Here is a 56,484-nt window from a genome sequence, read left to right as displayed (position 1 = left end):
CCGCTGTACGCCGTCGGGGGTCAGAACCTGGGGTACCTGCCGGGCAGCGAGTCGGAGAAGATGAACCCCTGGGCCCAGGCGGTCTTCGACACCTTGGAGGGGCTGGTCTCGGAGAACGCGATGGAGGAGATCATGGCGCGCGAGCTGATCGAGGTGCTGCCGCTGACCCACATCCGGGGCCGCAGTCTGCATGATTCCTTCGTCATCGTCGACGAAGCCCAGTCCCTGGAGCGCAACGTGCTGCTGACCGTGCTCTCCCGGTTGGGCCGCGGCAGCCGGGTGGTCCTGACCCACGACGTCGCGCAGCGCGACAATCTCCGGGTGGGGCGGCATGACGGGGTGCAGGCGGTGATCGAAACCCTGAAGGGGCACGAGCTGTTCTCCCACATCACCCTGCAGCGTTCCGAGCGTTCCGCCATCGCGGAGCTGGTCACCAACCTGCTGGAGTCGCACTAGAAATAAAGTACCTTCTCCGGTTGCTGGATCCCGCGGAAGTGATGGACAATTGCCGCTATGGCAGAAGCTACCTTCAGAATCCGCCCGATGCGGCGTGAGGACTATTCCCAGGTCCAGGAGATCTATGTGCAGGGCCTGGAAACCGGGCATGCCACATATGAGAGAAATGCTCCGGACTGGGAGGAGTTCAATGACCGGAAGATCGAGGGAACTGTCTTCGTCGCCGTGGAAGCAGATGATGACGCCTGCGTACTGGGCTGGGTCTCCGCTGCCCCGATTTCGCACCGGGAGGTGTTCTACGGAGTGGTCGAGGACTCGATCTACATCCGCAACGGTGCCCAGGGGCGGGGCATCGCCGGGGCACTGCTGGACCAGCTGATTTCGGTGTGCCAGGACCTGGGCAAGTGGGGGATCCACTCCTGGATCTTCCCGGAGAACCAGGGCTCGGTGAAGTTGCATGAGTCCCGCGGCTTCGAGAAGGTGGGGACGCTGCGGCACCTGGCGAAGATGCCCTACGGGGAGATGAAGGGCCAGTGGCGGGACACCGCCATCTGGGAGAAACTCCTCCCGAAACCCGACATCGAGGTCTAGTCCCCGCCGGAGCGAATGATCCTAATCCGTGGTCGTCTCAACACTGCTGAGCTTGTTGCTGAGGCGGCCTTCTTTAATGCCCAGAAGCAGCGCGGCACAGAGGAAGGCCACCGGGGCCAGGAGCAGGAAGACCGGAGTCAGGGAGTTGTTGTAGGCCAACTGCAGGGCGTCCTGCAGTACCGGTGGCAACTGCCCGATCATGCCCGGCGTCAGGCTGTTGGAGCCGTCGGCGGAGGCGAACTGTGCCGCGTACCCGGCACCCTCTTCACCCAGCTGCGCGAGCGCGGGAGCCAGGTTCTTCGGGATCTCATCGCCGAGACGGCCGATGAACAGCCCGCCGACCAGTGCCGAGCCCAGCGAGCCGCCGACCTGGCGGAAGAAGTTGTTGGCCCCGGTGGCCGTGCCGACGACGGTGACGGGGAAGGAGACCTGGACGATCAGGACCAGGACCTGCATCGCGCAGCCGACCCCGAAGCCGAAGACAAAGAAGACGGCTCCGACCAGGAACAGGGAGGTATCGGGCGTCAGGCGGCTGAGCAGAATCAGCGCCACTCCGGTGATCGCCATGCCCACGATGGGGTACCACTTGTACCTGCCGGTCTTGGAGATCAGCTGGCCGACGACGATGGAGGTACCCATCAGCCCGGCCATCATGGGGATCATCATCAGGCCGGCGCTGGTCGGTGACATCCCGTGCACCATCTGCAGGTAGGTGGGCAGGTAGGCCAGGGAGCCGAACATGAACACGCCGATGCCGAGGCCGACGAATGCGGTGATGATGAAGTTGCGGTTGCGGAAGAATGTCATCGGCACGATGGGGTCCTTGGCCCTAAGCTCCACGATCACGAAGAGCGCGGCGAAGACGACGAACGCGATGATGAGACCGATGATCTGTGGGTCGGTCCACTCGTACTCGTTGCCGCCCCAGGTGACGAAAAGGACCAGGGAGGCCGTCGCGATCGCCATGGTGGCGGTGCCCAGCCAGTCGGCGGTGAACTTCCGCTCACGCTGCGGCAGCTTGAGTAGTACGGCGATGGCGATCACGGCGATGATGCCCAGCGGGACGTTGAGCCACAGTCCCCAGCGCCAGCCCGGGCCGTCGGTGAACCAGCCACCGAGCACGGGGCCGAGCACCGAGGACACCGCGAACACGGAGCCCATGATGCCCATGAATTTGCCGCGTTCGCGTTCGGTGGTGACCTCGGCGGTGATCGCCTGGGAGGTGATCATCATGGCTCCCGCAGCCAGCCCCTGAATGGCGCGGGCGGCGATCAGGACCCCCATGTTGGCGGCGAAGCCGCCCAGGGCGGAACCGATGATGAACGTGATGATGGCACCGATGAACAGTTCCTTGCGGCCGATCTGGTCACCGAGCTTGCCGAAGACCGGTAGGGCGATGGTCTGCGCCAGGAGGAAAGCGGTGATCACCCACGACATGTGGTTGACCCCGCCGAGTTCGCCGACGATCGTCGGGAGGGCGGTGGAGAAGATCATCTGGCCCAGCGAGCTCATCAGCATCGTGAGCATGAGGGCGGCGATGATCAGGTTGAGGGTCCGCCTGTCGCGCTGTTGCGGTTCCACGGCGGGTTCTACTTGGGTGGTCATTGTGCGGTTCCTTCGTGGGTCAGGGGGCCGTTGTGCTTGTCGATCAGGGCGGTGAAATCGCGCAGAGTGCGGTGGCAGGCGGCGGTGAGTGCAGCGGGGGAGTTGTCGTCACCGTGCAACCACGACATGTAGCTCAGCTGCAGGACGTTCCCGGCGAGCGTGACAATGCCCGCCGCCTCCTGTTCCGGGCTGGAGTCGGTGGCGCGCTCTGCCGGGTGGGCGGTGAAGTAGTCCAGGAGAATGTCCCGGAGCACGTGGTGGATCTGGTGGAAGCTGGCGCTGCGCTGCAGGAACAGCTCCGGGTTCCGGTGGCGGATCTCCTTGCGGCGGCGCAGAATCTCGGTGCGCCGGTCAGAGTCGATCAGTTGTCCTCCGATGGTGACGCAGATGCAGAGGTCCACCACCGCGACCAGCAGATTCCCGTGTCGTTGCCCGATGAATGCGGCGCGTTCCTCCTCGCTGGGGAGCCGTGGGGGATCGCCGAGAATGGCGGTTTCCTTGCAGTCCACGTAGTTGAAGAAGGTCCGCTTGGAAATGCCCACGGCGGCGCAGATGTCTTCCACCGTCACGTTCTCGACACCGTGGGCCGCGACCAGCCCGGTGGCATGTTCTTCGATGGCCGCGCGGGTGGCGCGGCGTTTCATCTCGCGGAGCGAGAGGTCGTCTGAGTCGTTCACGAAAGCTAAACCTAGTGCAATTTTGCACTACATGCAAACTTGCATTGAGTGCAATAGAGCGTCCGGGAGAGGTGCTATGACCTGGCTCTCTGGTGCGCGCGTCACCGGAGGGCTGTCACCGGTATCTCTCCGGCTGCTAACGTCGCAGGTGAAGCCTCCGCTGATTCGGGAGGCGGCGAGCAGGAACTTAAGGGGACCGAGATGTTCTTCAGGCGATTGCGTCGACGTTCACGCAAGCCCACCCCTCTCACCCGGGCCGGGCGGAAACGCGAGGTGGAGATCTTCCCCGGGCTCGATAATGAGCGCGGGCTGGAGCTGCGCAGACAGTTGCGGCACCAGTTCGCGGAATACGGTGCCGCGATCCACTTTGATGGCCGGCAGGGGGAGATCACCCATCCGGGGCGGGGACGGGTCCGGGTCGGATTCGACCACCTCGTGCGCCTGCTCGCGGGCAACGAGGATCCCAACGCCATCGCCTCCCACGCGGAGGCCTTCGTCCGGATGATCATGTCCGATGAGGGGACGGAGAACATGCGGGTTCCGGAGATCTATGCAGGTCTCCGCCTCAAACTGACGCCTACGTGGGGACTGAGCGAGGATGAGCGCGGAATCATCGACGGCGCCACCATCGACCCCTTCGCGGAGAACGTCGCCGTCGCCCTCGTGCTCGACACCGAGAACGCCATCCAGACCGTCGCGTTGTCTAAAGCCGAGAAATTCGACGATGTACCGAGCCTCCGCCGTGCCGCCACCGCCAACCTGCGCAGTGAATTGCAGACGGCGGACATCCAGATCGTCTACCACGAGGGTAGTGCGCAGATGCCCGGTGGACACTTCTGGTCCTTTGAGTCGGACAGTTTCTACCTCGGCAGCGCGCCGCTGCTGCTGGAGGAGGTGCTGGCGGAATGGGTACCCGAAATGGACCAGAGCAACGGGATCCTCTTCGCCATGCCGAACCGGCACCTGATGCTGGCCCGTGAGGTCACCACCGGCAATGATCTGCTCCAGGGACTGCAGAGCGTGGCCATGGTGGCCGCCCGCTTCGCCATGGAGCGCAGTCATCCGATCTCTTCGTCGGTGTATCTCAGTTACGCCGGGGGAAGGAGCACCATCTCCGAGGTGGATCATTCCGTCAAGGAGCTGAAGATCATCCCCGACGCCCACCTGGTGCACCAGCTCGGGCTGGAGAACCCCTAGTCCGGAGACACGGAACGCCGCCCCCGCAGAAGTGCCGGGGCGGCGCCGAAGTGACCGGGTGGCCTACTTGTCGCGGTCGGTGTTGGCCATCGCCAGAACGTCCAGACGCTTGTCCAGCTCTTCCTCGGTGAGGTTCTCACCGTCGACGAAGCCGAGGTCGATGACCGTCTGGCGGATGGTCTTGCCCTCGGCCAGGGCGGTCTTGGCCACCTTGGCGGCGGCTTCGTAGCCGATGGCGGAGTTCAGCGGGGTCACGATGGACGGGGAGGACTCGGCCTGCACCTTCATGTGCTCTTCGTTGGCCTCCAGGCCGTCCACCAGCCGCTCGGCGAATACCCGCGAGGTGTTGGCCAGCAGGGTGATGGACTCGAGCACGTTGCGCGCCATCATCGGGATGAAGACGTTGAGCTCGAACTGGCCCTGGGAACCACCGAAGGCGACGGCGGCGTCGTTGCCGATGACCTGGGCGGAGACCTGGGTGGCGGTCTCACACAGGACCGGGTTGACCTTGCCCGGCATGATGGAGGAACCCGGCTGCAGGTCCGGCAGGCGCAGCTCGCCGAGCCCAGTCAGCGGGCCGGAGCCCATCAGGCGGATGTCGTTGGCGATCTTGTAGAAGGACACGGCGATGGTGCGCAGCGCGCCGGAGATCTCCACCAGGGCGTCGCGGTTGGCCTGGGCCTCGAAGTGGTTCTCGGCCTCGCTCAACTGCTCCAGGCCGGTCAGCTTCTTCAGTTCCTCGGTGACCTTGGCACCGAAGTCGGCCGGGGTGTTCAGGCCGGTGCCGGTGGCGGTGCCGCCGATCGGCAGCTCGCCGACGCGCGGCAGGGCGGACTTGACGCGCTCGATGCCCAGCTCAATCTGGCGGGCGTAGCCGCCGAACTCCTGGCCCAGGGTCACCGGGACCGCGTCCATGAGGTGGGTGCGGCCGGACTTGACCACCGACTTCCACTCGGCGGACTTGTTCGCCAGCGAGGTCTGCAGCTGCTCCAGCGCCGGCAGCAGCACCTTCACGGCGGCCTCGGTGGTGGCCACGTGGGTGGCCGTGGGGAAGGTGTCGTTGGAGGACTGCCCCATGTTCACGTGGTCATTCGGGTGGATCTCCACGCCGTTGTTCTTGGCGATGGAGGCGATGACCTCGTTGGTGTTCATGTTCGAGGAGGTGCCGGAGCCGGTCTGGAACACGTCGATCGGGAACTCGGCGTCGTGCTTGCCCTCCGCGATCTCCTTCGCGGCGGAGACGATCGCCGTGCCCTGCTCCTCGGTCAGCAGGCCACGCTCCTGGTTGACGGTGGCACAGGCCGCCTTCAGCAGGCCCATGGCGCGGATCTGGGCGGACTCCAGCGGGCGGCCGGAGATGGGGAAGTTGTCCACGGCGCGCTGGGTCTGGGCCTGCCACAGAGCCTGGGCGGGAACCTTGACCTCGCCCATGGTGTCGTGTTCGATGCGGAATTCCTGCTCGGTCATGAAAACCACCTTTGTGTTGAAATGAAGTGTTTAAGTAGCGACAGCGGAAGAAACCATTGTCCGGCCCGACGGTGTTGCAGGGCGCGGGCCCAGCCCCAATTATGGCCCAGTCCGGGGGCGCGGTGGGCAGGAGGTCACGGTCACCCACCGCACGCCGGGCTCTCCGGGTATCCCGGGAGAGCTAGATCGTCGGCTTGGTGGAGTAGTCCACCACGGAGTACTCCTGCAGCTTGGCCAGCTTGTGCACGGACTCGATGTAGCGCACGGTGCCGGACTTCGACCGCATGACCAGCGAACGTGTGGTGGCGCCGTTGGCGCGGTAGCTCACGCCGCGGAGCATGTCACCGTTGGTCACGCCGGTGGCCGCGAAGTAGCAGTTGTCGGAGTTGACCAGGTCATTGGTGAACAGCACACGGTTGAGTTCGTGGCCGGCGTCCATGGCCTTGCGGGCCTCGGCGTCGTCCTGCGGGGCCAGGATGCCCTGGATCTCACCGCCCATGGCCTTCATGGCGCAGGCGGTGATAATGCCTTCCGGGGTGCCGCCGGTGCCCAGCATGATGTCGATGGAGTTGGAGTCCTGCGCGGTGGCGATCGCACCGGCGACGTCGCCGTCCGAGATCAGGCGCACCTTGGCGCCGGCGCGGCGGATGTCGGCGATCAGGTCCTTGTGGCGCGGGCGGTCGAGCACCACGACGGTGACGTCGGAGGGAGACACCCCCTTGGTCTTGGCCACGGCCTTGATGTTGTGGTCCACAGGTGCCGCGATGTCGACCTTACCGGCGGCGTCCGGGCCCACGGCCAGCTTCTTCATGTAGTAGACGGCGGAGGGGTCGTACATGGAGCCCCGTTCGGCGGCGGCGATCACGGAGATGGCGTTGGGGCGGCCCTCGGCCATCAGGGTGGTGCCGTCGACGGGGTCCACGGCGATGTCGACCTCGGCGCCTTCGCCGGTGCCCACGCCTTCCCCGTTGAACAGCATCGGGGCCTCGTCCTTCTCGCCTTCGCCGATGACCACTACGCCGCGCATGTTCACGGAGTTGATGAGCTTGCGCATCGCATCCACCGCGGCGCCGTCACCCTCGTTCTTCATGCCGCGTCCCACCCACCGGCCGGAGGCCAGGGCCGCCGCCTCGGTGACTCGGACCAGTTCCATGGCGAGGTTGCGGTCCAGGCTCTCGCGGGGTTCTGTGTTCATAGGGGTAGGGCCTCCTGAGGGGGATCTAGTTCGCTGGCGCTGTGGGAACGGTTTCCCGGTGAACCTTGCGGGGTGAACCGGATAGTTCCCACATTTGTCCCATTGTTCCACTAACCGGGTGGGTTTTCGGATGATTGTCCACCCGAAAGAGGGGTGTCCCTCGCGCAGCTCACCTGCCGAGAGGTGAATTACCTGGCAAAGAGGTCCCATGACATACTGGGCAACGTGGCTGATGAGAAACCTAGAATCCTCCAGGGCGGCCGGGACATGGTGCTGTCCATCGGCCTGGTCGTCATCGTGACGCTCGCCGTCGTGATCCCGACCGGCTTGTGCAGCTGGAACCCCGGGGCCCCCGAGCAGGGGCCGGTGCAGGAGGTCGATGCAGAGACCTTCGCGGCCATGGAGGCCCGGGTGATGGCCTTTCCGGTCCGCCTGCCGGATTCCCCGGACGGGTGGATCACCAACTCCGCCCGCCGCAGCAGCGTCGACGCCACCCCGGCCGTCGTGATCGGCTGGGTGACCGCCGACGGCGGGTTCCTGCAGCTGACGCAGACCGGGGAGACGCTTGACGACGCCGTGCGCGGCATCGACGAGGACCCCCGCCAGCTCGACCGGACGATTAACATCGCGGGCGAGGAGGTCCAGATCCATACCTCCGAGGAAAGCGATGTGCGGGATCTGTGGGTGGTCGATCTGGGTGAGAGCCGGGCCCTGCTGAGCGGTGCCGGTACCGAAGAGGAGTTCACTACCCTGCTGGAGGCGGTCATCACCGCGGAGCCGCTGCCGGCCGGCGAGTAATCACGCCACGAGCACGGTGAACACCGAGAGCACGGGGAGCAACACCAGGGTGAACCCCAGCACGGGGCGGAGCACCGGTGTCATCTCCGGCTCATCCGGGCACAGCCGCCGGGCGAGTTCCACCCGCGAGGGCGTGGCCATGGTCAGCAACGATGCGGAGACGTTCTGACTGGCGGCCACCGGCAGAACCGAAGCTCCCAGAGTGGCCGCCGCCTGTGCCTGCGGTCCCGCGAACATCGCGTTGGCGCCACTGTTGGAGGCGGTGATGAAACCGCCGGCGCCCCCGATGAACGGGACCAGGAAGAGATAACCCTCGCCCAGTCCGGCCAGGGCGTCCGCCAGCTGGTCGGACATCCCGGACACCGCCATGACGGCCCCCAGGAAGATGAACAGGCCCGTCGCCGGCCCCACGTGCCACCAGGTGGCCCCGGCATGGCGCAGGGTCGGACGCAGCTGACCGAGGTGAGCGTGCAGGGTGACCAGCACCGCGACCGCCAGCCACAGGGCCGGTGAGCTGAGGTGGCGCCACGCGGTGTCTCCGGCGTCGGCGAGCCGGACGAGGACCGACGTCGTCAGCACCCCGCCCAGGAGCACCCCGTACGGCAGGAGGGCGCGCAGCTCCCGGGCGGTCATCGCCAGCTTCACACCCCGGAGCCGGTGGACCAGCAGGTGCACCAGCAGAGTCACGGCGGCGCCCACCGCGCCGGCCGGGGCGGTACCGAACAGGATGTTCGCGGCCCAGATGCTGCCCCAGAGCACCAGCCCCGACGCCGTCGCCAGGACCACGGCCCGCAGCCTGCGGCCGTCCCCGCCCGCGACCAGCGCCGCGGTGACGCCTGCCCCGATGAACACCGGCAGGCTGAGCAGCGCGGACATGACGCCGAACTCGGTGAAGCCGACCTGAGCCAGCTCCGCGGCGATCAGGGTGCCCGGGCCCATCGCACCCCAGGGCACGGCACACAGTCCCAGCAATCCGATGACCGGCGCCCGATGTCCACGGAACCCGAGGGCGACCAGCAGGGGGACGGAGATGGCCACGCCCACACCGAAACCGGTCAACGATTCCGCCAGGGGAGTGACCCCGTGCACCACGGCCAGCGCGGGCGCCAGACCGCTGCCCAGTCGCCCCCGCAGCCAGCCGGAGATTACCGCCTGATCCCCGTTGCGTCTTCCGGCCTCCGCGAAGGCGATACCGCCGCCGACGATCAGCACGACCTCGATCACCAGCACCGACCACCCGCGCAACGTGTCGGCCGCGTCCGCCCATCCGAAACCGAAGGTGGAGGCGGCGACGAGCACGGCCGCCACCAGACCGAACACGGCGGAGCGGCCCGTCGATTGCCGGGCGATCAGGGCGGCGATCACCACCAACAGCGGGAGTCCCGCGAGAACAACACTCACGGCGGCGATGCTATCCGGTGGCACTCCTCATGGGGGAGGGGACGCCGTTACCCGGCAGAAGACTCGGCGTCACCGTCCCCGCTGCGGTTCAGGGCCTCCTCCACCCGCCGGGAGGCATTGGCCAGGTGCTCTTCACAGCGCTTGGCCAGCGCTTCACCCCGCTCCCAGTACTTCAGCGATTCATCCAGTCCCATCTGGCCCAGTTCCAGGATCTTCACGATCTCTATCAGTTCGTCCCGGGCCTGCTCGTAGTTGAGCTGCTCGACCGGGGGGAAGGCGGCGTCGCTGGTCTGCCCGGTACCGAAGGCATCGGAGTTCTGCGGAGTGGTCAAGAATTTTCTCGCTTCCAGAGGTGGGGAAAACTTAGGGATTAATCGGCGGGGGTGGCGGACATGCCGGCGGCGGTGATCGAACCGTCCGCAACGCGGATACGCAGTTGACTGCCCGGCGGAGTCTGGGAAATGGTGGTGACCACCTCAGGGTCCGAACCGTCCCGCGGCACCACCTGCACCACGGCGTAGCCGCGCGCCAGGGTGGCCGAGGGGCCGAGGGCGGCGACCTGGGCACGCAGGGAGGCCACCTGCGACTGCTCCTGCTGCAGCAGATGGGTCACGTCCCGGCGGATCATGCCGACGGCCTGCCGGACTTCCTCACGGCGCCGGCGCAGCGGAGTCGTCGGGTCGGCCATCACGGGACGGGAGCGTATGGACGCCAGCCCCTGCCGCTCGCGTTGGACCCAGCCACGCAGAGCGGCGGCGGCCCGCGCCCGGGCCTCGGCGATCAGGGCACGTTCCTCCAGGACATCGGGGACCACCCGTTTGGCGGCGTCGGTGGGGGTGGCAGCCCGCAGATCGGCCACATTGTCCAGGATCGGGGTGTCCGGCTCGTGCCCGATGGCGGAGACCACCGGGGTCCGGGCCGCAGCGACGGCGCGCTGCAGGGCCTCCTCGGAAAACGGCAGGAGGTCCTCGACCGAACCGCCGCCGCGGGCGATGATGATGACGTCGACCCCCGGGTCGTCGTCAAGCTGCCGCAGCGCGTCGAGGATCTGCGGGACGGCGGTGGCTCCCTGTACCGCCGTGTTGATGACCTTGAACTGCACCTCCGGCCAGCGGTCGCGGGCCACGGAGAGGACGTCCCGCTCAGCGGCCGAACCGCGGCCGGTGATGAGTCCGACGCACTGTGGCAGGTAGGGCAGCCGCTTTTTGCGCGCCGGGTCGAACAGGCCCTCGCCGGCGAGGGACTTGCGCAGCATTTCCACCCGCGCCAGCAGTTCCCCGATGCCCACCGGGCGGATCTGGGTGACCCAGAGGGAGAAGGAGCCACGGCCGGCGTAGAAGGCGGGCTTGCCGTAGACGACGACCCGGTCGCCGTCGCGCAGCGGGGTGGGGGAGTTGCGGACCAGGTTGGTCGGACAGGTGATCTGGACGCTGGCCTCGGCCTCGGTGTCACGCAGCGTGAGGTAGCTCAGCTTCCAGTTCGGCTTCATGTTGACCTGGGTCAGCTGGCCCTCCACCCAGAGGTGGCCGAGACGTTCGATCCACCCCTTGACCTTCGAATTGACCTCGCGGACCGGCCACGGGGAATCCGGGGCGCTCGGGGCGTTCGACAATGGTGTGCCACCTTATAGAGATCGCTGTGGGAGATGTACCTCGCCCATTCTAGGCATTTGGTGATTCCTTGGATACCCTGGCGGTATGAGCTCTACTGAGAAGAAGGTCCTCCTGGCTGCCCCGCGGGGCTATTGCGCAGGAGTCGACCGTGCGGTCGAAACTGTCGAGAAGGCCCTGGAAAACTACGGGGCGCCCGTCTATGTCCGTAAGGAAATCGTCCACAACCGGTTTGTGGTGGATTCGCTGCGCGAGCGCGGGGCCATCTTCGTGGAGGAGGCCGACGAGGTCCCGGAGGGAGCGCACCTGGTGTTCTCCGCCCACGGCATTTCACCGGCGGTGCGGGATCAGGCCAAGTCCCTGAACCTGCAGACCCTGGACGCGACCTGCCCGCTGGTGACCAAGGTCCACAATGAGGCCAAGCGCTTCGACCGGGACGGCTACCACATCCTGCTGGTCGGCCACGAGGGGCACGAGGAGGTCGAGGGCACCTCCGGCGAGGCTCCTGAGGTGACCCACCTGGTGGACGGCCTGGAGGGCGTGGACCAGCTGCCGGACTACCTGGCGGACGAGAAGCTGGTCTGGCTGTCCCAGACCACGCTCTCCGTGGATGAGACGATGCAGATCGTGGTGAAGCTCAAGGAGCGGTTCCCGCACCTGCAGGATCCGCCGTCCGATGACATCTGCTACGCCACCCAGAACCGTCAGGTGGCCGTCAAGGCCATCGCACCGGAGTCGGATCTGTTCCTCGTGGTCGGTTCCCAGAACTCCTCGAACTCCAAGCGGATGGTCGAGGTTGCCCTGCAGTACGGCGCCAAGGCCTCCTACCTGGTGGACTTCGCCACCCAGATCGAGGAATCCTGGCTCGACGGCGTGGAGACCATCGGGCTGTCCTCCGGCGCCTCCGTACCGGAGATCTTGGTGCGAGACGTGCTCGAATTCCTCGCGGAACGCGGCTTCACCGCCGTGGATGAAGTCACCACGGCCAGCGAGAAGATCACCTTCGCGCTGCCGCGGGAACTGCGCCCCGCCCGCACCGTCAAGCAGGCGCTCTAGTCGCGGTAGAGATCATCGGTGACGGAGCGGTCCGGCCGGCGCTGGTTGCGCCGGATCAGCTCCTCCACCGTGACCCGGTCACCCGTTCGTTCGGAACGGCGTGCCCGGGTCTTTGCGCTCTGTGCCCGGGCGCGCGTGGCGGTGATCTGGTTACGGCGTTCCGCCTCCTGATCACGACGCCGTGCCTCCCGCGCGCGGGAGGCGACCACCCGGTTGCGGCGGTTCAGCAGCCACAGCCGCAACAGCGCAATGACGGCCGCCCCCAGCGTGATGCTGATGAGCACGGGGAAGAACTCCGCCAGGGGGAAGACCGCGGTGATGACCGAGGTGGTGGAAAACCCCTGTGACGAGGTGGAGGCGAGCCGGTTGATCACCCAGGAAGAGAACGGCGTGATCACCCCGAACAACAGGGGAAGGCTGGCGACGGTGAGAAACAGCCCCCGGCCCTCGACGATGAGGGCCACCAGGACACCGGCCACGGCGAAGCAGGTCAGATAGGCCGGACCGAGAGAGCCGGCGCCGAGACTGAGCAGACAGCCGGTCACCAGGGCCGCGAACACGATCGCCGGACCGGACCAGGTGGGTATGCCCTGGAACCCTCCCGAGGACGAGCGCGCTGCGGTGGTTCCGGGGCGGGACGTTCTGGTCTGCGGCGACTGGTGTGACACGGAAAAACAGTCTAGCTGGTGGGTAACTGGTTATACGAGTCCCCGCCCGGTGAGTGGGGAGCCGCGCCTACTTCGGAGTGGCCGTGTCCGCGTCGGTCTCCGTCGGCGGCTCGGGCTTTGTGGCGCCACGGTGCGCGTCACGGGTGAACAGCCGGCCCAACGTCCCGGTGGCGTCATTGATGCGCTGCAGCAGGCTGCTGGCCTCATCCTCGGACTCCGGGTGACGTTCCACGCGTTCATCGGGCACCACCACGGGCGGATCCAGCCGCTTGGCGCGCATCCGTTTTCCGGCTTCCTCCGTGTACCGTCCGGTCCAGATGCCGGCGTTGGTGGCGAAATTGATGTCGCTGGTCTTCTTCTCGCCGGAGCGCAGCATCGCCATGTCCTGGACGTAACGGAAGACCACCGCGATCATGGCGGCGACGGGGACCGCCAGGAAGGCGCCGATGATCCCGAAGAGGCCGCCGCCGACCGTGACGGACACCAGAATGACCACCGGGTGCAGGTCCATGGCGCGTGACTGCAGGATGGGGGAGAGGATGTTGCCCTCCAGCTGCTGCACCGCCAGGATCAGGATCAGGGTCAGGATGGCTTCGGTGAAGCCGAGGGAAACCAGGGCGACCAGAACGGCCAGAGCGCCTGCGGTGATGGCACCGATATAGGGGATGAATCCCGCGACGAAGGTGATCACGGCCAGGGCGAGCGCCATGGGCACACCGATGAGTGTCAGCCCGATGCCGATGAAGATGGCGTCCACGAAGGAGACCATGGCCTGGGCGCGGATGAAGCCGCCCAGGGTGTTCCAGCCACGGGTCAGCAGCTCCGTGCCGTGGCGGCCGGCCCGACGCCCCGAGGCCCGGCGCAGCCAGGGCAGGAAGCGGTACCCGTCCTTGAGGAAGAAGAACGTGAGCACCAGCATGATACCGATGGTGACCAGCATCGACGTGGCCACGCTGAAACCGCTGAAGATGCCGCCGGCGATGGCGCCGGCCTGGTCCTGCAGCCAGCTGGCGGCCTGGTTGACCACATCATCCAGGTCCCGGGAATCCAGGTTGAGGGGTGGCCCCTGCAGCCAGAGCCGGAGGTGCTGGATGCCGTCATAGGCCTGGTAGTACAGCGTCTGGGACTGTCGTGCCACGTCCGGGGCGATCAGTACGAACAGACCGGCCACGACGGCCAGCGCACCGAGCATGGAGATCAGCGCCGCCAGGGCACTGGGCACGCGGTGCCGCCGCATCCAGGCGGTGGGCGGGACGAGCACCGTGGAGATCAGCAACGCGAGGATGACCGGCAGCAGCCCCGCCCAGAACTGCTTGAGCAGGAACCATGCGGCATAGCCGACCACCGCGATGATCAGGATGCGGATGCACCAGGCGGCCAACACCCGGAGCCCCTCATCGAAGACCCGGGAACGGTCCACCTGGTCCTCATAACCACCGGTCATCTCCGAGTCCAGCTCGGAGAACTGGCCCGTCTCGTCGAGGTCGCCCGGGGGCACCGAGCGCGCGTTGGTGGGGTCCTCGGCCGCGTCGGCGACGACCGTGCTCTCGACGTCCTCGGCGCCGGTGACGTCGCCGGCCGCTTGCTCTCGCTTTTCAGTCACAACCTCTATATTGCCTGAAGCCCCGGACATCGTGGCTACGGCACACACCGCCGTCCACTTATCGATTCGGGGTTGCTAGGATCAGGTGCCGTGAGCCTTACTCTTGGAATCGTCGGTCTGCCCAACGTGGGCAAGTCAACCCTGTTCAATGCCCTGACCCGCAATGACGTGCTGGCCGCGAACTACCCCTTCGCGACCATCGAGCCGAACGTCGGCCTCGTCGAACTTCCCGACGCCCGCCTGACCCGCCTGGCGGAGATCTTCAGCTCGGAGAAGATCCTGCCGGCGACCGTGTCGTTCGTGGACATCGCCGGCATCGTCAAGGGTGCCTCAGAGGGGGAGGGGATGGGCAACGCCTTCCTCGCGAACATCCGCGACGCCGACGCCATCTGCCAGGTGGTGCGCGCCTTCTCCGACGACAACGTCATCCACGTCGAGGGCAAGGTCGACCCGAGCACCGACATCTCCGTGATCAACCTCGAGCTGATCCTCGCGGACCTGCAGACCGTGGAGAAGGCTCTGCCGCGCCTGGAGAAGGACGCCAAGAAGGACAAGTCCCTGGGTGAGGTCGTCGAGGCGACCAAGAAGGCCAAGGAGATCCTGGAGGATGGCCGCACCCTGTTCTCCGCCGCCAAGAACGGCGAGATCGACTTGGCGCTGGTGCGCGAACTGCATCTGATGACCGCCAAGCCATTCCTCTACGTGTTCAACTCCGATGAGGAGGTGCTCACCGACGACGCGAAGAAGCAGGAGCTGCGCGATCTGGTGGCACCCGCCGACTGCGTGTTCCTGGATGCCCAGACCGAGACCGAGCTGCTGGAGCTCGACGATGAGGAGGCCGCCGAGCTGCTGGCCTCTGTCGGCCAGGATGAGCCGGGCCTGCACTCCCTGGCCAAGGCGGGCTTCGCCACGCTCGGCCTGCAGACCTACCTGACCGCCGGTCCGAAGGAGTCCCGCGCCTGGACCATTCCGCAGGGTGCGACTGCCCCGCAGGCGGCCGGCGTCATCCACACCGACTTCGAGCGCGGCTTCATCAAGGCGGAGATCGTCTCCTTCGAGGATCTCGACGCCGCTGGCTCCATGAATGAGGCCAAAGCCAAGGGGCAGGTCCGCCAAGAGGGCAAAGACTACGTCATGGCTGATGGTGACGTGGTCGAGTTCCGGTTTAACGTATAGCGTTATTGACGGATTGCGTTATACACTTGTTCTGTGATCAGATCGTTCGGGAGCAAGGACACCGAGCGAATCTGGCACGAGCAGTACGTCAAGGGTGTTGATCGAACCGTGCAGCGGGCGACGCTGCGCAAGCTCGAGTTGATTCATGCGGCAAAAGATGTCGACGACCTGCGGATCCCACCAGGGAACCGGTTGGAGAAGTGGGCTGGAGACCGTCGCGGTCAGCACAGCATCCGCGTGAATGCCCAATGGCGGACCTGCTTCGTCTGGAGAGATGGAGGTGTGGAAGATGTCGAACTCGTCGACTATCACTGAGGCTGACCTGATCGAGCCGATCCATCCGGGAGAGATCCTGATGGAGGACTTCATCGAGGGTTTCGAGATCACGCAGAACAAGCTCGCGGTGTCGATCGGCGTGCCGCCGCGTCGGATCAACGAGATCGTCCACGGCAAGCGGGGCGTCACGGCGGACACGGCGATCCGGCTGGCGCGGTACTTCGGGACGTCCGAGGAGTTCTGGATGAACCTGCAGTCGAACTATGAACTGCGGCTCGAGCGTCGAGCGCTGCGCGACAAAGTCGCTGCGATCACGCCGCTGAAGGTCGCATGACGTCTGGGGAGACCGGCTCCGAGAGCTCTCGTCTGATCATCATTCGCGGGAACTCGGGCAGCGGGAAGTCGCATTTGGCGCAGGCGATCCGAGCTGCGCGACCGCGCGGCGTGGCGATCATCGGCCATGACGTGCTTCGGCGAGAGATCCTCCATGTTCGCGACCATCCGGGTGCGTTGAGCGTGCCGTATATCGATCTGTCGGCGCGGTTCGCGCTCGACAACGGTCTCGACGTCGTCATCGAGGGCATCCTTCATTCCGAGAGCTATGGTGAGATGCTCGCTCAGCTGCGAGAAGATCATGCTGGTCTGACTCGCTGCTACTGCTATGAACTCGACCTCGACGAGACGCTCGAACGGCATCGAACGAAGGCATTGGCCGCGGAGGTGTCGGAGGCCGATGTCGCGTCCTGGTACCGCAGTGCAGACCGGGTCGCCGCCCTGGATGAGTCAGTATTCGATGCCACGGTGAGCGCCGCTGACGCTCTGCAGCAGGTCCTCGCGGACGCGGGGTGGAGCGAGACGCTCGACATCGGTTCATGACTGACACTCGTGATGCCGGTCCCCGACATGGTGCGGTCGAGCCGAGGTCCATCAGAGGTTGCTCTGTGCCGGAACTCGGTGGAGTTCAAGTCCAACGTGTAACTCATTCCGGTTCCAGCTCTATCGATCCGACCTGCTTCCCGTTGCCGCCAAGTTCTTCCGTGACGGATCGTGAGGTCTTGGATAAGACGTACGTTCGGGGCCCGCAAACCTGGCCAAACGCGTTGACGTCGCCAGGTGCCGGGTCAAGTTCAGCCTGCTGCTACCGTCAACCAACTGTCAATCCCGTGCATCAGCTCCCAGGGCAGCGACTGTGTCTGGTTCCTCGACGGATGGGCGTGCCCGTAGGTCGCAAAGCTCCCGGACGCGGGCTTCCTTCACTGAGCTATAGGGTGGTGAACAAGAGATCAGATGTGTTTACACCAGATACAGGAGCTTCCAGCCATGAGTTTCAATGTCTATCTTTCCGGCGAGATCCACACCGATTGGCGTGACGAGATCCAGCGCGGTGCCGAGGCCGCCGGGCTGGACGTGGTCTTTACCGCGCCGGTGACTGACCACGCCGCGAGCGATGCCGCCGGCGACCATCTGGGGGAAAACGCTGACCCGTTCTGGCGTGATCACCAGTCTGCCAAGGTCAATGCCATTCGCACGCGCACCCTGATCGAGCAGAGCGATCTGGTGGTGGTGCGCTTCGGGGAGAAGTACAAGCAGTGGAACGCCGCCTTCGACGCAGGCTACTGCGCCGCGCTGGGCAAGCCCTACGTGACGCTCCACGAGGCCGATCTTGTTCACCCGCTCAAGGAGGTCGACGCCGGGGCACAAGCCTGGTGCACGACCACCGGCCAAGTGGTGGAGACCCTGCGTTACGTGCTCAAGGCATGAGCTGGTGACCGCCGCAGAACTGGCCGCGGTGGTCAACGAACAACTCCAATTGCTCGAACAGATGAATCCGCCGTGGTTTTCAGCGTTGATACGTGTGGCAGAGCAGAGAAATAGCCCAATGAGGTGCTGGCAGGATGTCTATTCGTGATGACGGAAGCACCCCCGTGGGAGATTAAGTTCCACGTCTAGCGTTATTGCCGCGGACGCATTACGTCCCGAAGTAACACGCCAGGCTCAGCAGGAGGAGTCCCAGACGATGACGTCACCCGACAACATTCTGTTGCACCTCTCCGAAGATGAGGAACAGCAGGTTCGCGAGGTGTTCGCATGTCTCGAGGAGCGGGGATTTCCTGTCCAGAAGCAGACACCGCACATCACCGTCACGTTTGCACCAACCATGGCGGTCGGCGTCGTTCAGCGCGCCGCCGAACTGCTCCCGCCGGTGATTCCTGCCCGTTTTAAGCGGGTGGGAACCGTCGTCTTCGGAACGAAACGGAAACAGACTGTCGCTTGGCTACTCGAAACCTCCGACGAGCTGGAGGTTGCCGCCCGCGAAATCAGTGCGCTCAATCCTGATGGACGTGGCCCCCGCTGGACGCCCCACCTGACAATGGGACTGAGGTTGCCCAGGGAGATTGTCCCCGACTACATTCGGGCGTTGGACGAGGTGACTTCTCCGCACCTCAAGGAACTCTCGGCTGTCAGGGCAGCGCTCTGGAAGCCAAGAATTCAGGAGCTCACGGTCCTGGCTGAGGCAGAACGGGCTGATGCGGCCGACTTTGAACCAGACGCATACCTCTAGCTGACTCTTGGGGACCAGGTTGCTCTGACACCTATTGGTTTCAGGGTTCGGGGATCACGCCGAAGGTTCCCCGTCGGCTGGTGACCGCTGAATCTCACGGCTCAACCGCTCGCTCCTCACTGGCGTGGCCAGGGGAGAGGTGGGCGGCGTCGGCGGTCCGCAACGGAGTGAACGGGTCCTCGGCGCGGGCCCACAGCACTCGGGCGGTGACACAGACGTGGTCGCCGCCGTCGTCAAGCAGGGCGATCCGTTCCAGCAGCATGCGGTTCGGGCAGTCCCCGAGCAGTGGGACGCCGGTGTCGTCGATGCTCACGTCTACCCCGGCGAATTTGTCCGTGTTCTCCCCGGTGAGCGTGCCGAAGTGCTCCGCCATCCCGAGGTCATCGGTGGTGAGGAAATGCACGCCGAAGTGCGTGGCCTCGAGGGCGACGCGATAGGTGTGGTTGGCCTTGGACAACCAGAGACAATAGTGCCCGGCGGAGATGCTCGATTGGGAGTGGAAGCCCACCAGGCACCCGGCCTTCTCATTGTCCGCGACGGTGGTGACCACGATCATCGCCGGGTTGGCGGCGGACATCAGCTTGTTGAAGGCGGTGTCACTCATCCCGCTGCCTCTCCGGTCCCGCTGATTCGTAGCGGAGGAAGAGGGTGTTGTCCTCGGCCATGACCCCCTGCAGGTCGAACCGGCTGATCCCGGTGCCCGGGGGAGTCACGGCCACCGGAAGTGGATCTCCGCCCATTAATGGGGAGATCGACAGGAGCAGTTCATCGAGACGGTTCACCGCCACGAGCTCACCGAGCAGGGTGGGCCCGCCCTCGCAGAGCACTACCTGGTGGCCGGCCTCCGCCAACGCTCTCAGCGCCTTCTCCGGCTCGACGCGTTCGTCCCCGGCCACGATGACCGGCGCGTGCCGCTGTGCTTCTGCCAGGCGTTCCGGATCCGCGGCCGAGCAGGTGATCACGTGGGTCGGGGCGTCATCGGGGGCACCGGTGAAGATGCGCGCCGTCCAGTCGAGGTTCAGGCTTCGGCTGACCACGGCAACCGGTGGGAGTGATGGTTTTCCGAGCTGCCGCCGCTGAGCCTGCGCCGAGTCGGACAGCTTCACGGGACCGTAGCCTTCGCGACGTACCGTTTCAGCGCCGACCAGCACGATGTCGGCGATCTGTCGCATACTGCGGAAGAGTTTCTGGTCCGGCCGAGTGGACAGGGAACCCACTCGACCGTCGATCGCGGCCGTGCCGTCGATGCCGGCGACCATGTGTCCGGTCACCCAGCACTCATGCCGGGGCCGAGACCGGTCGACTTCCAGATAGGGGGCGAGTGGATCGGGGACCTCTACACCAGGCTGGAGGATACGCATGGCCCAATGCTACGGAACTTCCAGCCGCTGGCGAGCGCTGCGCCCGGTAGTTACCACTCTGACGGCCGCTTTCGTCCCCGTTTGATCTCGGCCCGGGCGCGTTTTCCTTCCAGTCGACGCCGCTGCGATCCCCGGGTGGGTTTGGTGGGCCGCCGGACCACGGGTGGAATCACGGCCTCGCGCAGCAGTGCGCTGAGACGCTGGCGCGCCGCGCGTCGGTTCCGCTGCTGCGAGCGATGCTCGGAGGCGGTGATGGTGAGGACTGTGCCGGCGAGTCTGGAACTGAGGTTGGCCAGGGCCCGATTCCGCTGCCGTTCGTTCAACGCTGTCGTTGTCGCGAGGTCGAGGCTGAGCTGAACCCGGGAATCAGTGGTGTTGACTCCTTGACCGCCGGGGCCGGAGGCGTGGGAGAACTGCTCCTGCAATTCGCTGGCCGGAATGAACAGGCCCTGTGGGGCGCCGGGGCCGGGGGATACATGCACGCCGTTCACGTCACCAGTGTCCCACAGGTGGATCACAAGGACGAAGCTATTGGGTGAGCCCGCCATGTCACCCGGTGCTTATCGACGCCGTCGGGTCCTACGGCCCATATCAAGGGTGCGCTCCCGAAAACAGAGATGCGGTCCCATTCTCTGAAGCCCCGACTTCCGGTGGCTCAGGCTCTCGAACCGCACCCTTAGAGCTCCTAGCGCTGCAGGTACTCTAAGACCCTATGGATCTTTTAACCGCAGTAGATATGTTTCTCATGAACCGCGTCATGATCGCCACCAACGTGTATGACGCTTTCTCCTGGTGGTGGGGTTGGCCCGAGATCTCAGACCAGCAGTGGCAGGACTGGCTGGGCTGAGACCACCGAAAAACCTAGAACCTTGCACCATCCTCCAGCGGCACGATGCTCAGGTCTGTGGCCTCCTCCATGAGCCCCTCCAGCTGCAGCTGATCTGCCGCCGTCGGGTCCACCGGGGTCTCCTCGACCTGGATCACCGACTGGTTCCCGATCCGCTCGGGCTGCGGCGCCATCATCGTCCGGGCGGCCGGGGCGTCGGACTCGATGCCGAAGAAGGTGTCCAGACCCTTGACATTGAACTGGGTGGACATGTAGCGGCTGTTGTTGTTCGTGTTCCACTGGGAGACCACGATGTCCAGGTTGTCCAGGGTGGACCCGGGGACGATGTAGCCGCCGTAGAGCTGCGTGAAGTTGCCGGCGTCCTGCTCGGCACCCCAGCCGCCGGCTCCGGCGACCACCACGCTGGCGGGTTCGATCTCGTTCCAGTCCCGCTGGATCTCCTCGGACACACGGACCTCGATCGCCCAGGTTTCGGCGTTGAACATCGCCAACACCCAGTGGCCGTCGATGTAGCGCAGGGACATCTCGCCGGCGCTGACCTGCTCGCCCAGGATCGGGGTGGCGGTGTTCCCCCAGGTGCCGGTGCCGTCCTGGTTCAGTTGGTAGTGCTCCCAGGAGGTGTGGTCGCCGATGTCCTCGGGCAGGAAACGCGCGAGGTAGACGTCGTTCTTGCGTTGGAAGGACGTGGACATCATGTAGACGTACCCGTCCGGCCCCTGCTCCCAGGTGATCAACTGACCCTTGCCGCCGAGGTAGTTGGCGGAGTTCCGGCTCACGCTCTGCCACGTCTGACCCTGGTCGGTGGAGCGCCAGATCTGCGTGCTCCGGACGTTGCCGATGCCCTTGTTCCACATGCCCTGCATGTAGAGGGTGCCGTCGAGGTTGATGATGTCGGAGGGAATCAGCGTCAGGCCGTCGTGGTGGGAGTACTCCACCAGTTGCTCCACGTGGTCCCCCTCATTCAGCGGTCGCTTGATCACGATCCGGCCCTCGGCATCCAGCTCGGCGACCACCCCGACCGGGCTCATCCATTCGCCCTGCCCGAAGTTGGCGCCGCGCCAGGAATCGCCGAAGATGATGGCGAACTCCTCACCTTCACCGATGCTGGTCATCGTGCCCAGGTCACCGGTCATCACCCCCACGTGATCGGAGATTCCGGGGCCGAGGATGTCACCGATGAGGTTCACCACCAGCCCGTCGGAGATCTCCCGGGTCTTGGGCGTCCCCGGCTTCCCGGGTTGCAGGGAGCTCGAGGACAGTGAGGACGAGGAGAGGGAGGACTGGGCAGAGGCCAGTGTGGGAACGAGGACTGCTGCGGTGAACACGCTGCTCAAGGTCAGGGCAGCGATCAAGGAGGGCTTCTTCACGGGGAGTTCTTTTCGGCTCTGAGGGAAAGAGAAGATTTATGCTTCTCAGCTGACCGAGTAGAAACTCTAGCAATTAAGCACAGGTGTTGCTGAGGTTTCTCTCAGAGATCTCCGCCGCCCCCGGGCTTGCCCTGTGCACACGGTCGCTATCCCCAGTCCACCTCCCCGTAGCCGGCATCCCGGAACCGCAGGTACTCACCGACCACGGCGGCGCCCAGGTCGTCGAGATCCGGAGCGGTGACCCGGCCTCCGACGCGATCCGCCAGTTCATTGAGGAAGGACTCCAGGCCGGGATCGTCGCCCAGCCGGAAGAAGGTGGTGCGCGCCCCGCGCCGGGTGACCCGATCCAACTGGGTGACCGTGCGTTCCAGGGTGACGGGATGAGTCGGCCAGTTGAACCAGGCGTCGCCGCTCTCATTGAGGTGGGCGGTCGGCTCACCGTCGGTGACGATCAGCAGCGTCGGATCCATGCTCGGGTGCCGGGCGAAGAAGCGCTCGGCGAGCAGCAGGCCATGGTGGAGGTTCGTGCCCTGCTCATGGACCGGCGGCAGGGCGGTGAGTTCGTCGATGTCCATGTTCAGGGCGTGCCGACCGAAGGTGATCAGCGCGAGTTCATCCCCGCGGAATCGCGTGGAGACCAGGTGGTGGAGGGCGAGCGCCGTGCGTTTCATCGGTACCCAGCGTCCCTCCGCGGCCATGGAGAAGGACGTGTCCACGAGCAGGGCGACGGCGGACTGGGTGCGCGCCTCCGTCTCCACGACCTCCACGTCGCGGATATCGATGTGGACACCGCCGGAGGGAGAGATTCCCTCGGCGGCGCTCCGCTGGATCGCATTGCTCACCGTCCGGGTCACGTCCCAGGACTGGGTGTCACCGAATTCCCACGGGCGGGAGGCCCCCGTCTGCTCTCCGGAAGCACCGGCGAGGCGGGCGTCGCGGGCGCCGCTGCGGGCGGAGAGATGCTGCGCGGCGTCGTCGAGCAGGGTCTTTCCCAGGCGCCGCATCGCCTGCGGGGACAGCCGCAACGAACCATCGACGCTCCGGCGCAGCAGACCGCTGTCCCGCATGGCGCGCTCCAGTTCCGCGAGCACCTGCGCGGACACGGCGGCGTCGTCGCCGAGCTGGCGGTTCAGGGCATCGAGATCGATGTCGGTGTAGGCCTGGCTGAGCTGATCGGAGAGCTGATCGAGTTCCGCGAGACTCTGCACCGCGCCCGTACCGTCGCCGAGCCCCAGGCCTTGCTCGCCGGAGAAGTCCTCGGACCCGGACCAGTCGAGATCGGGACGCATCGACTGCAGATTTCCGGCGAGGGCGTCCAGTTGCTCCATCAGTTCCGGGGAGCCGAAGGCCTGGGCGGACAGTTCCATGAGTTCGCGGCGCTGCTCCTCGCTCATCGAGTTCAGCATCCGCTGGGCGGCGGCGGAGCGCTGCGCCAGGGTGTCGATCAGCTCATCGATGTTCTGCGGATTCTCCGGGAAGTGCTGGCCGTATTTGGCCATGAACTCGGCGAAGTCCTCCGGGGTGTCCTCACCGCGGCGGTGCTTGTCCAGCAGGGAGTTCAGGTCAGCCAGCATCTCCCCGACGGCCGCGCGGTCCTCGTCGGTCGCTCCTTCAAGCGCCTGCTTCATGCCGGCGAACTGCTGGTCCAGCAGCTCGCGGCCGAACAGATCCTTGATCTGCTCGAACTTCTCCCGCGCCTCCGTGGACTGCCAGTCATATTCGGCGAGCTCAGTGACGGCGGCAGCGGGGGAGGCCGGCAGGTTGGTCATCTGCATCTCGCGGAAGTCCCGGTCGGTGTCCTCCATGGTCACGTCGCGGGCGAGTTGCTTGCGTTCCGCCAGCACCGCCTCATCGAGCAGCTTCTTCACCTCCTGCAGGGTGCCGCCGAGGTTGTGCTGCTGCAGCAGTTCCCGCCGCTTTTCGGCCACGCGCCGGGCCAGGTCATCGTAGCCCTCCCGCCCGCGGGCCCCGCGGCGCAGGAACTCGCGCAGCGCCTGCTCGGGGGAGTAGCCGGCCATGACCTCCTCGGCGATGGCGTCGAGCGCCTCCGTCAGATCCACCGGTGGGGCAAGGGGGTCCGGGCCGCCGGTGTAGCGGCTGTAGCGGGAGCGGCGTCGTCCGGGGTTGGTGGGCATGTCGGTCTCCTCAGCCGTAGATGGTCTCGCCCTCGCCGGAATCCTTCGCGATCTTCCGGGCGAGGTAGAGTGCCTCGAAAGCGAGTTCAATCGCGCTGGCGCGGGTGCCCTCGTCGGTGGCGCCGAGCTTCGCGGCGACCTGGTCGTAGAGATCGGAGTCCCCGAGATCTGGCAAGCCGGCAAGGAACTCCGCCGCGGTGACCTGCTCGCCGGTCGAGACCGTGGTGGTGCCGTCGAGGGCCTCGATCAGCGGGGCGAAGTCGGTGCCGCGCAGGTGTTGGCGTACCGCCGCCGCAGTAGAGCTGCGCAGCAGGTACTCCAGGACCTCCCACTCGCGGCCCTCCTCACCGGACTCGAACTCGACCTTGCCGCCGAGGACGTCAACGGCGGCCTCCAGGTCCACGAGCCGGGCCACGGCGTGCTCCTCGCCACGGACCGTGGCACGGTGCCGGGCGGCGGCCGCCACGGTTTCCGCCCCCGCGATGGCGAAACGGGCGGAGACACCGGCGCGCTGGTTGACCGCCGAGGATTCCCGGAGGGCCCGGGTGTAGCGGGCGAGGATCTCCAGCAGGAGCGGCGGGACATGGGCGACCAGGTTGGCCTCCTGCTCGATCACCGCGATCTCGTCCTCCAGGGCGAGCGGATAGTGGGTGCGGATCTCGGCGCCGAACCGGTCCTTGAGCGGGGTGATGATCCGCCCGCGGTTCGTGTAGTCCTCGGGGTTCGCCGAGGCGACGACGAGCACGTCGAGTGGCAGACGCAGCATGTAGCCGCGGATCTGCACGTCGCGTTCCTCCATGACGTTGAGCATGGCGACCTGGATTCGTTCGGCCAGGTCGGGAAGCTCGTTGATGGCCACGATGCCACGGTTGGAGCGCGGAATCATCCCGTAGTGGATCGTCTCCGGATCCCCCAGGCGGCGGCCTTCGGCCACCTTCATCGGATCGACGTCGCCGATCAGGTCGGCCACCGACGTGTCCGGGGTGGCCAGTTTCTCGGCGTAGCGGTCCTCCCGGTGCACCCACGTGACCGGGAGCTCATCGCCTTCTGATTCGATGCGGCGCCGCGTGGCCTCGGTGATCGGCGCCAGGGGGTGCTCACGCAGATCGGAACCGCTCACGGCGGGCGTCCACTCGTCCAGCAACCCGGTCAGAGCCCGCAGCAGCCGCGTCTTGCCCTGCCCGCGCTCACCGAGCAGGACGATGTCATGTCCGGCGATCAGGGCTCTTTCTACCTGGGGGATCACGGTGTGCTGGAGACCGTGCAGGCCCGGCCATGGGTCATCCCCCGCGGCCAGCATGGCCAGCAGGTTCTCGCGGATCTCGGCCCGCAAGGGACGGTGGGTGTAACCGGCGGCCCGCAGCTCACCGATCGTGGAAACATTGGGCGGAAGATTCACAGTCTCAAGGCTAGCCCCGGAAAGCCGATCGGTCGAGAGCCGTCGGTGCCCTGACCCGGAACCCGGGACGATACGCTCCGCGAGTGGGTAGGCTCCAGGCGATGGACACTGACAATCGCACCGAGCACCCGACCCTGATCCTCCTGGTCCGCCACGGGGCAACCCCCACCACGGGACAGGTCCTGCCCGGCCGTGCGCCGGGACTGCACCTGAGTGGGGCGGGGGAGAAGCAGGCCCACGAGGTGGCGCAGCGTCTCGAGGGGGTGCCGCTCGCCGCCGTCTATTCCTCCCCGATGGACCGCGCCGTGGAGACCTCGCTGCCGACGGTCAGCCAGTTCGGTCTCTCCCCGGTCATCCGGGAAGATCTCATCGAGTGCGATTTCGGCGAATGGACCGGCGCGAAACTCGCCGAGTTGAGCAAGCTTCCCGAATGGCAGACCGTGCAGAAGAATCCCTCCCAGTTCCGCTTCCCCGGCGGGGAGAGTTTCACGGAGATGCAGGACCGGATGGTCCAGGCCCTGAGCGACCTCGCCGCCCGGCACAAGGGGGAGGTGGTCGCCTGCTTCAGCCACGCTGATCCGCTCAAGACCGCCATCGCGCACCTCTCGGGCACGCCGCTCGACTCGTTCCAGCGCATCAGCGTCGACACCGCGTCCATTTCCGTGGCGGAGTTCGCGCCCGACGGCACCTCCCGGATGGTGCTGACCAACTCCCGCACCGGCTCCCTGCGGTACCTCCGCGAAGTGGCACAGTCGTGACAGTCCCGGTACCACCCTTCACCCGGGAGCTCGAACTGCTGGAGCACGGGGAACTGGGCGTCGTCGCCCAACTCGTGGAGTCGAGCAATGTCGGCTTCGTGCTGGAGGCCACCGCCGGAGACGAATACGCCTGGGCGGTCTACAAACCGACGCTGGGGGAGCAGCCACTCTATGACTTCCCGCCGGGACTGCACGTCCGGGAAGAGGCCGCGTTCCGCCTGAGCGAATACCTCGGGTGGCACCTGGTACCGCCGACCGTGAGCCGCGAGGACGCCCCCTTCGGCATCGGTTCCCTGCAATGGTTCATTGAAAATGAGGGGGAACACTACTTCCCGCTGCTGGAGACCCGCCCGGACCTGCACGGCCAGCTGCGCCGCATGGCCGTCTTCGATCTGCTGGCCAACAACACCGACCGGAAATCCGGCCATGTGCTGCTCGACGCGGAGGGCCACATCTGGGGCATCGACCACGGACTCTGCTTCCACACCGACCCCAAACTCCGGACCGTCATCTGGGATTTCGCCGGGGAGGAGATCGACGAGCAGCTCGTGGCGGCAGTCGAACCCCTGATGGACGAGGTTCCGGCGAACATCGCCGCGCTGCTTCACCCGCAGGAGGTGGAAGCGTTGCGACGTCGCGCCTCCCGGATCGTGCGTCTGCCCTTCCTGCCGCACCCCAGGTCGCACTACCACTATCCCTGGCCGCTGATTTGAGGGAAGGACCCCGCTCCGACACTAAAACGCCAGCTGCTGAATTACGCTCGACACGTAGAAACCCTGAAACCCTCGTTCCTCTCGTTCGGAAAGCAGGCCCATCCATGAGTACTCCGCCCCCGACCGTCCTTCTGCTCGGCTTCGGCGCCATCGGCCGCCAGCTGGCTCAGCTATTGGAACCGGAACACACCGCGGGGCAGGTGCGGTTGCAGGCCGCGGTGCGCGACGTCGACAAGCACCGGGAGCGTGGAGACCTGGGCGTCGAGCTCCACGCCGCAGACGATGAGGCCACGTGGGCAGAGTTGGTCCGAAGGGCGGACATCGTGGTGGAGTGCGCCGGCGTATCCGCCGCCCGGAAACGCGGGCCGGTGGTGATCGCCGCGGGCCGGGACCTGGTTCTCAGCTCGGTCGGTGCGCTGGCCGAGCCCACCGCCCGGCGACAGCTGCTGGCGGGGCCCGGTCGACTGCATGTCACCGCCGGGGCGATCGGCGGATTCGACCTGTTGGCCGCGACCGCGGAGGCCGACGGGTTGGACAGCGTCCGCATCCGCACCCGCAAGCTGGCGGGCGCCCTGGTCCAGCCATGGATGTCCGAGGCGGAGGCAGCGGCACTGCGGGCGGCGGACACCCCGCTGACGGTGTTCTCCGGTGACCCCGCAGCGGCCATCGAGAAGTTTCCCGGCAACGTCAATGTCGCAGTGGCACTCGCCTGGGCCACCCGCGGACGAGGGGCCGACGATGAGCAACTGTTGGCGAAGTCGCTGCAGCGTGTCGAGGTGGAGCTGGTGGCAGATCCGGAAGCCGAACTGAGCTGCCATGAGATCACCGCCACCGGAGCCGCCGGTGACTTCCGGATGCGTTTCGAGTCCGCACCCAGCCCGGAGAACCCGAAGACCTCGGGGCTGACCGCGCTGTCCGTGGCGCATACTCTGCGGCAAGTTCTGAAGCGATGAGATAGATCAGCAGTCCAAGCGGGGGAAGGGCGCAGTCGTGGCAACTTGGCTTCGACAGCTCCTCACGTACCTGAGCGCCTGGAATTACGGGGTTCCGTCCCGTGCTTCCGCCAGCAGCTGGAGCGCCCGGAGCTGATTCGCCACCCCGGGCGCACTGGTGTTGACCATCACCTGGTCCGTCCCGTGAGCCCGGGCCAGCTCCTGCAACTGCCGGTAGACCTGCTTACCGGTGCCCACCAGCATGCGCTCCCGGTTCCGTGTCCGGGCGGCCTCCTCCCGCAGCCCCTGGCGTACCGGAACCTCGGCGGTGGACAACCAGCGGGGCCTGGCCTCCGCCAGCTCGCGGGCCCGGGCTTCCGTGTCCGCCACGCTCACGGCGGAGGTGACGAGCATGCTCGGCGCCGCAAGGAACCGGGATGGCCGAAACGCCATCCGGTACTCCTGCGCGGCCCGGGCACCTTTTCCGGAGGGGTTGATGAAGTGGGCGAAGTTGAATCCCACCCCTGAACGCCCCGCCAACTGCGCCGTCGACGTCCCGGAGCTTAAGATCCACGGCGTCGGCGCGGTCGGCGGTACCGGCCGCGCCAGCAATCCACGGTGGGGATCATTCTGTACCGCATCTTCTCCCAGGAAACCCAGCAGGTCGGCGAATTTCCGGTCGAAGGGGAGAGGGCGCTCCTTTTCCTCGTTGAGTGCCGCGGTAACCGCGAGGTCGGCCCCGGTGGCGCGCCCGACCCCCAGATTAACCCGGTCTGGTGCCATGACCGCCAGGGTGTTGAACACCTCGGCGACCTTGTAGGCGGCGTAGTTCGGCAGCATCACCCCGCCGGAGCCGAGCCCGATCCGCGAGGTGGTCGAGGCCAGCCGTGCCAGCAGGATCTCCGGGGCCGTGGAGGCGGTGAAGTCCTGCCCGTGGTGCTCGGAGAGCCAGAGGTGCTCGTAACCGAGCTCCTCCGCCCGCTGTGCCAGTTGGTCGAGCTGCATCAGGGCAGCCGCAGCATCCTCACCGGGGTCGATGGTGGCGTGGTCCAGCACGCTGAGTCGCAGAGCCATGGGGCCTTTCGTCGCACGCACAGAAATCATCCCCATCCTACGTCCGCGGCGCCGGGGATGACCCCGTGCTCCGGAAGCTGGTATGCAGGGTGGGACACACCCCCGATGGAAAGGATTGAGAACATGACCGAACGTGATGAGATCCGCATCGACAAGGCGCTGCAGGGCGCGGCATTCCCCACCTCTAAGGAGGATCTGCTGCAGTACGCCCGCGAACGTGTCCACGACAGCCCGAAGACGCTCCACGCCCTGGATGCTCTGCCGGACCGCGAGTATGCCAACAAGGATGAGGTGATCGCCGCCGTCCCGCAGCAGCCGGAGGGCGAGGACACCCCGGGTGGCCGCTTCCGCTGACCCGGTGCCCGCCGCGTGGCTAGGCTCGGGGTCATGCAGATCTTCGGTTTCACGTCCCACGGTGGCCCCGAGGTCACCTCGCTCCTCGACGCCCCCGAGCCCGCGCCGGGCCCCGGGCAGGTGCTGGTGGAGATGCTCGCCACCACCGTCAACCCCGGTGATCTGAGCACGCGCGAGGGCACCAATGATTTCGCTGTGACCTTCCCCATGGCCATGGGGCGGGAAGCCGCCGGCCGCGTGCTCGCCCTCGGCGGGGACGTGGACCATGTCGCCGCCGGAGACCTGGTCTTCGGCTCAGCCGCTGCCGGTCACGGCAGCTTCGGTGAGCAGATGCTGCTGGATGCGGCCTCCACCACCCCGATCCCGGACGGCCTCGATATCCTGGCCGCCGCCTGCATCCCCGTCGCCTACGGCACCGCCTGGGACGTGCTTGACCACCTCGACCTCAGCCGCGGGCAGACGCTCGTGGTGATCGGCGCCGGTGGCGGTGTCGGCACCGCGATCACCTCCCTGGCCCGGGCCCGTGGGGTGCAGATCGTGGGCGTGGCCTCGGCCGGTAAGAAGGACATTGTCACCGGTCTCGGCGGGGTACATGTGGAATCCGGCCCGGGTTGGACCGGACGGGTCCGCGAGGCGGCCGAACGTCCCGACGCCCTGTTCGATCTCGTGGGTGGTGAGGTCCTCGTGGAGGGGATGACGCTGGTCGAGAACCTCGACCGGGTGATCAGCGTCGCCGACCCCCAGCGCGTGGGTAAAGCTGGTGGCGGCGGCGTCACACGGCGGCGCACCCGCGAAGTCTACGGTGAGGTCGCCCGTCTTCTCGCTGCCGGGGAAGCGGAAGCCACCATCAGTCACGTCCACCCGCTTGCCGACGCCGCGAGCGCCGTCGCCCTCGTGGAGAACGGCCATGTGCAGGGCAAGGTCGTGGTCACCGGCGGACGGTAGGAACTACGCGCCGGGGTTCAGCGCCTGCGCAGCGGCGGCCCGGTGGGTCTGCTCCCCGGTTTCCAGTGCGTAAATGCCGTAGCCGACCGGGTTAGCCGAGGCCAACTCCGCGCAGTGCTCGCGCAGGCGGGGCCAGGTGACGCCACCGCCGCGTTCATAGCTTTCCAACATCCGCTCGAAGCCCTCCGCGGAGGCGCTCATCTGCTGGAACATCAGATCCCTGCCGGGGTCCCCGACGCTGGCGGTGGTCCAGTCCAGCACCCCGCTGACCCTCCCGTCCCGGACCAGTGTGTGGCCGGCGTAGATCTCCCCGTGCGTCAACACGGTGTGGGTGGGCCAGTAGCTGTCCTCTGCCAGCCAGGCACGCCAGCGCTCCAGTAGGTGCCCGGCCACGGTGAACTCGACGGCCACCGTCTCGATGTCCCGGCGCCAGACCTCCCGGGCCTGTGCCGCGTCACGGATGGGAATGCCGGTGGTTGCGGCCTCGGCGGGTGGAACCGCGTGGAGTTCGGCCAGCAGGGCACCGAGGGACTCCGCGTACGCGGGGGAGGAGACGTCGACATTCCATACCGGGGCACCGGTCGCATCCAGTTCCAGACCGGGCTCCCCAGCCAGCAGTGGGTAGGCGATCAGCTGTTCGGTGTGGACCCGCCAGTTCGGCACCTCGGCGGAAAGCCGATCGGCGACCAGTGCCAGGACGTGCCCTTCCGCAACAGCGCGGTCCATCACCGCCGGGTACCGCGGGATGCGCAGCACCCAGTCCTCGGCGGTGGAGCTCCGGGCGATGACGACCCGGAAGTCCAGGCCCATCTCGATGACGTTGAGGGAACTCGGTTCCAGGTTCAGTCCGTGGTTTTCAGCGAGGATGAGAATCGCTTCAGTGTTCATGTCCCCAGGGTGCCAGAGGGAGTGGCCGTACCGGGGTGGATCTTCCCGTCGCCGCCCTCCGACACGGCAGATGAGATGCCCCGTCAAGCCCGCTCCACCCCGCGGTCGCTGCGAACGACCCGATCTGGTTCATGGGGGAGAGCACAATCTCATCCTCGGTTTCCGGCGCTGCTGATCACTTCCGGGGGAGCTAAGCTGCGGATGAGTGCTGTTCCCTGTGCCCGCGTGGGGCTATTTCTTGGAATATACCTATCCTATTCACAGGTTTTCTCCCGACGGGCAATCTCCGCGAGAACCCCGCCGACTGTTCCGTTGCCCCCTCAAGCGAGCAGTATCTGAGATGTTATGCTGCGGAAAATCATTTTTCCCCTTCTGGAGGTTAAGTTCGCTGTGGAGCTCATTGTGATCGCGTGTCTGGTTTGTGTGCTTCTTGGTATCGCCGTTCTGGCACTCCTGATCTCGGGTTTCCAGAAACTGGTCCGGGAACACCGGCACGATCCCGCCAACTAGCGGACCTGTTCTACCGGGACTGGTGCGAGGAGAGGCGCGAGGCGCACTTCAACGGATGACGCCGTCGTCCTCATCAAGCACTCAGGCCCGTGGGTTCTGGTAGACAAGAGACGGTCAGATCGTTTCTCGTGCCCGATGTTCCCGAGCAGCCGCCGGTGCGGCAAGGAGTCAGCCAGTGCCTTCCCAGTCCGTCCCCACAGTCCACGGTCTCGGTGTGGCCGCGGTGATCTTCGACATGGACGGAGTGGTCACCGACACGGCCCTGCTCCACATGACCGCCTGGAAGAACCTCTTCGACGAGGCGCTGGCGGTGGAAGCCCCGGATCAGGCTCCTTTCGAGCTGCGGCGGGACTACCGCCGCCACCTCGATGGCCGTACCCGGGAGGACGGGGTGCGGACATTCCTCCGGGCCCGGGGAGTACCGGTGCCTGAAGGCGGTGAGGAGGACGCTCCCGGCAGCTTCACGGTGCATGGCCTGGCGAAACGGAAGCAGGACTTCTTCGATGAGGCGCTGCGGGACAGCAGCGTCGAGTTGTTCCCGGACACCCTCCGGCTGCTGGAGCGGCTGCGGGCGGAGGAGATCCCCATCGCGTTGGTCACCTCCAGCCGGAACAGCGGGCCGATCCTGGACAGTGCCGGGATCCTCGACCGCTTCCACGAGCGGGTCGACGGAAACGTCGTTCGCGAACTCGGCATCCCCGGGAAGCCGGAGCCGGCGATGTTCCTGGAGGCGGCCCGGCGTCTCGATGTCGCCCCGGAGCAGTGCATCGTGCTGGAGGACGCCCAGGCCGGGGTGAAGGCCGCCCACGACGGTGGGTTCGGGCTCGTGGTCGGGGTGGACCGCGGTGACGACGCCACGGAGCTCTGGGAGGCCGGCGCTGACCGGGTGCTCAGCGACGTCGGCGAACTGGATTTCCACGCCGGATGGCACGTGGGCAAGACCGATCGGCCGGGCCCCTGGGTGTTGTCCTTTGACACCTTCGAACCGGAATCAGAGGCGACACGGGAGGCGCTGTGTACCACGGCCAACGGCTTCTGGGGGACGCGCGGGGCGCTGCCGGGGACCACCGCCGGCGAGGAGCACTACCCGGGCACCTACCTGGCGGGGGTGTTCAACCGGGTGCGCAATCACGCCCCCGGCACCCCGCAGGAGACCGAGCACCTCATCAACGCCCCGGACTGGACTTTTCTCCGGATCACCGGGCCGGACGGGGAGCTGCTGCACCCCGGAACCGGTGACCTGCTCGACTACCGGCAGGAACTGGATCTGCGCTCCGGCGTATTGCGCCGTAGGGTCCGCCACCGCGACGCTGCGGGCCGGATCACCCGGATCAGCACAGAGCAGTTCCAGTCGATGTCGGACCCGCACCTGGCCGCTCTCCAGCTGACTCTCGAACCGGAGAACTGGGAGGGGAGCGTGCGTGTGCACTCCGCCATCAACGCGGACGTGCGCAACACCAACGTCGCCGATGACCGCAACCTGGAGACCCGCCACCTGCACCCGCCGGTCCGCCGTCATCTGGACGAGCAGACGGTGCTGTTGGAGACCCAGACCACGCAGTCCGAGGTGACCATCGCCCTCGCCGCCAGGACCCGGGTGTCCCCACAGCCGGCACCGGTCCGGCCTGCGGACGGCGAACGGCTGGTGGGTCAGGAGTTCACCGTTAAGGTCGCCGCGGGCCAACCCCTGACGGTGGAGAAGGCCGCGGTGGTGGCGACTTCCCGGGACCGGGCCCTGTCGACCCCGGGACTCGACGTCGCCAAGCGGATCTCCCGGACCGCGGACTACCGGGAGCTGTGGCTGGCGCATCAGACGCGGTGGGAACGGCTGTGGGAGGTCTTCCACGTCGGGATCGAGGCGGGACGCGGGGAATCGCTGGCGCTGAACCTGCACACCTTCCACACCCTGCAGTCCATCGCCTCAGTAGACACCGACCTCGATGCCGGGGTCCCTGCCCGGGGACTGCATGGCGAAGGCTACCGCGGGCACATCTTCTGGGATGAGCTCTTCCTCTATCCGATCCTCACCCTGCGCCAGCCCTCACTGAGCCGCGCGTTGTTGCTCTACCGCTACCGGCGGCTGAGCGAGGCCCGGGCGGCGGCCCGGCAGATCGGTCTGCGCGGGGCGCTCTTTCCCTGGCAGAGCGGTAGCGATGGGCGGGAGGAGACACCGAACCGCCTGCTCAACCCCATGAACGGGGAGTGGATGCCGGACAACTCCCACCGGCAGCACCACGTGGGACTCGCCGTGGCCGCGAGCGTCTGGCACTACCACCAGGCCACGGGGGACGTCGCCTTTCTCAGGGACATCGGCGCGGAGGTCATCCTGGAGGTGGCCCGGTTGTTCGCGAGCAACGCCGAACACGACCCGGCCGAGGACCGCTACAGCATCAGCGGGGTCATGGGACCGGACGAGTACCACGACGGCTACCCGGACGCCCCGGGGGAGGGGCTCCGGGACAACGCCTACACGAATGTCCTGACCGCCTGGCTGTTGGCCAAGGTGCCGCAGATTCTCACCGCCCTCGATCCCGAGGATGCGCTGGCGCTGCGGGAATGGCTCGACCTCCCGGATGAGGAGCTGAGCCGGTGGGAGCACATCAGCCGCCGTCTCAGCATCCCTTTCCATGAGGACGGGGTGATCAGCCAGTTCGCCGGGTATGAGGAGCTCAGGGAGTTCCCGTGGGAGGAGTACCAGCGCACCTACGACGACATCAGCCGGCTGGATCTGATCCTCCAGTACGAGGGTGATAGTCCCAATGCGTACCGGCTGTCTAAACAGGCGGATACGCTCATGCTGTTCTACGTGTTCTCGGTGGAGGAACTGCGGGAGGTGTTCGCCCGCCTGGGCTATGAACTGACGGATGAGATGATCCACCGGACCATCGAGTTCTACCGCGCCCGCAGCAGCGACGGCTCCACGCTGAGCCAGTTCGTGCACGGCTGGGTGCTGGCGAGCACGGGCCGCGCCCAGTCCTGGCCCCTGTTCCAGCAGGCACTGCAGGCCGATCTGAGTGACGAGCAGGGTAGTTCGACCGCGGAGGGGATCCACGTGGGCGCCATGGCCGGAACCGTCGACATGGTGCTGCGCAACTACGGCGGCGTGGAGCTGCGGGACGGGTACCTGTCCATTGATCCGCAGCTGCCGGACGACCTGCCGTCCACCTCCTTCCAGCTGCACTACCTGGGTCAGCCCATCAACGTGACGATCACCCACGGACACGTCGCACTCGAGCTACCGGACAATGCAGGTCAGCCCGTGGAGGTGAAGGTCCGGGACGAGCAGCAGGCCCTCCACCCGGGTGACCGGTGGCAGGTGGCGCTGTAGCCGCTCACCCCGCGGGGTAGCGGACCTTGCCGTCTCCGCCGACCACGGCCCCCTCGTTGTACTTCGCCGCCGGGGTCTGTCCCGGCCCCATGATGTGGCGGACGTCCTCCCCGGCGGCCAGCAGGTGATCGGCGATGATCCGGCGGTGGCACCGCCACCACACCGCCTCCGAGCACATCACCGCGGTGACCTCCAGGTGCGCGGCGTCGCGGAGCTCCTGCAGGGACACCGCGAACTCCTCGGAGAGGGCGTGGTCGGCGTAGTTGTGGAAGCTGCGGTTGCGCCAGTTGCCGTTGACCTCGAAGGGCACGGTCCTGGATACGGTGCGACGCCCCGTCAACCCCTCGCTGCGGCGGTAGGAAACGCCGTTTCTGGGTAGCTCGGTGGCCAGCACGTCATCGTTGAAGTGCGGGTATTTCCGGGACCCCGCGAGTTTGCGGACGTCCACCAGCGCCTCGACGCCCGCCTCGGTGAGGAGGCCGAGGAAGTCCTCGAGACTGTGGTTGGAGTGGCCGATGGTGTAGATCGGCACGGCTCAATCGTCCTTCAGCAGCGTCAGGGCGCTGTGCTTGTGCGCGGCGATGTGATCGGTTTTGTCGCTTTCGATCTCATACTGCGGCTCATCCTCGCTGGCCCGGCGATTGTGGCCCTTATAGGTGAAATCACTCGTGTGCACCTTAGTGATGTGCCCGCTGACCCGGCCGGCCTCGGAGTTCCAGCTGACGTGGTCACCGACGGAGAAATGTTTCGACAAGTCATGCCTCCTTCACTGTCCTGCTTCGGATCCGCCAGCCTAGTGCGGATGTTCAGCGGATGCCGCGCGCCAGAATCTGGCTGGCCCGGCTGAACAGCTGACTGAGAGTCACCGTGGCGGAGTCCTCATCCTGGTCGAGCTCGTACCAGTAGGCCCAGACGGTACGGGACTGGGAGACGCCCGCGGCCACCAGAAGGCGCAGTTCCAACCCGTCCTCTTCCGGCAGGAGCTCACTGAGGCGCTGCACCAGCCACTGCTCCAGGTAGGCGTCGCGTGCGCCGGCCGCCTCCCGCATCACCGCATCAGTGCTGAGGAGCCGGAAGAATTTCCGGGTGCGGATGGACTCCGTCTCCTCCAGGTCCGTCACGGCGTCGAGAAACAGCCGGTTGAGCACGGGGATGACGTCGCGGGCACCATGTATCGATGCCGCGGACGCCTCGAAACGATCCTGCACCCAGCCCAGTCCCGGCAGCGCCGCCGATTCCTTCGTGTCGAAGTAGCGGAAGAAGGTGCGGGTGGAGACCCCGGCCAGCGCAGCGATCTGGTCGGCGGTGGTTTCCTGGGGCCCCTGTTCGAGGAACAGCTCGAGTGCGGCGTCGCGGATCGCCGTTTCGGTTTCCAGGCGGCGCCGGGCGCGAAGCGTCAGAGCGGAGTCATCGGACAAGGACAGCGGGCTCCTCGGTGGTGATGTTGCATGTGGTGGGAACACCACTATAATCGCTGTTCTGTCAGTTAGTGTCAAAATGGCATTAACTGACAAACTTATCTTCATTGTCGGCTCCGGTGCGTTTCCGCACGCGGTCCGCCCCACCTGATTGCGCTGATATTTTCAACGGAAAGCGAGTAGTTTTGACTCATCCTGATCCTGCGCCGGCGGCCAGCCGTGCGAATGAAGTCGCCCTCCCCCGAGAGGTGAAGATCGCCCTCGTGGTGTTGGTCTTCTCCGCGATGGTGATGATCCTCAATGAGACCATCCTGTCGGTGGCGTTGCCCTCGATCATGACGGACTTCGGAGTCCCCGCCACCACCGCACAGTGGTTGACCACCGGTTTCATGCTCACCATGGCAATCGTCATCCCGACGACCGGTTTCCTCCTGCAGCGCTTCACCACCCGGGCCATCTTTCTCGCGGCCCAGGCGGTGTTTCTGGCGGGTACGGTCGTGGCCGCCCTGGCCCCGGTCTTCCCGGTGCTGCTGGTCGGTCGCATCCTGCAGGCGACCGGCACCGCGCTGATCATGCCGCTGCTGATGACCGTGGCCATGACCGTGGTGCCGCCACAGCGCCGCGGCACCGTCATGGGATTGATCTCGATCGTGATGGCCGTGGCCCCGGCCCTGGGGCCCACCGCTTCGGGCTTTATCCTGAACGCGCTGACCTGGCACTGGTTGTTCTGGGTCATGGTGCCGCTGATCTTGGTCACGCTGCTCGTCGGCCTGCGCTACCTGAAGAACGTCGGCGAGACCGAGGCCACCCCGCTCGACATCTTGTCCGTCATCGTCTCGGCCATCGCCTTCGGCGGTCTGATCTATGCGTTGTCCTCGCTGAGCGTGATCATCGAGGGAGAGGGTGCCGAGCGCTGGATCACTCTCGCCATCGGTGTGGCCGGTCTGCTCGCGTTGATCATTTTCGCGGTGCGGCAGACCCACCTGTCCAAGCGCGGTGCCGCCCTGCTGGACCTGGCCGTGTTCAAGATCCGCAACTTCACGGTCGCCATGGCCGTACTGCTGGTCACCTTCGGGGCGCTGCTGGGATCGGTGACCATTCTGCCGATCTACCTGCAGACCTCGATGGGTGCCACGGCCCTGATCACCGGCCTGCTGTTGCTGCCCGGTGGCCTGATCAACGCCTTGATCTCACCCTTCGTCGGGCGGATCTATGACCGGGTGGGCCCCCGCCCGCTGCTGGTTCCCGGCATGACGATTCTGACGGGCGCGTTGTTCTGGATGTCCACCCTGGACGAGAACTCCACCGAGACACAGATGATTGCCATGCATGTCGTCTTCTCCATCGGCCTGGCGCTGATCATCACCCCGTTGATGACCACCGCTCTCGGCTCGCTGCCCGCCCGGCTCTACGGCCACGGTTCCGCGGCCCTGAACACCCTGCAGCAGTTGGCCGGCGCCACCGGCACCGCCCTGCTGATCGTGGCGTTGTCCCACGGCACGAACGTCGGCGTGGCGGCCGGCGAATCGGTCGAGGTGGCCACCGCCCACGGCACGCACACCGCGTTCCTGATCGCCGGATTCGTGGGCGTGGTCGCCCTGTTGGCCAGCCCCTTCGTGACCAAAGTGGCGGAAGACCAGCACGAGGCGGGGCACGCCTGATCCGGACGGCACCGCCCGGCTTCGGCGTTCCAACCGTTTAACATGGGGCCATGAAGCTCACGATCAGACCGGGTGACATCACGAAACTCGACGTGGATGCCGTGGTCAATGCGGCGAACTCGTCGCTGCTGGGCGGCGGCGGTGTCGACGGCGCCATCCATTCGGCCGGTGGGCCGGAGATTCTGGCGGAGTGCCGCCGGATCCGGGAGGGACTGCCGGACGGCCTGCCCGCGGGACAGGCGGTGGTCACCACTGCGGGAGAGCTGCCCGCGCGCTGGGTCATCCACACCGTCGGCCCGGTGCATTCCAGGGCGGAGGACCGTTCGGAGATACTCGCGTCGTGTTACCGCGAGTCCCTCCGTCAGGCGGTCCGGGTCGGCGCCGGGACCGTCGCCTTCCCCGCGATCTCGGCCGGGGTGTACGGGTGGCCGCTGGACGACGCTGCCCGCATCGCCGTGGAGACCGTCGAGGGGATGCGGGCCGAAGTGGGGGACGACGTCACTGAGGTACTGTTCGTCCCCTTCGGTGAGGACGCCGAACGGGCGTTCCGTGCTGCGCTGCGGAGCGGTCTTTGATGAGACGGAGGTTTTTGTCCGCCGGGACCCGGTAATTTGCTCATGACCCCGTTTTGGGGGCTAGCGGGTGTTCAGGAACTCGGCGGTCTCGTGGAAGACCTCCTGGAACTCCGGGAGCCAGAAGAAGTTGGCCACGAAGCCGTGGTTGGCGGAGCTGTAGCGGTGCAGCGTGGTGGGTACGCCGGCGTCCCGGAGCTTTTCAGCGTAGGCCTCGCCCTCGTCGCGCAGCGGATCATAACCGGCGGTAATCACCAGTGCCTTAGGTAGGCCGGAGAAATCTCCCCGTTTGATGGGGGAGACCAGCGGGTCGGCCGGGTCAGCGCCGGAGTCCAGGTAATGGGAGTTGAAGGGCTGCAACCCGTTGTATTCCAGACCGTAGCCCTCGGCGTTCTCTGACAGGGACGGCCACCGTTCCCGATCGAAGTCCAGGTCGACCGACGGATAGTACAGCACCTGATGGGTGATGTGGTCGAAACCTTCGTCGTGCGCTCTGGCGGTGACCGTCGCGGCGAAGTTCCCGCCGGAGCCGTCGCCTGCGACGGCGAGGACGCGACCGTTCCAGCTGAGATCCTCACGGTTGTCGACGACCCACTTCACAGCCTGGTAACAGTCATCCAGCCCCGCCGGGTAGGGGTGCTCCGGGGCCAGTCGATAACCGACCGACACCACCTTCATTCCGGACGCCACCGCCAGATGGCGGGCCACGGCATCGTGTGTGTCCAGACTGCCGGAGAAGAACGTGCCCCCGTGGAAATAGACGATCACCCCGAAGGAGTCCCCCTCCTCGGGGGTGTAGACACGTACCGGCACACTGTCGGCATCGATGTTTTCCACGTGGTGCACGGGGAGACGCTCCGGCATGGGCCTAACCTGCGCTGCCTCGCTCTCGCGCAGGATCCGCGGATCCGGTGGGGTGGTCTCAGCCGGGGGAATCTGGCTGACGATCCGGGCGATTTCTGAGTGCAAGGGCATGGAGCGCAGACCTTTCTTCGGGACCTCGGGGACCAGCGGGGGTCTTGTTCTTCTCGGGGAGGACGATCCTACCGGCAGTTTCGTTGCCCCCGTATGCGCTGGCGACGTCGTCCGTGCCGCAGGGGCCACGTTCAACCACACGGCCCCGGAGCGAATGGCTCGGTGTCGGTACGCTCGGACGCAGGTGGAGGCGGCCCCGTCGCCAGGAATAGTGGCGCAAGGGGGCTCGTTGCACCTGAATGGAAGCCGCCGTCCGCGACTCCGCTCCGGTCGGCGGAAGACAACATTAAGACTAAGGAGTTTTCGGCATGGCGAACAACAAACGCGTGGTCATCCTGGGTGGACACGGCAAGGTGGCACTGCTGGCCACCCCGAAGTTCAAGGAAGCCGGATTCGACGTCGACAACGTGATCCGCGACCCGGACCAGAAGAGCGAGATTGAGCGGGTGGGCGGTACCCCGGTCATTCTGGACATGGAGACCGCCACCATCGATGAATTTGCCGAGGCGGTCCGTGGCGCCGCCGCGGTCGTCTTCTCTGCCGGTGCCGGCGGTGGCAATCCCGCCCGTACCAATGCGGTGGATTATGAGGCCGCCGTCCGGTCGATGGAAGGGGCGCAGAAGGCTGGCGTCAAACGTTACGTGCTGGTCTCCTACGCCACCGCGGAAGAGGATCTGACCCGGGTGGATCCCGAGGATTCCTTCTACCCCTACGTGAAGGCGAAGGCCACCGCGGACAAGCACCTACGCAACACCGACCTGGACTACACCATCCTGGGGCCCGGCATGCTGACCCTGGAACCGGCCAGCGGCAAGGTGGCCGTGGCCGACGAACGCGGGCAGATCGACGGAGCTCAGCCGGATGACACCGACACCTCCCGCGAGAATGTCGCGGAGGTCATGGTGCACGCCGTGGCCAAGGGGGCCGGTATCGGCCAGAAGTTCAACTTCTACGACGGCCAGACCCCGATCGCGGAGGCGCTGCACTAGGGGCGAATCCGTTGGACACCCACCTCTTTTCTTAATTCTGGTCAGAAATGAAGTTTCCCGTCTACTAAGAAGTTAGCGCTAGGCTGGGTCTTCTATACCAGTGTCACCAGAGGGCCGGAGGGGTCATGCGCAGAGCGGAAGTCACCACGGATTTCCTGCAGATCGTCAAGGCCGTGATCGCGACCACCGGCGCGTGGTGGGTCTCCACCACGTTCTTCGATTCACAGATGCCCTTCCTGGCTCCCTGGGTGGCCTTGATGACCATTCAACCCACCGTGACGAGCTCGCTGGTCAGAGGCGCCCAAACCTTGATCGCCTCTGTCATCGGGGTGGTGATGTCATTTGTCATCGGCGTCTATCTCGGCGTGGAGATCTGGACCTATGCGCTGGCGATGTTCGTCGGGCTGCTGGGCTCCCGGATCCCGGGCCTGCGGCGGGAGGGCATCGCGATTGCCACCACGGCGGTCTTCCTCCTTTCCACGGGCTTCACCGAGGAGGCGCCACTGCTGGTTGACCGGGTCATCGAGATCGGGCTGGGTGTGGCGATCGGCATCGGGGTCAACATACTTCTGCTGCCACCGCTGCGGGACAAACAGGCCTCCGCCCTGGTCGACGACCTCGATCAGCGGATGGGAAAGATCCTCGATCAGATGGGCCGGGAATTTGCGGATTCCTGGAATACTGATCAGGTGGAGGAATGGGGCGAGGAGATCGAGACAATGCGCCGCGACCTCCGGGAAACCTGGGACGCCGTCAACTTCGCCCAGGAGAGTAGGCGGCGGAACCCCCGACGGCTGCTGCACCGGGCGGAGGGGGAGAGCTATGAAAACATCCTGGGTCGAGTGGACGAAGGAGTCGCGCATCTGCGCAACCTCGCCCGCACCCTGCAGCAGGCCTCCTATTCGGACAGCATCTGGGACGCCAACTTCCGTGAGCAGTGGGCCGCGACGGCCCGCGACGCCGGCTACCGCATCGCCCACCCGGACTCCGATGTCGAACCCATCTCAGATCGGTTGGACCGGCTGGCCCGGGACATGCTCGTCAACGAAGACATGCCGGAAACCGGATGGCCGGTCTATGGTGCCCTGCTGAACGGGCTGCGCCAGATCGCCGTGATCGTCGATGACGTCGCCTCCGCCCGGGAGGTCCGCGACACCTAGAAGCAGGGGATCCGGAGCCACGGGCCGCTATGGTGGGCGCTGATGTCACCGTCGGCCGTAGCCGGGAGGGGTTCCATGCGCAGATCAATTCTCACCACCGAAGTGATACAGGTCCTGAAGTCCGCCTTCGCCGCGACTCTCGCCTGGTGGATCTCAGTGCAGGTGCTCGATTCGGCGCTTCCCTTCCTGGCCCCATGGACCGCTCTACTGACCGTGCACGTCACAGTGACCCGTTCGATCAAGGGTGGGTTGCAGACCCTGATCACCTCCGTGATCGGGGTCGTTCTTTCCTTCGCCATCGGGGTGTACCTGGGTGTCGACCTGTGGACCTATGCCCTCGCGATGCTGGTGGGGATGGTGGCCTCCCTGCTGCCGTGGATCCGACAGGAGGGGGCGGGAATCGCCACCACGGCGATCTTCCTGCTGTCCCAGGGCTTCAACCAGGATGCCTCGCTGCTCATTGAACGGGTGCTGGAGATCGGTCTCGGTGTGGTGATCGGAGTGGTAGTCAACCTGCTGGTGTTGCCGCCGTTGCGGGACCGGCAGGCTGCCGGGCTGGTGGATGAACTCAATGCCCGGATGGGAAAGATCCTGGACACCATGGGTCGGGAGTTCGCGGACTCCTGGGACACCGATCAGGCCGAACACTGGACCGAGGAGATCGAGAAGATGCGCCGGGATCTGGCCGGCACCTGGGATGCAGTGAATTTCGCCCGGGAGAGCCGCCGCCGGAATCCCCGCCGTTTCCTCCAGCGGCCGGTCGGCGAAAGCTACGAGGACATCCTCATCCGCGTCGATGAAGGCATCGCTTATCTGCGCAACCTCGCCCGTACTCTGGAAGGGGCATCCTATTCGGACACACGGTGGGACCGGGACTTCCGGGAACAGTGGGCGGCCACCGCCCGCGACGCCGGCCGTCGCATCGCCCACCCGGATGCCGATGTGGAGCCGATCACCGGCCGGCTGGACAAACTCGCGCGCGACATGGCCCACGCGGAGGAGCTGCCGGATCGGGAATGGCCCCTGTACGGCTCGTTGATCACCTCGCTGCGTAATATCTCGGTGGGCGTCGATGAAGTTGCCGCCGCCTGGCGAGACCGAGCCAAGAAAGGATGACCGCCACTTCCATGCCACCACACTCCCTGTCTGATCGGCTCCGTTCCCTCGACGGCCGCGGTTACGGCGGCTATAAACAACTCAAGGGCAGCCACCGGATCGCCGGATTCCGGCTGGTGATCGACCAGGTCCAGGTGGATCCCTACGCCCCGCCGTCCTTGGTCCGCGCGGTTCTGGACACCTCGGACGCGGGTTTTCCCGACGAGCTGACCGACACCGAAGACAAGCGGGTGGCGGTCGGGGACTTTCTGACCCGTGCCTTCCACAGCCGGATCGGCCCTGATTCCCCGGTCAGCATCGGCCACCTCGGCCAGCAGGTTCTGCCGCGCACCAGCATCGCCTTCACCACCGAGGGCCTTGAGGCCCGCTTCACCGTGGCGTTGCCCGCCGCCGGACGGCGGGTCAGGGGCCGCGAGGCGGACACGGTGCTGACCCGGCAGGTGCCTGGGATCGTCGACACCGCGCTGCGGTACCGGAACCTGGATCAGGCGGCCCTGCGCCGGCATGTCGAGCTCTACCTGGATCAGGTGGAGCTGCGCCGGCAGCTCGCGGAACGTCACCTGGTCGCCTTCGTCGCCGACGGTGCCGTACTGCCGCGCAAGTCCGGTGACTCGGACCAGCCACTGGCCCGGGCGACCACCTTCCGCAGCCCGGAGAGCATGCGCACCACCTTCCGGTTGCCCTCGGGGCGGCAGCTCACCGGCATGGGGGTCGGGGAGGGAGTCACCGTCATCGTGGGCGGCGGCTACCACGGAAAATCAACGCTGCTGCGCGCCATTGAACACGGGGTGTACCCGCACATCGCCGGGGACGGCCGGGAATGGGTGATCACGCGTGCCGACGCCGTGAGCATCCGCGCCGAGGACGGCCGCGCGGTCACCGGGGTCGACATCTCGCCGTTCATCAGCGGTCTGCCTTCCGGCACCGACACGACCAGCTTCAGCACCACCAACGCCTCCGGCTCCACATCCCAGGCGGCCAACCTCGTGGAGGCCGTGGCCACCGGGACATCCCTGCTGCTGATCGACGAGGACACCTCAGCCACCAATTTCATGATCCGGGACGAACGCATGCGCGCCCTGATTCCGGGGGACCGGGAGCCGATCACCCCCTTCGTCGATCGGGTCCGTCCGCTCTACCGGCAGCTGGGGGTGTCCACACTCCTCGTCGCGGGTGGCTCGGGGGCCTTCTTCGACGTGGCTGACCAGATCATCGCGCTGGATTCCTATGTTCCCACCGAGGTCACCGCGCAGGCCCGGGAGATCGCCGAGCGGCTGCCCGTCGCCCCGGCCTCGGTGGCCCCGCCACATTTCCGCCCCGCGGAGCGGGCGCCCTCCCGGTCCAGCCTGAATCCCCGTTCCAAGACCAAACCGGCCAAGGCGAAAGGGGGCACCACGGTGCTCTACGGCCGGGGACAGACGATCGAGCTGTCCGCATTGTCCCAGCTGGTGGACCCCGGACAGCTGACGGCGGTGGCCAAGGCGCTGGACCGCATCGCGGAACTCGCCGATGACCGGAGCGATCTCACCAGCCTGGTGGACCGGCTCTTTGACCGGGTGGCACAGCACGGGGTGGACGCGCTATCCCCGCACCGCGGCCATCCCGGGCTCTACACCCTGCCGCGGCGCCAGGAGGTTGCCGCCGCCCTCAACCGCTACCGCGGCCTGGGGCTCAGCTAACCGACGTTGACCGTGCCGCAGGCCACCCGGTCGCCGGAGTCTCCGGCGGAGGTGGTGTCCTCATCCGCGCCTTCCGGGGCATAGCGGTCCGGGATATTAGCGTAGTTGTCGGCGTCGCTGTGGACGATCACGGCCGCGCCGTCCTCATCGTCGAGGTCGGCCAGGCTCAGCCGGTCCGTGGCGAACTGCAGACTGGCCGAACCATCCTCCATCACCAGCAGGGAGGGGAGGTCCCCGGCGTGGTCCGGATGATCCGTGTCACCGGTGTCCAGGTGACTGCCGGCGGCAGCGAAGTCCGGCTCGCAGGCACCGGTCTCGTGAATGTGGAAGCCGTGGAAGCCCGGCTCCAGATCGCTGAGCTCCGTCTGGATCGTGAGCATTCCGTCGGCTTCCGTGAAGTTGACGGTGCCGAGGGAGTTGCCCTCGGTGTCAGTGAGGTCGGCGGTGGCGTCGGCGGAACCGCCGGCGGCATCATCCGCGACGGTCTCCTGGTCGCCTGAGGTGGTCGTCTCGGTTTCCGCGGACTCAGTGCCCTCCGCGCAGGCACCGAGCGCCAGTAGCAGGGGAGCAGCCAACAGTGCGGTGGTCAGTCGGGTGCGGGAGGTCAGTCGAACAGACATGGCATTCCTTTCCGTCGGGTGTGACCGACGTTACCTAAAAATCCCGCCGGGGGCGTCAGCCGCCGCTCAGCATCAGCCAGACCAGCACCACCACGATGATCACGGCCGCCGCGATGATGAGCCAGGTCCAGCGACCTCCTCCGGTGGTGTCCGCCGCCTCCGGCTCCTCTCGCGGAGCCACCGTGACCGCCGGCCCGCCCGGGGCGATGCCCTGCACCGGCTCCTCGTCGGGCAGGTCGATGATGGGCATGATCTCGGTGGCCGGGGCCGGGCGCTCGGGCATGACCGGAGAACTGATCTTCCGGCGCTGCCTGTGCTCCTCGAGCTTTTCCGGGGTGATCGCCTCGAAACTCTCGGAGGAGATCGAGATCAGCCAGGAGCCGTCGTCGTTTTCGACCACGCCGCCCCCGTCCGGTTCCGGTTCCTCAAAGGCGGGAATGAGCAGGGCCGGCAGCGGGGAGATCACGGGTTCCAGGGCGGCGTCGTCAAGCTCTTCGGTACGGGCGCATTCCACGGTCACCGTGTCACCGTTCAGGAACGCCCGGCTCACACAGCCCAGGCCGAGCTGGGAGAAGTGATTCAAGGCATCGGCCAGTGCGGCGGAGTCGTCCTCGTTGAGCACCCCCAGTACCCGCTCCCGGAAACTGACGGTGACGTGCTCGTTGACCAGCGCCAGTTCCACCAGCAACTGGGCCTGGTAATAGGTGGCCAACTCATCAGCGGGTATGTCGACCCCGGCCGACAGATCCACCTGGGCCGCGGCTCCCGGCGGCAGCAGCGTCCAGGCACCCTCCGGCGGATCATTGACCGGGACCGTCCACTGCGGCTCGGGCAGTAGCACGTCCACGCTCAGCCCGCCGCGCTCCCGGTTGACCTGCACCAGGGCGGTGACCTCGGGCGTCAACCGGGAACCGGTCACCCGTTCCAGCTGGGGGTAGTCCTCCTTGAACTGCTCCGGCAGGGTGCCGATGACGCCGTAGTCCCATTTGACCTTGAAACCGCGGCCCCGCGGATCGGGCAGGAGAGTGACGGGTACCTCGACGCCGTCGGCGCGCAGCGCCCGATCGTGCAGGTGCGAGAACAGAATCGCCTGGTTGGTGCCCTCCACCGGGATCTGGCGCGCACTTCCGGCCCCCCGGGCAGGGAGGGGATACGGGGTAAACGGCATGTCACGGCTCCTTGACGGTCAACTATCAGGGCAGTCTAGCAATGGCCTCTCCGTCGGAATGTTCCGATCGGCGGGCCGATCAGGCGATGTAATCGGCCAGGTAGCGTCCGGTCACGCTGTCGGCGCAGGACATCAGATCCGCCGGGGTGCCCTCGAAGACGATGTGGCCGCCCTCGGAGCCGGCGCCCGGCCCCAGGTCGATCACGTGGTCGGCGTGCGCCAGCACCGCCAGGTGGTGCTCGATGACGATCACGGACTTGCCCGCATCGACCAGCCGGTCCAGCAGTCCCAGGAGGTTCTCCACGTCCGCCAGGTGCAGACCGGTGGTCGGCTCATCCAGGATGAACAGGTCCGCCTTCTCCGCCAGGTGGCTGGCCAGCTTCAGTCGCTGCCGTTCGCCACCGGACAGGGTGGTCAGCGGCTGGCCGAGTGTGATGTAGCCCAGTCCGACGTCGACCAGCCGCCGCAGGATCTTCGCCGCGGCGGGGACCCGGGAATCCGTCGCGGCGAAGAATTCCGCGGCCTCGGCTGCCGGCATCTGGAGCACCTGCGAGATGTCCCTGCCACCGAAGTGGTAGTCCAGCACCGATTCCTCGAAACGCTTGCCCTCGCACACCTCGCACGTGGTGGACACCCCGGCCATCATGCCCAGATCCAGGTAGACCACGCCCGCGCCCTTGCAATGCGGGCAGGCGCCCTCCGAGTTCGGGGAGAACAGTCCCGGTTTAACGTCGTAGGTCTTGGCGAAGGCCTTGCGGATCGGTTCCAGCGCCCCGGTGTAGGTGGCCGGATTCGAACGCCGGGAGCCCTTGATCGCCGACTGGTCCACGAAGACGGTGGTCTCCGACCTCGGCACCTGCGACATGAGCGAGGACTTGCCGGAGCCCGCCACACCGGTGACGGCGGTGAGCACGCCGAGCGGGATGTCGACGTCCACGTCCGCGAGGTTGTTGCGGCGCGCCCCGCGCACCTCGAGTGTTCCGGTGGGGGTGCGCAGCGTGTCCTTGAGACGGGTCCTGTCATCGAAGTGGCGGCCGGTCACGGTGCCGGAGCCGCGTAGCTCGGCGACGGTGCCGGTGAACTGGATCTGACCGCCGTCCCGGCCGGCACCGGGGCCCAGGTCGATCACGTGGTCGGCGATGGCGATGGTCTCCGGTTTGTGTTCGACCACAAGCACGGTGTTGGACTTGTCACGCAGCTCCTTGAGCAGCTGGTTCATCCGCTCGATGTCGTGGGGGTGCAGCCCGGCGGTCGGCTCGTCGAAGATGTAGGTGACGTCCGTCAGCGGGGAGCCCAGGTGGCGGATCATCTTGGTGCGCTGGGCCTCGCCGCCGGACAGTGAGCCGGCGGGACGGTCCAGCTGCAGGTAGCCGAGCCCGATCGTCACGAAGGAATTGAGGGTCTCGCGCAATGCTGTGATCAGCGGCGCGATAGTAGGAGCCTCCAGTCCCTTGACCCACTCGGCCAGATCCTTGATCTCCATCGCACACAGATCGGCGATGTTCTTGCCGTTGATCCTCGAGTCCAACGCGTGCCGGGCCAACCGGGTTCCGCCGCACTCGGGGCAGGCGATGAAGGTCACCGCCCGGTCCACGAACTCACCGATGGACTTCTGCATCTGGTCGCGGTCCTTGCTGAGCATGGAACGTTGAAGACGGGGAACCAGTCCCTCATAGGTCTGGTTGATCCCGCCGATCTTCATCCGCGTCGGTTCCTTGTACAGGAAATCCTGCAGTTCCTGCCCGGTGAAGTCCTTGATCGGCTTATCCGGGTCATAGAGACCGGAATCTGAGTAGAGGCGGTAGGCCCAACCGCCGGTCTTGTAGCCGGGCACCTTCAGCGCACCACCGTGCAGGGAGAGGTTCTCATCGTAGAGTTCCCCGAGTCTGATGTCGGAGACCCGACCCATGCCCTCACAGTTCGGGCACATTCCGCCGGTGCGCTTGAAGATGGTCTTCTCCCGTTTCGCACCCTTCCGGTTCTCCACCGTGATGGCTCCGGCGGCCGATACGCTGGGGACGTTGAAGGAATAGGCACCCGGGCCACCCGCGCTGGGTTCCGCGACCCGGGAGAACAGCACCCGCAACATGGCCGTGGCGTCGGTGGCCGTGCCCACGGTGGAGCGCGGATTGGCGCCCATCGGTTCCTGATCCACGATGATCGCCGTGGTGATGCCGGACAGCACGTCGACGTCCGGCCGAGGCAGGCTGGGCATGAAACCCTGGACGAAGGTGGAGTAGGTCTCGTTGATCAGCCGCTGGGACTCGGCGGCGATAGTGCCGAAGACCAGGGAGGATTTTCCGGATCCGGAGACCCCGGTAAACACCGTCAACCGGCGTTTCGGGATCGTGACATCAACGCTTTGGAGGTTATTTTCGCGGGCCCCGTGGATGCGGATGGCGTCATGATGGTCGGAGGTGGCAGACATGAGGAACGCTCCTGCGATGGACGGTGGCGGGGAAGGCCTCAGTCTATCGCGGGAGCGTCTGATGTGCGGGGAGAGCTACCGCCGGATCGCGGCCTCCTCCTCAGCCCGTGGGGAGGGATCGTCGCGGGTGGGGTCCACGGCGTCGATCCGCGCGGGGTCACCGCCCATGCTGCCGATGGCATTGGAGGGCGTGGCTTCGTCCCGCCACCGCAGCAGGGCCCCGACCCCGTCGAGCAGGTCCACCAGCTGCGCGTCGAGGGCGTCCACCCCGGCGTCCGTGGTGATCGCCTGGAACAGCAGTTCCTCGATGCCATCCGGTTCCTGACCCGACAGGAACAGGAGCTCGTCCACCTGGCCGCGCTCCAGGGCCTGCGCGACTTCGGTGGCTCCGCCGACGGAGGCGCCGTCGCGGGCCTGACTTTCGCGGAACTGCTCAGCCAGGTCGCGCTGTTTATTGGCGGCGAACTCTTCCGTGACCTTCTTCAGCTCCGCCCGGAAGGAGTCGCGCTGCAGGCTGACCCCACGGGTACCGCCGGGCACCTCCTGCAGGCGTTGTGTGACCTCCTGACGCAGTTCCGCCTTCAGCAGGGACTGCGCCCGGACATCACCGGTCAACAGCACCATGTCCGGCTGATACGTGAGAACCAGCTTGTTCACGGTCTCCGCCACGGCCTCCGCGTTGCGCTCCCAGGAATCCTCGACCCGGGCCTGGAAGTTGTCTGCCCGCCAGCCGTGGGGGTTGCCGCCGCCCGAGCTGGCCTTGTGCAGCTCATCGTGCCCGCCGTCGACCTGGGCCGCCTCACTGCTGTTGCTGATCGAGGGGTCCGTCGCCGACCGGAGGTGGAGATCGGCGCCCGCGCGGTCGACCTCGATGAGCAACTGGCGGACGGCGTGCGGGGTCAGCCTAAGCAACGGGAGCAGCAGGGGCTTGTCGCCGTAGTGGCAGGCGTCCTCGCTCGGCGGAGCGGGCAGGACGCGGTCGATGACGATGTCCTCGCCAGAGGCGATGATCGCCCGGCCGTGACGGCCGCCGATGGAGGAGGGGCGTAGGAGAGTGTCCTCGATGCGGGCGAGCAGTTTCTTCGGGGCGTTGTCCTCCTCGAGCCGGGAGCGCAGATGCTGCCAGCGGTTCGCGATCTCCGATGCCGCATTCTCGTCCATGCGGGTGGTGTCGAAGTACACGGTCAGGAACGGACCCTCTTGTTCCAGTGCGGACTTGAGCCAAGGTAACTTCACGTTGACCTCCTAGATTCCGGTGGTGCGGCGACCGGACTGCCAGCTCGGCCGTTCGGCCACCGCGTGGTAATTACCACCATCCCAGTGGTTGCGCGCGGTGACAAGGAGAAGGCCCCGAGCACAGCAATAAATGCAGCTCAGGGCACAACGGGAGAATTATGTGAGGATCATCACCGAGAAGACTCCCTCCGGCGGGTGTCGTCGAACCGTCAGTTCTCCCGCTCCTCCTTGATCAGATCCGCTAAGCGTTCACCCATCAGCATCGTCGTGATGTTGGGGTTGACGGCGACCAGTTGCGGCATGGCAGAGGCATCGACCACGCGCAGGCCCTCGACGCCCTTGACCCGCAGCTTCGGGTCCAGCGGGGACATGTCGTCGTCTACCGCACCCATCCGACAGGAGCCGGCGGGGTGGTAGACGGTGTTGTGTGTCTGCGAGACATAGGCCGCGATGTCTTCGTCGGACTGGATCTCCTCACCGGGGAAGAGCTCTCGGCCGGCGTACTCGGCCAGGGCGGACTGGGAAACGATCTTGCGGGCGCGTTTGATCCCTTCGACGGCGATGTGCATATCGTAGCCGTCCTCGTCGGTGAAGTAACGCGGATCCACCTTCGGCTTGTCGCGGTAGTCGCTCGACCGTAGCCGCACCGTGCCGCGGGACTTCGCGTGGGTCACGTTCGGTGTGAGGGCAAAGGACTCATCGGAGGTCGGGTAGCCGTGCCGGGCGGTGTGCATGTCGAACGGGACGGAGCCGTAGTGCATCATCAGGTCCGGAAGCGGCAGATCGTCGCCGTCCACCGGGGAGAAGATGCCGATCTCCCACCACTGGGTGGTGTCGCGGGTCATCGGCTTCTTGGACTCCCAGGAGATCACGGCTTCCGGGTGGTCCTGCAGGTTGGTGCCTACGCCGGGGGAGTCGACGACGGTATCGATCCGGAACTCCGCCAGGTGCTCGGCCGGGCCGATGCCGGAGAGCATCAGCAGCTTCGGGGTGTCGATCGCGCCAGCGGAGACGATGACTTCCCGGGTGGCCTTCAACGTGGAGCGACGGTTGAAGGGGTTGTCGCAGTACTCGATGCCGTAGGCCCGCTTGTTCTCGTCGATCAGCACCTTGGACACGTGCCGGTCGGTGAGGATGTCCAGGTTCTCCCGGTCCAGGATCGGATGCAGGTAGGAGACGGAGGATGAGGAACGGGTGCCGTCGGCCTTGCGGTTGATCTGGAAGAAGTTGGCGCCGTTGACGACAGTTTCTCCCTCGTTGAACTGCTTGGTCGGGATTCCCGCCTGCTCACAGGCCTCCAGCAGGGCGACCCCGAGCGGATCCTCCGCCGGGACGTCCATCAGGTGCACGGGACCGGAAGTGCCGTGGTTCTCGCCACCGCGCGAATTGGTCTCCAGGCGTTTGATTAGCGGTAGGATGTTCTCCGCGTTCCAGCCCTTGGCGCCCAGCTCCTCCCACAGGTCCATGTCCTCTGCGGGCGGGTGGAAGGCGATGCAGGAGTTGTGTGAGGAACAGCCGCCGAGCACCTTTGCCCGCGAGTGGCGCATGAAGGAGTTGCCGTTTTCCTGCGGCTCGATCGGGTAGTCCCAGTCCAGCCCGGACTCCAGCAGCTCTGGCCAGCGCTGCAAGTTCAGCACTTCATCCTTGTCGGTGTCGGTGGGGCCGGCCTCCACCAACGCGACGATGACTTCGGGGTCCTCACTCAGTCGTGCGGAGAGTGCGGCACCGGCGGAACCGCCTCCGACGACGATGTAGTCATAGGATTCGCGCGGGTCCTGCTTGCCGCCGGTCAGTCCGGTGTTGATTTCAGTCAATGAATTCTCCTTTTCTGGGTGGGGTCGGGGCTAGTTCTTCCGGGGGAACCAACCGGTGACCGCCGGCTGGGTGTTTTCGTAGATGTGCTTGGCCTCGCGGTATTCATTCAGGCCGGCAGGACCGAGTTCGCGGCCGTTGCCGGACATCTTGAACCCGCCCCACTCGGCCTGCGGCAGGTAGGGGTGGTAGTCGTTGACCCAGATGGTGCCGTGGCGCAGTCGGCGAGAGACCCGGTTGGCGGTACCGGCGTCGGAGGTCCACACCGCGCCAGCCAGGCCGTACTCCGTGTTGTTAGCGATCTCGATGGCCTCTTCCTCGGTGCGGAAGGTCTCGACGGTGATCACCGGGCCGAAGCCCTCCTCGACCACAGCCGGGTTGTCTGCCGTGCAGTTGTCTAGCACGGTGGGGGCGTAGAAGTAGCCCTGCTCGTGCTCCTCGCCACCCCAGTGGGCGCCGGTGCGCAGTCGCGCGCCCGCCTCGATGCCGCGGTTGACGTAATCGGTGACCTTGTCGCGGTGCTCCTTCGAGATCAGCGGACCGGTTTCGGACTTTTCGTCGAAGGGGCCTCCCATGACGATGTCGCCAGCCAGCCGGGTCAGTTCATCGACGAACTTCTCCGCGATCTCCTCCTGGATGATCAGTCGGGTTCCTGCGGAACAGACGAGGCCGGAGTCGGTGAAGCCGGCGTTGAGGGCGTTGTCCAGGGCGGCGTCGAAGTCCGCGTCCGCGAAGATCACGTTCGGGTTCTTGCCCCCGAGCTCGAGTGCGACCTTCTTGACGGAAGGTGCGGCGGACTCGGCAATCTTACGGCCGGTGACCAGGCCACCGGTGAAGGAGACCAGGTCCACGTCCGGGTGCAAGGACAGCGGTGCACCGACGGTGTAGCCAGCGCCGAGGACCAGGTTGGCCACTCCGGCGGGGAGGCCGAGCTTGTCAAGGACGTCGATGATCAGGATCGTCGTATGCGGAGTCAGCTCGGCCGGCTTGATCACGAAGGAGTTGCCGGCAGCGAGTGCCGGAGCGATCTTCCAGGAGGCCTGCAGTAGCGGGAAGTTCCAGGGGGTGATCATGCCGCAGACACCTACCGGCTCGTAGACGACCCGGGAGATCACGGAGCCGTCGGCGGCGTCGACCAGGCGGCCGGGGTTGCTGTCGGCGATCTTTCCGTAGTAGCGGAAGCAGGAGATGATGTCGTCCATGTCGCCCTCGGCCTCGACCAGGCGCTTGCCGGTGTCCAGGGCTTCGGCGCGGGCGAACTCGTCTTTCCGGTCCCGGATGGCATCGGCGACATCCAAGAGGAAATCACCGCGCTGGCCCGCGGGGACGTCGACCCAGACCCGGGACTCGAAGGCGCGCTTAGCGGCGGCGATGGCCTTTTCGGTATCGGCCGCGGTGGCTTCCGGGACGACCCCGACGGTGCTGCCGTCAGCCGGGCAGGTGATGGTGCGGGTCTCTCCGGTGGAGGAGGCGACCCATGCGCCGTCGATGTACAAGGAGGTGGGCGTGTTATCGCTCATTGTCACTCTGGTCCTTTCACTGGTTAATTCTGGCCAGGTTCGTGATGTGTGCTGGTGGCGTTCAAGTCCACTGCGGGGTCGAGCTGGTCGGTGTCACTCCATGCCGAGGGTGCCCCTGCATGCAGTTCGCCGGTCGGGGTTCCCTTTTCTCCGGTCATGTGCATGTATGTCAGATGCGCCTCATAGGAGTCGAGGATATCCGCGATGACCTGATCCTTGGTGCTACCCATGATGTTGGTTCCCCGGGAACCCGTCAGGGAGAACACCTCGAGGGTGAAGTAGACGTCTTCGACGGTACGTATGCTGGTGGCGAAGCTCGGCACGGAGTGCGCCACCGGGTACGCCTGGTACTTGAAGTTGTCCTGGTCCGGAAACCGGACCACCAGATCCACATAGGAGATGGGGTACTCGGGGTGGGTGCCGCGTTCGCAGGAGACGTCCACGTCGAGTTTTTCTAGTTCCGCGGCAACCTCTTCCACCGCTGGTGCGGTCACGTCTTGAACATGTCGGTCCACTTGGACGGCGTTCGGGAAGGACATGCGCTTGACCAGTCGTTGTCGCCAGTTGCCGCGGTCGTGTTCCCCGCGGATGCGGTTGGCCAGCGCACCGGCCAAGGAGGCCTGTCGGGAATCCAGGCTGTAGCCCTCGGAGCGCAGCACGCGCCACAGGCTGATCATGATCAGGTAGAGCACCAGAGAAAAGGGGAGTCCCACCATGACGGTGGCGGCCTGCAGAGTGTACACCCCGTCGATGAACAGCATCACCAGGGTCAGGGCACCGGTGATGACCGCCCAGACGATGCGCAGCCACGCCGGGCCATCGGATTCCGTGCTCGAGGGCTTGGAGGTCATGGTCGACAGCACCAGGGAGCCGGAGTCGGCGGAGGTGACGTAGAAGAGTAGTCCGGTAAGCACCGCGAGGGCGATAGTGAACGTGGACCCGGGGTACTGGGACAGCAGGTTGAAGAACCCGGACTCCGGCAGTTCTACAGCTTCATTCAAGAACTCGGTGTCGCCCGAACGGAAGAAGGACATTGCACTGTTACCGAAGATCGAGATCCACAACAGGATGAATCCGAAGGGGATCAGCAGCACTCCGGTGACGAACTGACGGAGGGTCCGGCCGCGGGAGATACGGGCCAGGAAGAGACCGACGAAGGGGGCCCAGGCGATCCACCAGGCCCAGAAGAACAGTGTCCAGTCCGCCATCCACTGGTCGGCGGGGTAGGTCGCCGTGCCTTCGGTGTAGGCGAAGGTGTCCATCATCATGGACGGGAACCGGGAGAAGAAGTCCCCGATATTCTGCACCAGGGCGTTGAGCAGTTCATGGGTCCGTCCGGAGAAGAGCACCCAGAGCATCAGGATGACCGCCAGCACGACGTTGAGCTCGGAGAGACGACGGATGCCGCGGTCCACGCCGGAGACCGTGGAAACGATGGTGACCAGGACCGAGAGCACGATGAGCGCGATCTGCACACCGGTGCTGGTGGGCAGGCCGAAGAGGTGGGACAGTCCGAAGTTGAGGAAGACCACACCAATGCCTAGCGAGACGGCGATGCCGAAAATGGTGCCGATGACCGCCACCACCTCGACGGTGTGCCCGGCAGTGCCCTTGACCCGGCGACCCAGGACGGGCGCGAGGATGGAGCGGATGCTCAGCGGCATGTTGTAGCGGTATGCGAACAGTCCGAATGCCATTCCCATCAGGGCGTACATCGCCCAGCCGGGGATGCCGTAGTGGAACATCGTCCACAGTGGGGCCATCCGTGCGGCCTCGTCCGACATTGCCGCGACGTCGGGTGGGGTGAGCAGGTTCGTGGCCGGACCGGAGATGCCGAAGAACATCAGATCCACGCCGATGCCGGCGGCGAAGAGCATCGCCGCCCAGGTGAAGGGGTTGAACTTCGGGGTTGAATGGTCCGGCCCCATCTTGGTGCGCCCGATGCGGGAGAAGGCCACGACGAGCACGAAAACCACGACAATGGTGGCAGTGAGCACGTAGTACCAGCCGAAGTTGGTGGCCACCCAGTCCATGGCGCCGAAGATCACAGCCTCCGCCTGTCCGGGCCACAGCCACGCCCAGAATACGAAAGCCACGATGATGGCGGCGGCGGAGCCGAATACCGGCCAGTTCACCGGTGTTTTTCCGGAACCACTCGCTGGTTCCGAGGCCGCCGGGAAACCGGACGGCGTTGTGTCAGATTTTGTGGTCATTTTTCTCCTCCGTGAATCACCACAACCACCGTCCGAGGCTCGTGCGGCGGTAAGATCTCCAGAAGATTTGGACCTCATTACTTTAGGTAAGAGCTATTTCAAGGTGCCAATCTGATTGGGTAAATGCAATACCGTTTATGTGTATTTGCCTTCGATCTCTTTTGATTCACGTGGACTTATAGGTGGTTTTCAGGGTTTAATCGGCGGCCGTACTGGCTATGAATTTAAATATGATTTCCGCCCCTAATTGGCGGTCGTTATGGTATCGGGGCCGCGTGCAGATCAGGCGCCTCCGACCACGCCGGGGAAAAGTCGGTTAGAGTAGGGGTATGTCTCGTCTGAGTTTTCTGGATTGGCCGGTAGTCCGGCAGATCAGGTCCGGTGACCCATTCGGCCGGGATGAAAATACCCGTTCGAAGAGGTCCAGGGAATTGTCCGCGCGCACCACCACCGCCGATCGGGTGGTGCAGAGCGTCTGTCCCTACTGCGCCGTCGGTTGCGGCCAGAAGGTGTTCGTGAAGGATGAGAAGGTCATCCAGATCGAAGGTGACAAGGATTCCCCGATTTCCCGTGGTCGGCTGTGCCCCAAGGGTTCGGCCAGTGAGCAGCTGGTCAACTCGGCCACCCGGCAGACGGAGATTCTCTACCGGGCGCCGCGCTCCACGGAATGGCAGAACCTGGAGTTGGACACCGCCATCGACATGATCGCCGACCGGTTCATCGCCGCCCGCCGCAAGGGCTGGGAGGACACCGATGACCAGGGGCGGACGGTCAACCGCACGATGGGCATCGCCGGCCTGGGTGGGGCCACCCTCGACAACGAGGAGAACTACCTGATCAAGAAGCTGTTCACTGCGGCAGGCGCGGTACAGATCGAAAACCAGGCGCGTATATGACACTCCGCCACAGTTCCCGGTCTGGGAACTTCCTTTGGCCGCGGCGGCGCTACTCAGCCGCTGCAGGATAT

General features: G+C 66.0%; 53 protein-coding genes (2 of these 53 only partly in view). 25 read left to right on the top strand and 28 right to left on the bottom strand.

Going from position 1 to position 56,484, the window contains the following annotated elements:
* Window positions 1-456 carry the final stretch of a PhoH family protein gene (locus tag ACQCVD_RS04415; protein WP_426822503.1) on the top strand. 918 nt of this gene lie to the left of the window's left edge, so the window shows 456 of its 1,374 coding nt (coding positions 919-1,374); its start codon lies off the left edge, out of view; the stop codon is at window positions 454-456.
* Between the two features lie 57 nt (window positions 457-513).
* Window positions 514-1,047, top strand: a complete 534-nt coding sequence (locus ACQCVD_RS04410) for an N-acetyltransferase family protein (protein ID WP_426822502.1) — start codon at window positions 514-516, stop codon at window positions 1,045-1,047.
* 21 nt (window positions 1,048-1,068) lie between these two features.
* Here ACQCVD_RS04410 and ACQCVD_RS04405 read toward each other — a convergent pair whose 3' ends face one another.
* Entirely contained in the window at window positions 1,069-2,652 is a 1,584-nt protein-coding gene (locus ACQCVD_RS04405; RefSeq protein ID WP_426822501.1) for an MDR family MFS transporter, read from the bottom strand.
* Window positions 2,649-3,329, bottom strand: coding sequence for a TetR/AcrR family transcriptional regulator (locus ACQCVD_RS04400; RefSeq protein ID WP_426822500.1), 681 nt, complete (start codon window positions 3,327-3,329; stop codon window positions 2,649-2,651). The genes ACQCVD_RS04405 and ACQCVD_RS04400 overlap by 4 nt, the downstream gene beginning before the upstream one ends.
* A gap of 201 nt (window positions 3,330-3,530) precedes the next feature.
* On the opposite strand from ACQCVD_RS04400, the gene ACQCVD_RS04395 reads away from it, so the two are divergent.
* Entirely contained in the window at window positions 3,531-4,526 is a 996-nt protein-coding gene (locus ACQCVD_RS04395; protein WP_426822499.1) for a hypothetical protein, read from the top strand.
* 63 nt (window positions 4,527-4,589) lie between these two features.
* On the opposite strand, the gene ACQCVD_RS04390 is transcribed toward ACQCVD_RS04395, so the two are convergent.
* A complete protein-coding gene (locus tag ACQCVD_RS04390; RefSeq protein ID WP_426822498.1) occupies window positions 4,590-5,993 on the bottom strand; it encodes a class II fumarate hydratase in 1,404 nt (467 codons plus the stop codon).
* 181 nt (window positions 5,994-6,174) lie between these two features.
* Complete coding sequence (glpX, locus tag ACQCVD_RS04385; RefSeq protein WP_426822497.1) at window positions 6,175-7,188, bottom strand: class II fructose-bisphosphatase; 1,014 nt, start codon at window positions 7,186-7,188, stop codon at window positions 6,175-6,177.
* A 225-nt stretch (window positions 7,189-7,413) separates the two neighbouring features.
* Between glpX and ACQCVD_RS04380 the strand changes: the two genes are divergently transcribed.
* The gene (locus ACQCVD_RS04380) at window positions 7,414-7,986 is read left to right on the top strand and encodes a DUF4245 domain-containing protein (RefSeq protein WP_426822496.1); all 573 of its coding nucleotides are present in this window, start codon (window positions 7,414-7,416) and stop codon (window positions 7,984-7,986) included.
* Here ACQCVD_RS04380 and ACQCVD_RS04375 read toward each other — a convergent pair whose 3' ends face one another.
* Genes ACQCVD_RS04375 through xseA form a run of 3 tightly spaced genes read right to left on the bottom strand, consistent with a single transcriptional unit; the run spans window position 7,987 to window position 10,999 of the window.
* The gene (locus ACQCVD_RS04375) at window positions 7,987-9,387 is read right to left on the bottom strand and encodes an L-lactate permease (RefSeq protein WP_426822495.1); all 1,401 of its coding nucleotides are present in this window, start codon (window positions 9,385-9,387) and stop codon (window positions 7,987-7,989) included.
* A gap of 47 nt (window positions 9,388-9,434) precedes the next feature.
* The gene (locus tag ACQCVD_RS04370; protein WP_426822494.1) at window positions 9,435-9,719 is read right to left on the bottom strand and encodes an exodeoxyribonuclease VII small subunit; all 285 of its coding nucleotides are present in this window, start codon (window positions 9,717-9,719) and stop codon (window positions 9,435-9,437) included.
* 38 nt (window positions 9,720-9,757) lie between these two features.
* Window positions 9,758-10,999: an exodeoxyribonuclease VII large subunit gene (xseA, locus tag ACQCVD_RS04365; protein ID WP_426822493.1), complete on the bottom strand. Its 1,242-nt coding sequence runs from the start codon at window positions 10,997-10,999 to the stop codon at window positions 9,758-9,760.
* 85 nt (window positions 11,000-11,084) lie between these two features.
* Between xseA and ACQCVD_RS04360 the strand changes: the two genes are divergently transcribed.
* Entirely contained in the window at window positions 11,085-12,053 is a 969-nt protein-coding gene (locus ACQCVD_RS04360) for a 4-hydroxy-3-methylbut-2-enyl diphosphate reductase (RefSeq protein WP_426822492.1), read from the top strand.
* Here the strand turns inward: ACQCVD_RS04360 and ACQCVD_RS04355 are convergent.
* Window positions 12,050-12,721, bottom strand: a complete 672-nt coding sequence (locus ACQCVD_RS04355) for a DUF6542 domain-containing protein (RefSeq protein WP_426822491.1) — start codon at window positions 12,719-12,721, stop codon at window positions 12,050-12,052. The two genes, ACQCVD_RS04360 and ACQCVD_RS04355, sit on opposite strands and share 4 nt — an antisense overlap.
* A gap of 67 nt (window positions 12,722-12,788) precedes the next feature.
* Complete coding sequence (locus ACQCVD_RS04350) at window positions 12,789-14,354, bottom strand: AI-2E family transporter (RefSeq protein ID WP_426822490.1); 1,566 nt, start codon at window positions 14,352-14,354, stop codon at window positions 12,789-12,791.
* Between the two features lie 60 nt (window positions 14,355-14,414).
* On the opposite strand from ACQCVD_RS04350, the gene ychF reads away from it, so the two are divergent.
* The 6 genes from ychF to ACQCVD_RS04320 all read left to right on the top strand — a co-directional run bounded on the left by ychF (window position 14,415) and on the right by ACQCVD_RS04320 (window position 18,339).
* Window positions 14,415-15,500, top strand: a complete 1,086-nt coding sequence (gene ychF, locus ACQCVD_RS04345) for a redox-regulated ATPase YchF (protein WP_426822489.1) — start codon at window positions 14,415-14,417, stop codon at window positions 15,498-15,500.
* Between the two features lie 33 nt (window positions 15,501-15,533).
* Window positions 15,534-15,815: a type II toxin-antitoxin system RelE/ParE family toxin gene (locus ACQCVD_RS04340; protein WP_426822488.1), complete on the top strand. Its 282-nt coding sequence runs from the start codon at window positions 15,534-15,536 to the stop codon at window positions 15,813-15,815.
* Window positions 15,790-16,110, top strand: a complete 321-nt coding sequence (locus ACQCVD_RS04335) for a HigA family addiction module antitoxin (protein WP_426822487.1) — start codon at window positions 15,790-15,792, stop codon at window positions 16,108-16,110. Before ACQCVD_RS04340 ends, ACQCVD_RS04335 begins: the two co-directional genes overlap by 26 nt.
* Window positions 16,107-16,652: an AAA family ATPase gene (locus ACQCVD_RS04330; RefSeq protein WP_426822486.1), complete on the top strand. Its 546-nt coding sequence runs from the start codon at window positions 16,107-16,109 to the stop codon at window positions 16,650-16,652. The genes ACQCVD_RS04335 and ACQCVD_RS04330 overlap by 4 nt, the downstream gene beginning before the upstream one ends.
* A gap of 444 nt (window positions 16,653-17,096) precedes the next feature.
* Window positions 17,097-17,537 carry a YtoQ family protein gene (locus ACQCVD_RS04325; RefSeq protein WP_426822485.1) on the top strand — a complete coding sequence of 147 codons (441 nt, stop codon included), beginning with the start codon at window positions 17,097-17,099 and terminating at the stop codon, window positions 17,535-17,537.
* Window positions 17,538-17,793: 256 nt separating this feature from the next.
* Window positions 17,794-18,339, top strand: a complete 546-nt coding sequence (locus ACQCVD_RS04320) for a 2'-5' RNA ligase family protein (protein ID WP_426822484.1) — start codon at window positions 17,794-17,796, stop codon at window positions 18,337-18,339.
* A gap of 94 nt (window positions 18,340-18,433) precedes the next feature.
* Here ACQCVD_RS04320 and ACQCVD_RS04315 read toward each other — a convergent pair whose 3' ends face one another.
* Genes ACQCVD_RS04315 through arfB form a run of 3 tightly spaced genes read right to left on the bottom strand, consistent with a single transcriptional unit; the run spans window position 18,434 to window position 20,191 of the window.
* Entirely contained in the window at window positions 18,434-18,943 is a 510-nt protein-coding gene (locus ACQCVD_RS04315; RefSeq protein WP_426822483.1) for a flavin reductase family protein, read from the bottom strand.
* Window positions 18,936-19,700, bottom strand: a complete 765-nt coding sequence (locus ACQCVD_RS04310) for a pyrimidine reductase family protein (protein WP_426822482.1) — start codon at window positions 19,698-19,700, stop codon at window positions 18,936-18,938. Before ACQCVD_RS04310 ends, ACQCVD_RS04315 begins: the two co-directional genes overlap by 8 nt.
* A gap of 50 nt (window positions 19,701-19,750) precedes the next feature.
* Window positions 19,751-20,191, bottom strand: a complete 441-nt coding sequence (gene arfB / locus ACQCVD_RS04305; RefSeq protein ID WP_426822480.1) for an alternative ribosome rescue aminoacyl-tRNA hydrolase ArfB — start codon at window positions 20,189-20,191, stop codon at window positions 19,751-19,753.
* 221 nt (window positions 20,192-20,412) lie between these two features.
* On the opposite strand from arfB, the gene ACQCVD_RS04300 reads away from it, so the two are divergent.
* Window positions 20,413-20,547: a hypothetical protein gene (locus ACQCVD_RS04300; RefSeq protein ID WP_426822479.1), complete on the top strand. Its 135-nt coding sequence runs from the start codon at window positions 20,413-20,415 to the stop codon at window positions 20,545-20,547.
* A gap of 14 nt (window positions 20,548-20,561) precedes the next feature.
* On the opposite strand, the gene ACQCVD_RS04295 is transcribed toward ACQCVD_RS04300, so the two are convergent.
* The 3 genes from ACQCVD_RS04295 to ACQCVD_RS04285 form a co-directional block, all read right to left on the bottom strand.
* Window positions 20,562-21,914 carry a DUF4185 domain-containing protein gene (locus ACQCVD_RS04295; RefSeq protein WP_426822478.1) on the bottom strand — a complete coding sequence of 451 codons (1,353 nt, stop codon included), beginning with the start codon at window positions 21,912-21,914 and terminating at the stop codon, window positions 20,562-20,564.
* 146 nt (window positions 21,915-22,060) lie between these two features.
* Window positions 22,061-24,049: a hypothetical protein gene (locus ACQCVD_RS04290; RefSeq protein WP_426822477.1), complete on the bottom strand. Its 1,989-nt coding sequence runs from the start codon at window positions 24,047-24,049 to the stop codon at window positions 22,061-22,063.
* A gap of 10 nt (window positions 24,050-24,059) precedes the next feature.
* The gene (locus ACQCVD_RS04285) at window positions 24,060-25,448 is read right to left on the bottom strand and encodes a sigma 54-interacting transcriptional regulator (protein WP_426822476.1); all 1,389 of its coding nucleotides are present in this window, start codon (window positions 25,446-25,448) and stop codon (window positions 24,060-24,062) included.
* Between the two features lie 101 nt (window positions 25,449-25,549).
* Here ACQCVD_RS04285 and ACQCVD_RS04280 point away from each other — a divergent pair, with 101 nt between their 5' ends.
* The 3 genes from ACQCVD_RS04280 to ACQCVD_RS04270 all read left to right on the top strand — a co-directional run bounded on the left by ACQCVD_RS04280 (window position 25,550) and on the right by ACQCVD_RS04270 (window position 27,872).
* Window positions 25,550-26,206 carry a histidine phosphatase family protein gene (locus ACQCVD_RS04280; protein WP_426822475.1) on the top strand — a complete coding sequence of 219 codons (657 nt, stop codon included), beginning with the start codon at window positions 25,550-25,552 and terminating at the stop codon, window positions 26,204-26,206.
* The gene (locus ACQCVD_RS04275) at window positions 26,203-26,919 is read left to right on the top strand and encodes an SCO1664 family protein (RefSeq protein WP_426822474.1); all 717 of its coding nucleotides are present in this window, start codon (window positions 26,203-26,205) and stop codon (window positions 26,917-26,919) included. The genes ACQCVD_RS04280 and ACQCVD_RS04275 overlap by 4 nt, the downstream gene beginning before the upstream one ends.
* A gap of 104 nt (window positions 26,920-27,023) precedes the next feature.
* On the top strand, window positions 27,024-27,872 hold the full coding sequence (locus ACQCVD_RS04270) for an aspartate dehydrogenase domain-containing protein (RefSeq protein ID WP_426822473.1): 849 nt from the start codon (window positions 27,024-27,026) through the stop codon (window positions 27,870-27,872).
* 84 nt (window positions 27,873-27,956) lie between these two features.
* Here ACQCVD_RS04270 and ACQCVD_RS04265 read toward each other — a convergent pair whose 3' ends face one another.
* Window positions 27,957-28,925, bottom strand: a complete 969-nt coding sequence (locus ACQCVD_RS04265; protein ID WP_426822472.1) for an MsnO8 family LLM class oxidoreductase — start codon at window positions 28,923-28,925, stop codon at window positions 27,957-27,959.
* A gap of 123 nt (window positions 28,926-29,048) precedes the next feature.
* Between ACQCVD_RS04265 and ACQCVD_RS04260 the strand changes: the two genes are divergently transcribed.
* Both ACQCVD_RS04260 and ACQCVD_RS04255 read left to right on the top strand, forming a co-directional pair.
* On the top strand, window positions 29,049-29,279 hold the full coding sequence (locus ACQCVD_RS04260; RefSeq protein ID WP_426822471.1) for a DUF2795 domain-containing protein: 231 nt from the start codon (window positions 29,049-29,051) through the stop codon (window positions 29,277-29,279).
* A gap of 33 nt (window positions 29,280-29,312) precedes the next feature.
* Entirely contained in the window at window positions 29,313-30,224 is a 912-nt protein-coding gene (locus ACQCVD_RS04255; protein WP_426822470.1) for a quinone oxidoreductase family protein, read from the top strand.
* A 3-nt stretch (window positions 30,225-30,227) separates the two neighbouring features.
* Here ACQCVD_RS04255 and ACQCVD_RS04250 read toward each other — a convergent pair whose 3' ends face one another.
* Window positions 30,228-31,112 (bottom strand): macrolide 2'-phosphotransferase, encoded by an 885-nt coding sequence (locus ACQCVD_RS04250; RefSeq protein WP_426822469.1) that lies wholly within the window; start codon window positions 31,110-31,112, stop codon window positions 30,228-30,230.
* 685 nt (window positions 31,113-31,797) lie between these two features.
* On the opposite strand from ACQCVD_RS04250, the gene ACQCVD_RS04245 reads away from it, so the two are divergent.
* Complete coding sequence (locus ACQCVD_RS04245) at window positions 31,798-34,950, top strand: beta-phosphoglucomutase family hydrolase (protein ID WP_426822468.1); 3,153 nt, start codon at window positions 31,798-31,800, stop codon at window positions 34,948-34,950.
* 4 nt (window positions 34,951-34,954) lie between these two features.
* Here ACQCVD_RS04245 and ACQCVD_RS04240 read toward each other — a convergent pair whose 3' ends face one another.
* From ACQCVD_RS04240 to ACQCVD_RS04230, 3 genes are read right to left on the bottom strand one after another with little or no spacing between them, the layout of a single operon-like run.
* On the bottom strand, window positions 34,955-35,482 hold the full coding sequence (locus ACQCVD_RS04240; RefSeq protein ID WP_426822467.1) for a DUF488 family protein: 528 nt from the start codon (window positions 35,480-35,482) through the stop codon (window positions 34,955-34,957).
* Between the two features lie 3 nt (window positions 35,483-35,485).
* Window positions 35,486-35,704 carry a DUF2945 domain-containing protein gene (locus ACQCVD_RS04235; protein WP_426822466.1) on the bottom strand — a complete coding sequence of 73 codons (219 nt, stop codon included), beginning with the start codon at window positions 35,702-35,704 and terminating at the stop codon, window positions 35,486-35,488.
* A 52-nt stretch (window positions 35,705-35,756) separates the two neighbouring features.
* The gene (locus tag ACQCVD_RS04230; protein ID WP_426822465.1) at window positions 35,757-36,368 is read right to left on the bottom strand and encodes a TetR family transcriptional regulator; all 612 of its coding nucleotides are present in this window, start codon (window positions 36,366-36,368) and stop codon (window positions 35,757-35,759) included.
* A gap of 185 nt (window positions 36,369-36,553) precedes the next feature.
* On the opposite strand from ACQCVD_RS04230, the gene ACQCVD_RS04225 reads away from it, so the two are divergent.
* On the top strand, window positions 36,554-38,029 hold the full coding sequence (locus tag ACQCVD_RS04225) for an MDR family MFS transporter (protein WP_426822464.1): 1,476 nt from the start codon (window positions 36,554-36,556) through the stop codon (window positions 38,027-38,029).
* 50 nt (window positions 38,030-38,079) lie between these two features.
* A complete protein-coding gene (locus ACQCVD_RS04220) occupies window positions 38,080-38,604 on the top strand; it encodes an O-acetyl-ADP-ribose deacetylase (RefSeq protein WP_426822463.1) in 525 nt (174 codons plus the stop codon).
* A gap of 60 nt (window positions 38,605-38,664) precedes the next feature.
* On the opposite strand, the gene ACQCVD_RS04215 is transcribed toward ACQCVD_RS04220, so the two are convergent.
* On the bottom strand, window positions 38,665-39,576 hold the full coding sequence (locus ACQCVD_RS04215; RefSeq protein ID WP_426822462.1) for an alpha/beta hydrolase: 912 nt from the start codon (window positions 39,574-39,576) through the stop codon (window positions 38,665-38,667).
* Between the two features lie 308 nt (window positions 39,577-39,884).
* Between ACQCVD_RS04215 and ACQCVD_RS04210 the strand changes: the two genes are divergently transcribed.
* The 4 genes from ACQCVD_RS04210 (at window position 39,885) to ACQCVD_RS04195 (ending at window position 44,520) form a co-directional block, all read left to right on the top strand.
* The gene (locus ACQCVD_RS04210; RefSeq protein ID WP_426822461.1) at window positions 39,885-40,565 is read left to right on the top strand and encodes an SDR family oxidoreductase; all 681 of its coding nucleotides are present in this window, start codon (window positions 39,885-39,887) and stop codon (window positions 40,563-40,565) included.
* Window positions 40,566-40,690: 125 nt separating this feature from the next.
* Complete coding sequence (locus ACQCVD_RS04205; RefSeq protein ID WP_426822460.1) at window positions 40,691-41,725, top strand: FUSC family protein; 1,035 nt, start codon at window positions 40,691-40,693, stop codon at window positions 41,723-41,725.
* Window positions 41,726-41,800: 75 nt separating this feature from the next.
* Window positions 41,801-42,841 carry an FUSC family protein gene (locus ACQCVD_RS04200; protein ID WP_426822459.1) on the top strand — a complete coding sequence of 347 codons (1,041 nt, stop codon included), beginning with the start codon at window positions 41,801-41,803 and terminating at the stop codon, window positions 42,839-42,841.
* Window positions 42,838-44,520 (top strand): ABC-ATPase domain-containing protein, encoded by a 1,683-nt coding sequence (locus ACQCVD_RS04195; protein WP_426822458.1) that lies wholly within the window; start codon window positions 42,838-42,840, stop codon window positions 44,518-44,520. The genes ACQCVD_RS04200 and ACQCVD_RS04195 overlap by 4 nt, the downstream gene beginning before the upstream one ends.
* Here the strand turns inward: ACQCVD_RS04195 and ACQCVD_RS04190 are convergent.
* The 7 genes from ACQCVD_RS04190 to betT form a co-directional block, all read right to left on the bottom strand.
* A complete protein-coding gene (locus tag ACQCVD_RS04190; RefSeq protein ID WP_426822457.1) occupies window positions 44,517-45,140 on the bottom strand; it encodes a superoxide dismutase family protein in 624 nt (207 codons plus the stop codon). The genes ACQCVD_RS04195 and ACQCVD_RS04190 overlap by 4 nt on opposite strands.
* A gap of 55 nt (window positions 45,141-45,195) precedes the next feature.
* Window positions 45,196-46,308: a hypothetical protein gene (locus ACQCVD_RS04185; RefSeq protein WP_426822456.1), complete on the bottom strand. Its 1,113-nt coding sequence runs from the start codon at window positions 46,306-46,308 to the stop codon at window positions 45,196-45,198.
* A gap of 79 nt (window positions 46,309-46,387) precedes the next feature.
* Window positions 46,388-48,736, bottom strand: coding sequence for an ATP-binding cassette domain-containing protein (locus ACQCVD_RS04180; protein ID WP_426822455.1), 2,349 nt, complete (start codon window positions 48,734-48,736; stop codon window positions 46,388-46,390).
* 75 nt (window positions 48,737-48,811) lie between these two features.
* Window positions 48,812-49,972 (bottom strand): Vms1/Ankzf1 family peptidyl-tRNA hydrolase, encoded by a 1,161-nt coding sequence (locus ACQCVD_RS04175; RefSeq protein ID WP_426822454.1) that lies wholly within the window; start codon window positions 49,970-49,972, stop codon window positions 48,812-48,814.
* A gap of 209 nt (window positions 49,973-50,181) precedes the next feature.
* Window positions 50,182-51,777 (bottom strand): GMC family oxidoreductase, encoded by a 1,596-nt coding sequence (locus tag ACQCVD_RS04170; RefSeq protein ID WP_426822665.1) that lies wholly within the window; start codon window positions 51,775-51,777, stop codon window positions 50,182-50,184.
* Between the two features lie 39 nt (window positions 51,778-51,816).
* Window positions 51,817-53,304, bottom strand: a complete 1,488-nt coding sequence (locus ACQCVD_RS04165; protein WP_426822453.1) for an aldehyde dehydrogenase family protein — start codon at window positions 53,302-53,304, stop codon at window positions 51,817-51,819.
* Window positions 53,305-53,327: 23 nt separating this feature from the next.
* Window positions 53,328-55,517, bottom strand: a complete 2,190-nt coding sequence (betT, locus tag ACQCVD_RS04160) for a choline BCCT transporter BetT (RefSeq protein ID WP_426822452.1) — start codon at window positions 55,515-55,517, stop codon at window positions 53,328-53,330.
* Window positions 55,518-55,846: 329 nt separating this feature from the next.
* Between betT and fdh the strand changes: the two genes are divergently transcribed.
* On the top strand, window positions 55,847-56,484 hold the 5' portion of the coding sequence (fdh, locus tag ACQCVD_RS04155; RefSeq protein ID WP_426822451.1) for a formate dehydrogenase. Its footprint extends 2,686 nt past the window's final position; only the first 638 of its 3,324 coding nucleotides appear in the window; it begins with the start codon at window positions 55,847-55,849; the stop codon falls past the right edge of the window.

This window comes from Corynebacterium halotolerans (genome assembly GCF_050107895.1).
GTDB classification, from domain to species: Bacteria; Actinomycetota; Actinomycetes; order Mycobacteriales; family Mycobacteriaceae; genus Corynebacterium; species Corynebacterium halotolerans_B.
Note: the sequence above shows the minus strand (reverse complement) of the source record. Positions and strands in the feature narration are given on the sequence as shown.

What these genes read in the sequence shown, in the direction of transcription:
- ACQCVD_RS04410 (WP_426822502.1), top strand. Translation starts at nt 514, where the DNA reads ATGGCAGAAGCTACCTTCAGAATCCGCCCGATGCGGCGTGAGGACTAT.
- ACQCVD_RS04405 (WP_426822501.1), bottom strand. Translation starts at nt 2,652, where the DNA reads ATGACCACCCAAGTAGAACCCGCCGTGGAACCGCAACAGCGCGACAGG.
- ACQCVD_RS04395 (WP_426822499.1), top strand. Translation starts at nt 3,531, where the DNA reads ATGTTCTTCAGGCGATTGCGTCGACGTTCACGCAAGCCCACCCCTCTC.
- ACQCVD_RS04390 (WP_426822498.1), bottom strand. Translation starts at nt 5,993, where the DNA reads ATGACCGAGCAGGAATTCCGCATCGAACACGACACCATGGGCGAGGTC.
- glpX (WP_426822497.1), bottom strand. Translation starts at nt 7,188, where the DNA reads ATGAACACAGAACCCCGCGAGAGCCTGGACCGCAACCTCGCCATGGAA.
- ACQCVD_RS04360 (WP_426822492.1), top strand. Translation starts at nt 11,085, where the DNA reads ATGAGCTCTACTGAGAAGAAGGTCCTCCTGGCTGCCCCGCGGGGCTAT.
- ACQCVD_RS04350 (WP_426822490.1), bottom strand. Translation starts at nt 14,354, where the DNA reads ATGTCCGGGGCTTCAGGCAATATAGAGGTTGTGACTGAAAAGCGAGAG.
- ACQCVD_RS04335 (WP_426822487.1), top strand. Translation starts at nt 15,790, where the DNA reads ATGTCGAACTCGTCGACTATCACTGAGGCTGACCTGATCGAGCCGATC.
- ACQCVD_RS04330 (WP_426822486.1), top strand. Translation starts at nt 16,107, where the DNA reads ATGACGTCTGGGGAGACCGGCTCCGAGAGCTCTCGTCTGATCATCATT.
- ACQCVD_RS04325 (WP_426822485.1), top strand. Translation starts at nt 17,097, where the DNA reads ATGAGTTTCAATGTCTATCTTTCCGGCGAGATCCACACCGATTGGCGT.
- ACQCVD_RS04320 (WP_426822484.1), top strand. Translation starts at nt 17,794, where the DNA reads ATGACGTCACCCGACAACATTCTGTTGCACCTCTCCGAAGATGAGGAA.
- ACQCVD_RS04315 (WP_426822483.1), bottom strand. Translation starts at nt 18,943, where the DNA reads ATGAGTGACACCGCCTTCAACAAGCTGATGTCCGCCGCCAACCCGGCG.
- ACQCVD_RS04310 (WP_426822482.1), bottom strand. Translation starts at nt 19,700, where the DNA reads ATGCGTATCCTCCAGCCTGGTGTAGAGGTCCCCGATCCACTCGCCCCC.
- ACQCVD_RS04300 (WP_426822479.1), top strand. Translation starts at nt 20,413, where the DNA reads ATGGATCTTTTAACCGCAGTAGATATGTTTCTCATGAACCGCGTCATG.
- ACQCVD_RS04290 (WP_426822477.1), bottom strand. Translation starts at nt 24,049, where the DNA reads ATGCCCACCAACCCCGGACGACGCCGCTCCCGCTACAGCCGCTACACC.
- ACQCVD_RS04280 (WP_426822475.1), top strand. Translation starts at nt 25,550, where the DNA reads ATGGACACTGACAATCGCACCGAGCACCCGACCCTGATCCTCCTGGTC.
- ACQCVD_RS04270 (WP_426822473.1), top strand. Translation starts at nt 27,024, where the DNA reads ATGAGTACTCCGCCCCCGACCGTCCTTCTGCTCGGCTTCGGCGCCATC.
- ACQCVD_RS04265 (WP_426822472.1), bottom strand. Translation starts at nt 28,925, where the DNA reads ATGGCTCTGCGACTCAGCGTGCTGGACCACGCCACCATCGACCCCGGT.
- ACQCVD_RS04260 (WP_426822471.1), top strand. Translation starts at nt 29,049, where the DNA reads ATGACCGAACGTGATGAGATCCGCATCGACAAGGCGCTGCAGGGCGCG.
- ACQCVD_RS04255 (WP_426822470.1), top strand. Translation starts at nt 29,313, where the DNA reads ATGCAGATCTTCGGTTTCACGTCCCACGGTGGCCCCGAGGTCACCTCG.
- ACQCVD_RS04250 (WP_426822469.1), bottom strand. Translation starts at nt 31,112, where the DNA reads ATGAACACTGAAGCGATTCTCATCCTCGCTGAAAACCACGGACTGAAC.
- ACQCVD_RS04220 (WP_426822463.1), top strand. Translation starts at nt 38,080, where the DNA reads ATGAAGCTCACGATCAGACCGGGTGACATCACGAAACTCGACGTGGAT.
- ACQCVD_RS04215 (WP_426822462.1), bottom strand. Translation starts at nt 39,576, where the DNA reads ATGCCCTTGCACTCAGAAATCGCCCGGATCGTCAGCCAGATTCCCCCG.
- ACQCVD_RS04210 (WP_426822461.1), top strand. Translation starts at nt 39,885, where the DNA reads ATGGCGAACAACAAACGCGTGGTCATCCTGGGTGGACACGGCAAGGTG.
- ACQCVD_RS04205 (WP_426822460.1), top strand. Translation starts at nt 40,691, where the DNA reads ATGCGCAGAGCGGAAGTCACCACGGATTTCCTGCAGATCGTCAAGGCC.
- ACQCVD_RS04200 (WP_426822459.1), top strand. Translation starts at nt 41,801, where the DNA reads ATGCGCAGATCAATTCTCACCACCGAAGTGATACAGGTCCTGAAGTCC.
- ACQCVD_RS04195 (WP_426822458.1), top strand. Translation starts at nt 42,838, where the DNA reads ATGACCGCCACTTCCATGCCACCACACTCCCTGTCTGATCGGCTCCGT.
- ACQCVD_RS04190 (WP_426822457.1), bottom strand. Translation starts at nt 45,140, where the DNA reads ATGTCTGTTCGACTGACCTCCCGCACCCGACTGACCACCGCACTGTTG.
- ACQCVD_RS04185 (WP_426822456.1), bottom strand. Translation starts at nt 46,308, where the DNA reads ATGCCGTTTACCCCGTATCCCCTCCCTGCCCGGGGGGCCGGAAGTGCG.
- ACQCVD_RS04180 (WP_426822455.1), bottom strand. Translation starts at nt 48,736, where the DNA reads ATGTCTGCCACCTCCGACCATCATGACGCCATCCGCATCCACGGGGCC.
- ACQCVD_RS04165 (WP_426822453.1), bottom strand. Translation starts at nt 53,304, where the DNA reads ATGAGCGATAACACGCCCACCTCCTTGTACATCGACGGCGCATGGGTC.
- betT (WP_426822452.1), bottom strand. Translation starts at nt 55,517, where the DNA reads ATGACCACAAAATCTGACACAACGCCGTCCGGTTTCCCGGCGGCCTCG.